We start from the raw sequence: 57671 nt of genomic DNA on the forward strand, positions 1-57671 counted from the left end.
GCGTTCTGCGTTCTGCGTTCTGCGTTCTGCGTTCTGCGTTCTGCGTTCTGCGTTCTGCGTTCTGCGTTCTGCGTTCTACGTTCTACGTTCTACACAATATTATCCGCTTTCCGCCAACATCTAACCATACAATCAACCGATCTCTTTGGTGTCTTCTTCCACGGCGTCAAGCAAACGCGAATACACATCAGGTACCGCACTTAAAACCCGCGACCAGTTAGCCATAAACGGCCGCTCGGTGGGGTCATTTAGAAATTGTTCACCGGCACGCATAATGCACTTGGTAAATTGTTCTACGGTTTCTTCTTCTTTGTTGCGATCCAGCGTCATGCCATTGATAACCGCATCATTGTGGTAGCGATCGACCAGATCCAATGCCAGACGATAGTAGCTAGCCTTTAGAGTACGGAATACTTCGGGAGAGAAAACCGTCCCTTGAATAGCCAACTTGCGGAAGAATGACTTGGAGATATCTGTACTCATTTTCGACAAACCACCGTCGGGGTTGTCCGCCGAAAGATCTTGATGTTTGTGGTCGTAGGCATCGGCGATATCCACCTGACACACACGTTCGTCGGAGTAGCGACGATTAACCTCGGATAACACACCAATCTCTAAACCCCAGTCACTGGGGATACGAATTGAGCTGACAACATCCATGCTCATGGAGAATTCGCCGGCCAGTGCGTAGCGGAAGCTATCAATAAAATCGAGATAATCGTTGTGACCGCATACCTGCTGTAAAGAGCGGACAAGTGGCGACACCAACAAACGACTAACACGGCCATTTAACTTGCCACCGGCGGCGCGGTAATAGTAGCCCTTGCAAAACATATAGTTAAAGGTTGGGTGAGCGATAGGATAAAAAAGCTTGGCGACGATATCGCGTTTATAGGTGACAATATCACAATCGTGCAAGGCCACGGCGCGGGCCCTACCCTTCGCGAGCGCATAACCTAGGCAATACCAAACGTTGCGCCCCTTACCGAGTTGCTGCGGCGCCAGACCCACTTCGTCCAGCACTTTGTCTACGGCTTTTAATCGCGGGCCATCGTTCCAAAGAATAGAGTGTTTTTGCGGCAATCGGGCAAAGAATTTTTTGGCCTTTTTGTATTGTTCTTCATCGGCGCGATCTAAACCAATAATAATTTCATCGAGAAATGGCACTTTTGCCAGTTCATCGACGATGTTTTCCATGGCCGGGCCTTCCAGCTCAGAATACAAACAAGGCAAAACCAAACACATAGGTTTTTGCTTGCTCCACTCCAGCAATTCGGCCTCTAACTCCTCAACAGGACGGTTGCCTAAATTATGAAGGGTGCCGATGCGGCCATTTTGAAAAAAATCACTCATTGGTGCTTCCTCGTTAGTATTATTGCTGCAACGCTTGCTCTACTGCGTAACGCCAACCTTTAGCGCCCGGGTAAGGTGCGTGCAATTCCCCGATTAACCCTTTATCACTCATATATGAGCCATCAGGGTGCGGCATAACCACCGCTGTATCTACAGCTTTTAACATTTTTAAATCGTTTTGGCTGTCTCCCAGTGCAATGCTGTGCACACTTGCCCCATAATAGGACTGATAAAGACTCAGCAAATAACGTACCGAGTCTCCTTTGTCGCAATTGGCCATAACGTGGTAAAACCGGCCCCCTTTGAGCAGCTGCAAATTGTGGACGCCCAACTTCCGGGCAAACTCTTCCGACCCCGCCCCATCTTGGGGCCAAAGCAAGGGTTCGGTTGCGTCTCTTTGCATGGCTTTGGTGGCTGCCTCGTGGCTGAGCCCGGTGCAAGCGATGACATCCTCTACCGTCATATCGGCAAACCCTACGAAGGGGCAATCGCCCTTATTGGCTTTTACGATCGTGAGAATTTCGTCGCGAGCGGCACCGCGAAATGCCAGCCAATACTCCCCGGCATCCGTCAATGTCGAGGTATCCACGTTAAACTGTTGCACCCACGGTTTGGGCAAGACGATAACGCTGCCATTTTCACACACATAAGGATCTTGAATATCCAATTCCTGGCACAGGTGTGCCATTTCGGCCCGGGTTTTACTGGACACTAAAATAAGCGGGATATGGCGCGCCCGAAGATTGGCAATGGCTGGCAACGCATCTTGGTAAGAGTAATCGTGGTGATTTAGCAGGGTTCCATCGAGATCGGTAAATACCGCAAATTTAGTCAAAGCTAACCTCGTCTTTCTAATTTTTGTCTAGTGCCATACACGCACTAGGGAGTATGGCACTGTATCGTGGCAATTTGATGATTTTTATCCAAACTCAGTAATACATTACTGCGCGCGGGCATTTCGGCAAACATCCAACGTGTTAAACGCTCGTAATGCGCAATAAAGCGAGCCACCTCGCTATTACTCATTACCTTTGAGTTGGCAAGCTGCTCAGGCGTTAACGAGTCGCGCAACTTCGACTCCTGCAACTGGCGCCATTCCAGTACCTGATCGAACGACGGCGCCTTGAGCATCACCAGTAGATCCAACTGTGCAAACAACGCTTGATAGTCCCCTAGACAGTCATTGACATAGCGCCGCCACAAACCGTTCGCGTCTTCCGACTCCTCCAGTGTATTGACCGGTTGATCGAGCGCCGAGTCCGGCTGGGCAGTCGCCCCTACACACCAACCCTCGAAAATAATAACATCCGGCTTACCCGTAAACCGCTCCCAATTTTCCTGGGGCTCGCAGTCATCCAGCGCCTTATTAAAGCGTGGAATATGGGTTACCGTGGTTGCCTGCGCAGACTTTAATGCGTCAAATACACCGAGCGCCAGTGCCAGGTCGTGGGTACCAGGCACGCCTCGGGTCGCCAGTAAAGGATGGAATCGATTAGCCAAGTCGCGCCTAGCCTCTCGCCCTAAATACAAATCGTCAATTGATAAAGTACAGACACGCAGCTTGCTTACATCGGTAAGCAACGTACCGACAACCTTCGCCGCCGTCGATTTCCCAGTGCCCTGGGCACCATTAACCCCTAGAATATAGGGCTGCGTTTGGGCCGCCGACTGCGCCGCACAATATTGAGCTAACGGCTGATAGACCTCTAGCAGATGCTGTGCAATATAGGCAGGCATTTTTAATTCTTGCGCCAAGTCCTGCGCCAGAGATTCCGGGACCCTCGCCTCTACTTTGAGTTCAGCAAAAGTCGCGGGCCACTGTACGGGTGGTAGTGTTGTATTTGACATAAGTTCAGCCTCCTGAAACAAATAGCTAGCAGGAAATGCGCCACAATCACATTTACGCAATTTTATACCACCGCTAGCCAAGAACAGAGACTGCATAAACTAAGGCCATTAAAGTCGCGTCATTCATCAGTCCGAGTAGTGACTTATGCTATGTTATTAAACTTGCCAACCAATAAGTTGCCGCCAAGGCATATATAACGCACTGAACCGACGGGTTCTATTATGAATACAGCGCCAACAATGATTGCCTTAGCCGGCCCCAATGGCTCAGGAAAAACCAGCTATTACTATAATGAGCTGCATCATATTATGGGCAGCAGACCCTTTCTTAATGCCGATATTATTCAGCACTTAGAACTCGAAGATAAATCCATGCAAGCTGCCTACCATGCCGCTGAAATTGCTGCCGAACGACGTCAGATGTGCATCAAAAACCAAACTAGTTTTATTTGGGAGTCTACCTTTTCTCACCCGAGTAAGCCCGCCGTTATCGCTGCGGCCAAGGCCGCCGGCTTCCATACTAAACTCATTCATATCGGTGTTAACAGCCCTCAAATAAGCCTGGCCCGCATTTGCCAACGGGTCGAGGAAGGCGGCCATAACGTACCAACACACAAAGTGATAGAACGCTTTGCGCGCTGCCCAGCCTTTATTCGAGAGGCCGTTGAGATGGCCAATGAAGCGTTGATTTTTGATAACAGTGTAGACTTTGAACAACCAACTTTGTGTATAAAAATAAAAAACGGATATTATGAAAACGTACAACCTATTCCACCTGATTGGGTTAGACAAAGCTACCCCACTTACCAATGCGAGATAATTTAAACACTACGACTTCACTTCCGCTTTATTATTTTCATTTATGGCGCTGAAATATACCGTTTGTATTTTTGCGCATATTTTAATTGATTCTTCTGCAAACTCTGTTTAGAGTGCTCAAGCAACAGGATGTTGTCCAGCCCCAGATGTAACTGTCGCCATTAATTGTGGCGCCAATTGGACGTAGCAGTACATCTCATAACTTTATTATTTCAATTCTACAACTCAACAATAATGACCAGTTTCTACTGGCTGCAACCTATTGGCTTCAAGGAAGGGGGATACCATGCGGGCATTACGCTTCATTACCTTTTATTCAGCAATCACTGCGTTGTTATTATTATCAGGGTGTAGTGATGCCCCCTGCGGGTCCGGCGCTGGAAATGTACTCGACGAAGCCCAGTGCGCCGGCGTTAAAGAAGATCAGCTATCGGGTTCAACGAACGATTACTACGCCGATATGGATTACGGAATTTCCAAAAACCCTAAGGCTTTACAGGCACGACTCGCCCCTTTCTTTCCCGGTATATCAGAAGAAGATGCCGTTAAACGCTTTGCCCGGGGGCGCAATAACTGGATTGTTTGGACGGCCGGTAATGACCGTTTTTGGGACGAGCTTAGCCAATTCACTTTTGGCAATTCCGACTTACTTAAAACCATTTCTAACCACCCTGAATTAGGCTATAGCCGCGATAACCGCTGGGAATATCTTGGTGTGGTGAACGAACCGTGCTTCACGAAGGCCAATAGCCCCAGAGCCGATCGTTACGGCCTTTGGCTCGATGTGAGAGACGAGAACTGTCAACCCGATCCGTTTGAAAATGCGGATGAGTATCCTGGTATTAAAATCGGCGCCCGCGGTGAAAATATCGAAGTGGGCTCTTATTACGGCTACGGCACTGGGATTGTGGGTTTACGACTTTTCCCTAATCCCGAGTTTGACGAACAAGCCGAAGCCAACTGGGACCCAGTACGCTACTACACAGACCCGGATTATTACGACAATAAGGACTTAATTCGCCCATATCGAGTCGGTATGTCGTGCGGGTTTTGCCATGTTGGCCCCAACCCAACCAATCCACCACAGGATTTTAATAATCCAGAGTGGGCCAACCTGAACTCTAACCCAGGAGCTCAATATTTTTGGGTGGATAGAATTTTATTGTGGCGCCAAGATGAAAGTAATTATTTAAAACAACTGTTTCACGCCTCAAAGCCAGGCGCGCTCGATACCTCTTTGGTGTCAACCGATTACATTAATAATCCGCGCACTATGAATGCTATTTACAACTTAGCATCACGCCTGGAGCTCTCTACCAAGTGGGGTAAGGAAAATATTGAAGGTCCAGAGCAAGATAACAAACAACTTAATGACTTCCTTCCTGACGACCATGCATTAAGTCAGTTTTATGATGCCCCTGATACCGTTTACACACCCCGTGTGCTCAAAGATGGGGCCGATTCGGTCGGCGCACTAGGCGCACTGAACCGAGTGTATGTCAACATAGGTCTTTTCAGTGAAGAATGGTTAGAGCACTTCCGTCCGGTGGTCGGTGGCAAGAAAATCACCCCCTTCCCCATAGCCAGCGCCCAAAAGAACTCTGCTTACTGGCGTGCCAATGAAAACCAAACCGCTGATGTGGCATTATTTTTTCTGGGCAGTGCCGAGCCGGATTACTTAAAAAATGCTCCCGGCGGCAGCAGTCACCTTACAGACGATGAAGCTCAGCTCACCTTGGGCAAAGAGGTTTTTGCCAGTACCTGTGCGCGCTGCCATTCCTCTAAACTACCCGATTATGTATTCCAGGACTTCTTCCCCGACAAAGGTTGCGTCAATAATAACTACTTAAAATGTTGGAACGATTACTGGCAACACACCAAGACCGATCAATTCAAATCAGCGATGGAAGATATCGTTCAAGCGGATGATTTTCTCGACAATAACTTTTTATCCAACGAGCTGCGGGTCCCCCTACCCCTACTCGAAACCAATGCCTGCAGCCCGCTGGCACGCAATGGCCTGGCCGGTGATATATGGGACAACTTCACCTCCAGCTCTTACAAATCACTGCCGCCGGTGGGAACCATTAACGTGCAAAACCCTTATACCGGTGAGCTGCGTGATTTCACCATGCCTGGCGGTGGCCGGGGTTATACCCGCCCTGCCTCTTTAATCAGCCTTTGGTCGAGCGCTCCATTTTTGCTAAACAATGCCCTCGGGCCGTTTGAGTACCAAGGCACCGTTGATGCTCGTATGAAATCGTTTAACGAGTCTATCGAACGCCTACTATGGCCGGAACAACGCGCCTATTCGGGGCAAGATGATCAGTACGATTACGATTATCCGTTTGAAGTCATCACCCGCTCCGGTAAAAAACACCCAGGTTATATTCAAGTAACTCAGCAAACCACGCATTTAAATATTACTGAGGGCTACTTGCCCAAGGTGGTCGCTGAATTTGAAGGTATCTTGGCAAAATTACTGCCTAAATTCTTCTCGTCCGAGGGGATTACTCTGGGCCCAATCCCAGCCGGCACGCCTGTTAATTTGTTGTACAACACAGACCTGGGCAATATCGATAAGCAACGGATTAAACTGTTAGTCAAAATAATTAAAGACTTAAAGAAATTACCGGCCGATGCAACCGACGAGCAGGCCAAGGCGATCTTTGCCAACTTAGTCGACCCACTGCTTAAAAACAGTAGTTGCCCCGACTATGTAACCAACAAAGGTCATTATTTTGGCACGGATTATCTACCCGACACGGAAGAAGAGGCGCCGCTAAGTGACGAGGAAAAATTTGCTCTTATTGAATTTCTAAAAACCTTATAAACAAAGGAATTTGACATGAGTAATTACGATTATATTGTCGTCGGCTCTGGGGCCGGCGGCGGCACTGTAGCAGCTCGACTGGCCGAATACGGCGCGCGCGTTTTAGTACTGGAATCCGGGCAAGATCCAGTCAAACACCGGGGATCTAATCAGGTAAGTGATGAAAATCGCTTACCTGAGGATTACGAAGTGCCCGTCTTTCATGCCTTTTCTACCGAAAATAACGAAATGCGTTGGGACTATTTTGTGCGCCACTACAGTGACCAAACCCAGCAAGAAAAAGACCCTAAGTATTCTGCCGAGTATTTAAACCAACCGGTCAATGGTGTGCTTTACCCGCGCGCGGGCTGCCTTGGCGGCTGCACCGCGCACAATGCCATGATAACCGTTTACCCTCACAACCAAGATTGGGACGGCATTGCCGAGCTAACAGGCGACGACAGCTGGAACTCGAGCAATATGCGCTCTTACTTCCAAAAAATGGAAGATTGTCGTTATCGTCCAGTCTGGCGTTGGATTCATAAACTGTTTCGACTCAACCCTTCGCGACATGGTTTTAGCGGCTGGTTTCGCACTGAAAAAGCGATTCCGCTGGAATCGGTTCTGAAAGATCACGCCCTGATCGATACGATCGAAGAATCCGGAACCATCGGCTTTAAAATGCTTGCCAAGCCTTTACAACGCCTCGGTTGGGTTAAAGAAGGCGCCGGCGACCCGAACGATTGGCGACTAGTAGAGAAAAATGCCACCGGACTCAGATATCCGCCACTTGCGACCGATAAGCATAAACGCCACGGCACTCGTGAGCGTCTACTAGAGGTTGCCGCTCGTTTGCCCAACCACCTAACCATTGAAACCAATGCCTTAGTGACCCGAGTCATACTGGATGAAAACCTCAATGCCACTGGAGTGGAATATCGCAAAGGCGAAAAGTTATATCGCGCCTATCAATACCCAAGTGGCGAACAGGGAACCCTACACCAAGTCTACGCCAACAAAGAAGTTATTTTGGCCGGTGGCGCTTTTAACACGCCACAATTGCTGATGCTCTCGGGTATAGGCCCGCGCGAAGAACTAGAAAAACACGATATACCCTGCTCTGTCGACTTACCAGGGGTAGGTAAAAATTTACAAGACCGCTATGAAGTCGGTGTCGTCAACCGTATGAACTTCGAGCACTGGAAGGTATTAGAGCACGCCAACTACGACACTAAAGACCCGCAATACCAACAGTGGTTAAAAGGCAAAGGCGTCTACACCACTAACGGCGCCGTGCTCGCTGCCATTAAACGCTCTTTCCCTGAGCGCCCCCTGCCCGATTTATTCTGTTTTGCTCTGCTTGCGGAGTTTCGTGGCTATTTTCCTGGCTACTCTCAGTTAATCAAAAAGCTCAATTATCTAACATGGGCCATCCTTAAAGCCCACACAAACAATACTGCCGGTTACGTTAGCCTCGCATCCAATGATCCACTGGATCGCCCCTACATTAACTTCCGCTATTTCGAAGAAGGTAATGATACCAAGGGGGAAGATTTAGCATCGGTGGTAGAGGGCATTAAATTTGTGCGTGAAATGACTCAGCCATTGATTGAAAAAGGCATTATTGCCGAGGAGGAACTGCCAGGCAAAGAGGTTCAAACAGATCAAGAATTAGCGGAATTTGTTCGCAACCGTGCTTGGGGCCACCACGCCTCTTGCACTTGTAAAATGGGTCGCGATGATGACCCTCTCGCGGTGCTCGACAGTGATTTTAAAGTGCGCGGAGTGAGTAATTTACGCGTCGTGGATGCTTCTATTTTCCCACGTATACCCGGTTTTTTTATTGTCACCTCAATTTATGTGGCCGCCGAAAAAGCCGCTGATGTCATCTTCAAGAGCCAAAAACCCTAATGATAAAGCTACCGTTAATCAAAATCTTTGCTGGCCTTATTTTATTATTGCTACTGCAGGGAGCCGCCGCCTCTGATCACGCTGACCCTGTTTTTAATCAACAACCGACTAGAAGCTTATCCGGTCTATTTGCGTTTATTGATAACAACGATCTAATAATCATTTTAACTACCCATCCGGGGCTTAATCATCCACTGCCCATTCATCATCTTCACGAACAAACTTATAGAGTACACCTCGATTTAACCTCTAAGGTGTCGTTCGACAATCCGCAACAACGGATGCGATACGGCGGCAGCATCAACCGTCCAAAGCATATTAAAGAGAGTGCCACCTTGGCGTTCTCCCTTAACGAGAACGCTGAACTCGTTGAATTTAAACCGCAAGGAGCTTTGCAAGAGACAGACAACATTCGGGTTTTCACCGGTGTACGAGACGATCCATTTATTTTCCCCAAGTTTTTTGGCACCAATGTCGTTGCAATGGTCACGGCAATACCTCTTGATGCCTTCCCCAAGCAGCAAAAGGATTTTGTATTGTGGGGCGATATTATTCGAAAGGGTAAAAAAATAGATCATGTAGGACGATCAAATCGAACCATGCAACCCAGGCTCGACTTTCTCAATACACTAGAACCTTATGAACACCTTGAGGCTATCAACAAAAAACATAATGACCCTGGGCTTGTCGATAAGGTTCTGATGTCTAAGTTAGCACCTTTGTTTGCCATACGAGACTACGACAAATTTCCCGACGTAATGATTTTTAGTCGGCACCATAAGGCAGGTTTCCCCAACGGTCGTTTACTCACCGACGATGTTGCCGATTTGACCTGTCAGCTAGGCGATTGCCTACTGTGGGAGCTGTCGTATGGCGATGTCAGAACTTGGAATTGGCCCAGAAAAAACACCAACGACAAGCCATTTCTGCCTCACTTCCCCTATTTAGCTAAGCCTTGGTAAATATTATGCGCAACACACTTATCCGCCTAGGACTTTTGCTAGGGAGCGTGGCGATCCTGGCCTTTATTACCACCTCCTGTACTCGTGATACGGCATGGCGCACCCAACCGCCTGCCGACTGCCAACAAGGTTGTGGCTCATCTTACATAGAAGAACGAGAAAACTACGAGCTTAGTTTTATTGAATTTTCTGAGCGAGGCAATCAATTTGATCGACGTAGGACGCGCGATATTATCAATCGTATCGAGCGTTATTCCGCTCAAGAGTCAGGTGTCGCGGTAGTGGTTTTTGTACACGGCTGGCTACACAATGCCAGCGACAGTGACCGCAATGTCAAAAGCTTTCGTCAGGTTCTGGATAAAATTGGGGCGTCCGGTATTCTAGGGCAACGACAACTAATGGGTGTATACGTAGGCTGGCGAGGAAAATCACTGCATGGCGCAGGCTCTGAATATCTAACCTATTGGTCCCGAAAATCTGTTGCCGAAGAAATTGGCACCAACGGAGTTTCTTCTGTCTTATTAAAACTGTCCGAGATTGACGCACGTAAACCCAGTAACATTTTACTGGTAGCCGGCCACAGCTTTGGCGGCGCCATGACGCTGTCTGCCATCGACAATATATTATTAACCAAGATGATTCACGGCCTGGCCGATGATAAACCGGCGCCTACTATTGGTGAAGGAGTCGTGCTGTTAAACCCAGCTATAGAGGCGAATCAGATATTTGCGCTTAAAGAGCACAGCATGCAATTTGCCAAAATTAAAGAGCCTCAGCCGGAGCTATTGCACGTTATAAGCTCGGAAGGTGATAAAGCGACCCACGTCTATTTTCCTATCGGCCAGGCTATTGCCGCTTTAGCATGGGACGAGGTGGACTTTGAGCGCCTGTACAATGATCAAACCTATCGATTTTCAGAACACAACCTAGACACCACCACAATCGGCAATTACCAGCGTTTTTGGACCGGTGCACTGACATTAAACAAAAACAATCAGATGGATGCCTACGACCAACCCATGGGAGAATGGAATTTTCACGATTTTTGTGACAGCTCGACTACAACCCACGATCCAACCACTGCCCGCCTACCTTGCAGCCATCAAGATCCCATTGTTTTTCTTAAAACTGACACCAGTTTTATCAAAGATCATGGCGATGTGTTTAATGACAAAGTATCCGCTTATATGACTTCTATTGTAGCGGCCAATATGTACCATGAATCGAAGATGTTAAGTGAGCAGTGTACACATCAAGGCACCTTTTCATTCTCGCTGTGTTTTGATTTCTTTTTGGGCCGGTTTAACGATCTGAATGCCGAGTGAGGCATGCCAAATATTATTTTTTTGCACGCTAGATAAACTCACTCAAGGGCCGCAGGGAAATTGCAACAAACGGGTTATTTAAACTGACCTATGTTTGGAACACATTCAATATTACTGTGTGATGATTCTAAATTTTTCCACTTCAGAATTTATGCCCGCCGCATCAAGCGTGCCAAATCCATAACTAGGCGAGCTTGGACTAAGCTCGCCTGACCAATATACTGCTGTACTGCCCCTGCCAGTTGACGTTGAGTGGCATCATCTACCACTCAAAAATGTCGGCTATTATTTTTGTCTACGGGTGAGCACCACAGCCCTCACCCGCAATATGTATTATGGATAACCGGTCTCAGCTTCATCCACTAAAACTTCTAATACTCGCCAGCTATTGCTATAGCGCGACGTATTGGAAAAAACAATTCGCCCCTGTCCTTTATACAAGGCAGCTTGGCGACGAATATCACCACCTTTATAGTTAAACGGAATCCATTGTTTACCGGTTTGATAGGTATGCTCTGAGGTTGGATAACCCACCAAGTCATAGGCCTCCTGAATGCTCATGCCCTCGCGAACAATAGTGATGGGGTGCACTTCTCGGTTTGACTCAGTTGCAGTGCTTGCGCCCGCAACTGGTGACGCTTGATCCGGCTCATAATCGGCCAGCACAACACTACCCGGCTCGTAAGCTGGCCCTTCGGGCAAGTCGTCATCTTGCATTTTTCGTGCATATTTGGCTATTTTTCGATGTGAAGCATTCTCTGCAACCTCGGCCAATATGACCTGATAGCGGTTGGTGTCGGCCAAAGCAAGCGCTTTAATCACCCAGGCCAATGCATCGATTTGAGTGTTATCAATAGCGACCTGATAATCGCGCATTAATACCTCTGCCGCCACATCCAACACTTGCGTATTGGCTTGCTCAGAGCGATAGATGCTCTTCGCTACATCGCGTATGGTGGTAGGGCCACCGATACTTAAACGCTCCACATAGCGCTGATCAATAGGGGAAAGAGGCTCTGCTGAGAAACAGGGGTGAGAGAAAAACAGAACAGTAACAAGTGCCAAATAAAATATCTTCATCCTTGGGTCCTTTTTTAATTATTAATATAGCTGCTCAAGCCGGTAAGAACACCGCCTTGAGCTCACGATTCTAACACTAAACATTTGCAGTATTAGCGGTAAAAATCAGTGAATAACCATATTATCGCGATGAATCAACTCTTCATCGCCTTGATAACCCAACACTGATACAATTTTTGAACTAGAGAGGCCAATAATTTGCGCAGCCTCAGTAGCATGGTAGTTAACCAATCCGCGGCCTATTTCCCGCCCCTGTAAATCTTTGCACACCACCATCTCTCCGCGCTTAAAGTCACCCTGCACTTCTCGCACGCCTACCGGTAGCAAGCTTTTACCTTGTTTTTGCAATACGCCCACTGCGCCGTCATCTAGAATCAACGTGCCGCGAGATTGCAGGTGCCCCGCCAGCCATCGTTTGCGCGCCGCCTGTGGTTGTTGATCAGCCCAGAGTAAAGTGCCCAGCGCTTCTCCGGCATGTAAACGAGTCAGCACTGCATTCTGGCGTCCGCCAACAATAATCGTATCAGCCCCAGAACGCGCCGCCACTTTAGCCGCACGCACTTTGGTGATCATACCGCCGCGACCTAAACTGCCGCCGTCGCCGGCCATCGCGCTGAGTCTATCGTCGGCCGCCGCCATTTCGCTGATTAATTGCGCATCGGGATTGCTGCGCGGATCTGCCGTGTACATACCGTCTTGATCGGTCATGATGACCAGTACATCGGCGTCAATAAGGTTCGCCACCAACGCACCCAAGGTGTCGTTATCACCAAAGCGGATTTCGTCGGTCACGACTGTGTCGTTCTCGTTCACGATGGGAATAACGTTGAGATCTAGCAGGGCTCGTAGGGTCGAGCGCGCATTTAAATAGCGCTCGCGTGACGATAAATCGTCGTGGTCCAACAGTACTTGCGCGGTGTGCAAGCCGTATTGAGAGAATTCTGTTTGGTAGTTTTGCACCAAACCCATCTGCCCCACTGCCGCCGCTGCCTGTAAAAGATGAACCTCGGTTGGCCGTTCGTTCCACCCGAGCCGAGTCATGCCCGCCGCCACCGCGCCAGAGGAGACCAATACCAACTCAATACCGCTTTTCTTTAGCGCCGCTATTTGCGCCACCCACTCGGCAATGGCGGCATAGTCTAAACCTTTACCGTCATTGGTCAGCAAGGCGCTGCCTATTTTAACCACCCAGCGCTGGGCGCGATTTAATTCCTGGCGCTTAGACATGCATTCCACTCTTACCGATTTTAAGGGGCGTAAACCACTTCGATATCATCATCGTCGTCATCGAAATCGTCATCATCATCGTTCGATTTTTGAGCTTTTCGAGCTGCGCGGTGTTGCAGACGTAAGGTTTCAATTCTTTCCCGCACCTCTTCTTGCATGGCATCCTGAAAGGCGTATTCAGCTTCTAGCAGCTCTGGGTCGTCCTTTTCTGCTTGCCACAGTGTCTCGAGATGCTGCATCAACGCGCCTGTCAGAGAGTCAACATTGTCACCACTGACCGCTGCAATCGCAAAAACAGGGCCTTCCCAGTCAAGAGCCTGGGTGATCGCCCGGCACATCTCTTCGCGTTCGTCTGGGGGTAGTAAGTCGATTTTATTTAGTACCAACCAACGCTTGCGCTGGGCTAGATGCGGACTGAAATTTTCCAACTCGCGAGCAATCGCTTTGACGTTTTCCACCGGGTCACTACTATCCACCGGCGCAACATCCACTAAATGCAACAATACCCGGCAGCGAGTTAAATGCTTTAAAAAGCGAATACCCAAACCGGCACCATCTGCCGCGCCTTCAATCACACCGGGGATATCGGCGACTACAAAGCTGCGATGCTCCTGTACTTTTACCACCCCTAAATTTGGTACCAAAGTGGTAAACGGGTAGTCTGCTACTTTCGGTTTGGCCGAACTCACCGAGCGAATAAAAGTGCTTTTACCCGCATTTGGCAAGCCCAACAGTCCCACATCGGCCAGCACTTTCATTTCCAATTTCAAATTGCGAAACTCACCTGGACTACCGGGGCTGGTTTGTCTTGGAGCACGGTTGGTGCTGGATTTATAGCGCGCATTACCCAGGCCGTGGAAGCCACCCTGTGCCACTTTAAGCAGATCACCTTCACAGGTTAAATCACCCAAAGTTTCACCGGAGTCTTGATCGATTACCGTGGTACCTACCGGCACAGGAATGATTAAGTCTTCACCGCTTTTACCGCGGCAATCTTTACCGCGCCCGCCATCACCACTTTGGGCTTTAAAGCGGCGGGTATAACGGTAATCCACCAAGGTATTGAGGTTAACATCGGCCTGTAGATACACGCTGCCGCCATCACCGCCATCGCCGCCGTCTGGGCCGCCCTTGGCAATAAATTTTTCCCGGCGAAAGCTTAAGCAGCCATTGCCGCCCTTTCCTGCTTCCACGTATATCGGTGCCTCGTCGACAAATTTCACGGCTTTCTCCGCTGAGTGAACTGATTAGACCGGATGAGTACGTCTCACAACCCGGCCCTTGTTGTGAGTTTACCAACAAAAAAGCCCCATCGGTATCGACGGGGCTCTTTCTATTCGGCTTGCGCCGAGTGGCTGCCAGGCAGCCGACCTAGGATGACTTAGGCAGTTTCGATGGAAACGAAACGGCGGTTTTTGTCACCTTTGACTTCAAATTTTACAGTACCGTCTGATTTGGCAAACAGGGTGTGGTCTTTGCCAATACCCACGTTTACACCGGCGTGGAACTTGGTGCCACGCTGACGAACAATAATTGAACCGGCCGATACAGCTTCACCGCCAAAGCGCTTAACACCAAGGCGTTTACTTTCCGAATCGCGGCCGTTACGTGTACTACCGCCTGCTTTTTTATGAGCCATGAGTAAACTCCTGCTTAACCTTTGATACCGGTGATTTTAACTTCAGTGAACCACTGACGGTGGCCCTGACGCTTCATAGAGTGCTTACGACGACGGAACTTGATGATTTTCACCTTGTCCGCACGGCCGTGGGTAACCACCTCAGCGGTCACTTTAGCACCAGCTACTACTGGCGCGCCGATTTTTACATCATCGCCATTAGCAACCAGATAAACTTTGTCGAATTCGATTTTTTCGCCGGTGGCGACTTCGATTTTTTCGAGCTTCAGGGTTTCGCCTTCCACTACACGGTGCTGCTTACCACCGCTTTCAAAAATAGCGTACATAACTGCTCCAATACTCTTGGACGGCACGAAGTAACATGGGGTTCCCATGCGTTTTATAGACTTGAGCCGTATTCGGGGCCGCGATTCTATGCCAAACCCCCTGCCAAATCAACCACTTTTGCGGTTTTAACGGTGGCCTTATGGGCCGAGATATAGGTATGTGCCCTAGTGATTGGTGATTAAGACGCCAATTGACTATAAATAAAGCCGCCTAAAATTGTGGATTGACCGATGAACACGCAGGCTTTTTCAAATAAGCCGGCGAATGATTGTTCACATTGCCAGCATCGAGCGAGAAATAGCCGGCCCTGCCCTTGGTATCAAGCGGCCTACCCCCTATAATGCGCGGTCTTTATCAATCAATGACAAACCGCAGGGAAATACAGCCCAAAATGCAAGAGCAATATCACCCCGCCGAGGTGGAATCCGAGGCCCAGAGCTACTGGGATGAAAACCAGAGCTTTACCGTCACCGAAGACACCAGTCGCGAGAAGTTTTACTGTCTCGCCATGTTTCCCTACCCCAGCGGTAAACTGCATATGGGGCATGTGCGCAACTACACCATTTCCGATGTAATTGCCCGCTTTCAACGCATGCAAGGCAAAAATGTGCTGCATCCCATGGGCTGGGATGCGTTCGGCTTGCCGGCCGAAAACGCCGCCATTAAAAACAATTCGGCTCCGGCCAAGTGGACCTACTCCAACATCGAATACATGAAAGGGCAGCTTAAACAGCTGGGCTTTGGTTTCGACTGGAGCCGCGAGCTGGCCACTTGTCGCAGCGACTACTATCGTTGGGAGCAATGGTTCTTCACCCGTCTGTACGAAAAAGGGCTGGTGTATAAAAAAATGGCTACGGTTAATTGGGACCCTGAAGACCAGACCGTACTGGCCAACGAACAAGTGATCGACGGTCGCGGCTGGCGCTCTGGTGCCGTTGTCGAGCGCAAAGAAATACCTCAGTGGTTTATCCGTATTACCGGCTATGCCGAAGAATTGCTCAAAGATTTGAACAAACTGCCCAACTGGCCAGAACAAGTAAAAACCATGCAGCGCAACTGGATCGGCAAAAGCCGCGGCGTGGAGATGCGTTTTGATTTGGCCGAGAAGCTCGGTGGCCACACCGGCTTTGAAGTCTACACCACCCGGCCCGACACCCTGATGGGCGTTAGCTATGTCAGCCTTGCCGCCGAGCACCCTATTACGCAACAGCTAGCCGAAAACGACGAATCCATCGCGCAGTTTGTCGCCGAGTGCAAAGAACAGTCGGTCGCCGAGGCTGATATGGCCAGTATGGAAAAAATCGGGCTGGATACCGGTCTAAAAGCGCTGCACCCCATTACCGGCGATGAAATTCCGGTATGGATCGCCAACTATGTATTGATGGATTATGGCTCGGGCGCGGTGATGGCGGTTCCCGCTCACGATCAACGCGATTACGAATTCGCCCACAAGTACAACTTACCCATTCAGCAAGTTATCGCCCCTAAAGATGGCTCGGCCATTGATCTGGATAAAGAAGCCTATGTCGAAAAAGGCGTACTGGTAAACTCGGGCGAGTACGACGGACTGGACTTTAAAGCCGCTTTTGACGCGATTGCGCAAACCTTAAAAGCCGCTAAAAAAGGCAAGGTGCAAACCAACTATCGTCTGCGCGATTGGGGCGTATCGCGCCAGCGCTATTGGGGCACCCCTATCCCTATGATGAATATGCCAGGCGGTGGGGAAATACCTGTTCCTGCCGACAAGCTGCCCGTATTACTGCCCGAAGATGTGGTGCTAGACGGCGTGCAATCGCCCATTAAGTCTGACCCCGAGTGGCGCAAAACCGAGCATGACGGCCGTGCAGTGGAACGCGAAACCGATACCTTCGACACCTTTATGGAGTCCTCCTGGTATTACGCGCGCTACACCTGCCCTAACTTCGCCGACGGTATGCTCGACTCCGACGCTGCCAACTACTGGCTGCCGGTGGATCAGTATGTCGGTGGTATTGAGCACGCCATCTTGCATCTGTTATATGCCCGCTTCTTTCACAAGCTGATGCGCGATGAGGGGCTGGTAGACAGCGACGAGCCTTTTGACCGTCTATTGTGCCAAGGCATGGTGCTGAAAGACGGCACCAAGATGAGTAAATCCAAAGGCAATACGGTTGATCCGGCCGAGCTGATTGAGCAGTACGGCGCCGATACGGTGCGCCTGTTCTCGATGTTCGCCGCCCCTCCCGAGCAAAGCATGGAGTGGAGCGACTCTGGTGTAGAAGGTGCCAACCGCTTTTTGCGCCGCCTCTGGAAGAGCCTACACGGGCACCTGCAAGCGGGCACCCCGGGCAAGCTCGACGGCAATACGCTGAATGATAGCCAGCGCGACTTGCGCCGCAAAACCCACGAGACCATTGCCAAGGTCACCGATGACTACGGCCGCCGTCAAACCTTTAATACCGCAGTGGCCGCGGTCATGGAATTAATGAACGAGGTCAACAAGCTGGCGGACCGGGCCACCCCAGAAGGCTTAGCGGTCGAGCGCGAGGCTCTGGAAACGGCCGTGCTGATGCTCGCCCCCATTGTGCCGCATATTGCGCATAAACTTTGGCAAGCGCTGGGCCACAACAATATTCCGCTGGATGCTCCTTGGCCGAGCGCTGACGAAGCCGCCCTTAAACGCACCAGCATTGAAATTGTGGTGCAGGTTAACGGCAAGGTCCGCGACAAAATCCAAGCGCCAATTGATGCCGCCCGCGATGATATGGAAGCACTGGCTCTGGCACAGGACAATGTGCAGCGCTTTTTGGCCGACCTCACCGTGCGCAAGGTAATCGTGGTACCCAATAAGCTTGTCAACATTGTTGCCAATTAACCACACCCGTGCTTTGCACAAGGGAGGCCGCTTATGAATACTTGGCTGATGGCCGCTCTACTCCTGCTGGCTGGTTGCGGCTGGCAGGTACGAGGTGATTTGCTGCCTCCCTTCACGCTTGAGTCGGTGCGCTTAATCTCCAGTGAGCAGCACACACCGGTGCAGCAAGCTTTGAGCGACGCCTTTACCCAAAGCGGGATTGAGATGGTGACCCAGGCGGGCCAAAAGGCCGAATACCGCCTCGCCCTCGAGCCCGAAGAGCTGCGCAAACGCACAGTTGGCGTAGGTACCGATAGCCTAGCTGCGGCTTACGAGCTGCAGTTGAGCCAAGACTTCCAATGGTTTGATGCCGCCGGGCGCGAAGCCACCGGCCCGCTGACAACGGTGGTCACCCGATCGCTGGACGCCTCCGATGCCACCGGCATCGAGCGCGAAGAAGCGCTGCTGCTGGAAGAAATGCGCCGCGATTTGGCCCAACAAATACTGCGTCAGAGTTACTTTCAGCTGCAACCCGATCAGGCCAAACCGGAGTAACCCGTGGCCAAAATACGTATCGACCAACTGGGCCGCAGTCTGACCGATAAGTTGGCGCCTCTGTATTGGGTCAGTGGCGATGAACCCCTATTGGTTCAGGAAGCCTGTGACAGCATTCGCCTAGCCGCGCGCCAGCAAGGCTTTACCGAGCGCGACCTCCATCACGTTGACCAAAGCTTTGACTGGGGGCAACTGCTGAGCGCGGCCAACAGCCTCTCTTTATTCGCCAATCAAAAGCTTATTGAGCTGCGCCTACCCACGGGCAAGCCTGGGGACAAAGGCTCTCGCGCCCTGGTTGAATACTGCACCAACCTGCCGGACGACACCCTTCTGCTGGTCGTGACCGGCAAACTCGATGCCACGGCCACCCGCAGTAAATGGTACAAAGCCATTGACGGGGCCGGCATTCATCTGCCGATTTGGCCCATTGATCCGCCGCAACTGCCGCGCTGGATTGGTCAGCGTTTAAAGCAAGCAGGGTTAAACGCCGACAACAGTGCCATTGAGATGCTGGCATCGCGCATTGAGGGCAACTTGCTGGCGGCCGCTCAAGAAATAGAAAAATTAAAACTTTTAACCACCGACGGTTATGTCAGCGCCGAGTTAATGGCCTCCGTGGTCGCCGACAGCGCGCGCTACGACATTTTTGGTTTAGCCGATAAAGCCCTACTGGGCGATGCCCGCGCTGCGGTTAAAAGCCTGCACGGCCTCAAAACCGAAGGCACAGAGGCGCCCGCCATACTCTGGGCCCTCACCCGCGATTTGCGCCAAATGCTGCAAGCTTCCATTCAAATTGAGCAAGGTAAACATCCGGATTGGGCCATGAAGCAAGCGGGTATTTGGGCCAAACGGCAAGCGTTGGTCGGCGGCGCCCTAAAAAGACTCAAGCGCGCCAAATTGGAATTACTACTGCGCCAGGCCGGAGGCATCGACCGCGCCATTAAAGGCATGCGCGACGCCAGCGCCTGGGATGACCTGCTGGATTTAGTGATCAACATTGCCGGCGCTCAGAGCTTATCCCCCATCAATATTCGCTTGAATTTAAAGCTCTAATCATTGCTCAGAGCAAGCAATAGCCAACCCGAAAGACCAAGCCTAGCCTGATAAATCGACCCAGTTTGGTGCGGCAAGTCATCTTTACCTTTCTTATAAGAAAAAATCTCTGAACCAACACGAGAAATAACATTCTAATACTTGTAAATCCGTAAAACCTAACGCAAAGTTAGGGAAAAGAAGAGCTCAACGGAGCAAGCTATGAAGGATAGTAGTACCTCGGGCAACCTAGTTGCCATCATCGCGATCGTAGTAGTCATTGCACTGCTAGGAGGGTTTATTTATTGGTATAAGACGCAATCAACTCCGGCCGAGCCCATCGAGGTTCCTGTTGCCAGCGTTCATACCAACTCTGTATCCTCAAGCTCAGCCTCCATACCGGCGGCCAAGCCAATTGCCGCCCCTATAGAGCCTAGTCCACCGCCACCCGAGCCCATTCAAGAAACCGTTGAGAACACAGAGCCTGCAGCCGAAGAAAGTGAACCCGCCGTTAGCTTACCCCCTCTTAACGACAGCGACGCTTTTGTCAGTGAGCAGCTATCCACCCAAAGCGAACAATCTCTGATGGGGTTAATCGTACCCGACGAGGTGGTGCGTAAAAGCGTTAGAGCAATTATCGGGGTTGCCAACAATCGCCTGGTGAACCAATACCGGCCTGTGCTTTCACCGATGCCAACATTGGGGGTTTCTCAAATTAGCGGCGGCGAAGATGCTGAATACGAATTAACCGAGGCGAATTTCCGTCGTTATGACAAACATATCGCCTTAATGCAATCTTTTGAGCCCGCCACCCTAGCAAGCGTCTTCGATAAACTGGAGCCCCTGCTCAGTGAGGCTTATGCCGAACAAGGATTAGACGGCAGCTTTCGTGAGGTTGTCATCAGTGCGATCGACAACCTCTTGGCCACCCCCGATATCGATAAAACAATAATTTTGACGCGGCCAGCCGTTATGTTCAAATACGCCGATCCTGAGCTCGAAGCACTGCCAGAGCCACAAAAACTGATGCTGCGTATGGGTCCCGATAACCGGGGCAAAGTCAAAAGCTACTTAAGCGCGTTCAAGAAAGCGTTATCCGAAAATTAAAAATGTCACTTCAATAATATTGTTGGCGTTTTTCTTATAGGTGGGGGAAAACCGAAATCGGGGATGCCAAAATTATTATGCCAATAGACGTATTTCACACCTAAGCACAGGGGGGATTAAGCTGCAAAGCTTCCCCCAAGCCCCACCTTAACGGCGAAGCCCAATGTAAACAGCGGCGCTGATCATCGGTGGTAAAAGTCCAGTCGAAAATCCATTGCTTTAAAACCCATACCTCGCCAGCTTAAACCGATGGCGCCTTACCGGTACTTTCCCGTTCCAAAATACAGCAATCCATCGAAGCTTCGGCCCCTTTGGGTTTACCATCAATCGACCGCTGCAAAAGCTCTACTGCTCTTTCGGACATATCACTGATCGGCTGACGCACGGTGGTTAACGAGGGGTAAATTTGGTGGGCAACCGGCGTATCATCGAAACCGGCAATGGAAAGTTCGGCCGGCATAGAAATGCCGCGATGATGGGCAGCAATAATAGCACCCGCAGCCATATCGTCGTTACCGGCAAAAATGGCGGTGGGAGCATCGGCCAAGGCCAGAAGTCTCTCGGCGCACTCGCTGCCCGAATCAAACGAGTTGTAACCCTGCTCGACCAAAGCCGGATCGAGGGCTATAGCGCGATCATCCAGTGCTTGCTTGTACCCCAAAAAACGCTGCACAACGGCTTTGTGATCGGGGTGACCGGCAATAAAACCTATACGCGTATGACCGAGATCCAACAAACGGCAGGTCATTTCATAGGCCGCCTGCTGGTCATTGGTCTGAACATAGGGGCAAATTTTCTTGTCTTCGGTGGGTGACAAACGCACCACGGGCACTTTTGCCTCCACCAACTGGTGCACCAGCTCAACCATATCCGACAAAGGCGGGGTCAAAATCAACCCATCAACTCGATTTTGCCTAACCAATGACAGAACCTCTTCAATTATTGAGGCGCTCTCGTGACTGCAGGGGTGAATTAACAAGTCATACCCAAGCCGACGACAACTTGCCAAAGCGCCCGACTGCACGTCAATAACATAGCTCGCACTGGGATTATCGTAGAGTAAACCTAAAACGTAGGAACGATTGGCGGCTAACGAGCGAGCAGATTGGCTGGGTCGATAATCGAGCTCGGCAATGGCTGATTCGACTTTTTCGCGGGTAGTGGCGCGCACATTGGGCTCTTTGTTGACCACACGCGACACGGTCTTCATAGACACGCCCGCCAGTGCAGCTACATCGTCAATGGTTGCTCTTGCCACTTACTACCCCCGTTAAAGCCTCATTTTACCCCAATGTGGGTAAACTTGTGTGAATTGAGATGACAGCGCTGTCAGTTTGTTTTATAGTAACAGAATAATATGGCTGCAACGAGTAGATTTAACCTGCCTTGCCCAGCGCAGGGGCTATTCAAAGGTCAATAAAACAGCAGGAAGTACCTGACAATAATCACACTGCACTCCTTCGGGGGTCACACTTACCCCCTTAAACAGTGCAATAAAATACGTTTTTCCTACGAGGTTTACTATGGCAACTGCTCCGACCAGCGCTGGCGTCAGTCAGGTAGCTGAACATAACAACCAAAACTACACCACTCCACTGGTCATCATTACATTGCTATTTTTTATGTGGGGCTTACTAACAGCCATGAATGATGTGCTGATCCCCCATTTAAAGAATGTGTACACCTTAAGCTACACCCAGGCGATGATGGTGCAGTTCTGTTTCTTTTTTGCGTATGCTGTGGTTTCACTACCCGCTGGTATGCTGATTAGAAAAATCGGCTATCAAAATGGCGCGGTGACAGGCTTAGTCATAGCAGGCTTTGGTTGTTTCTTGTTCTATCCAGCCTCCATGAGCACATACTCAGTATTCCTGCTCGCCTTTTTTATTCTCGCCGCAGGTATTACAGTGCTGCAGGTAGCCGCCAACCCGTATGTAACCGTACTTGGCCCCGCACGTACTGCCTCCAGCCGATTAAATTTAACCCAAGCGTTTAACTCACTGGGCACCACTATCGCCCCGACTTTGGGTGGCCTGTTAATTCTGGCCGCCGCCGGTGAGGCGATCGACTCCGCTGCCCTGTCAGAACTGGATGCCGCCGCCGCTAAAGCCAAAGAGGCCGCCGCGGTGCAAATGCCCTACCTAGTGCTGGCGGGTTCTTTGATTGCACTTGCCATCTTTTTTAAGCTGGCCAAGTTGCCCAAAATCACTCATGACTCGGACCCGGTAGAAGCCACATCGAGCGAGCAAACTAAAGTTTCCATTTTCGCCAAACCACATTTGTTATTGGGCGCACTGGGAATCTTTATGTATGTTGGGGGCGAGGTTGCCATTGGCAGCTTTCTGGTGAACTTTTTCGGCGAAGACAATATCGCCGGCCTGAAAGAGCATCAAGCCGCAGCCTATGTTAGCTTTTATTGGGGTGGCGCCATGATCGGCCGGTTTATTGGCTTTGTGGTGATGCGTCATGTTCAGCCTGGCAAGGTGTTGGCTGTTAACTGCTTGGCAGCGATTGCATTGGTTCTGTCGGCGGTTTTCTTTGAAGGCAAAATTGCGATGTGGTCGATCATTGCGGTGGGCTTATGCAACTCGATTATGTTCCCAACCATTTTTAGTATGGCGCTGCACAAGCTGGGCGGCCTAACCAGTCAAGGCTCGGGTCTATTGTGTGTTGCGATTGTGGGCGGTGCTTTTATCCCGCTGCTACAAGGTGTATTAGCGGACAGTATCGGTATTCAAATGTCCTTTTTACTGCCTGCAGCGTGTTACGGCTATATTCTGTTTTACGGTGTGAAGTACGCCAACCTGTTCAATAACGAGGATTAATCCTCGTTATTGCGTGCGAGCCTGGCCAGTTGGCGGGCTCGTACTACCCACCCCTCGCGATGCGAACTCGCATCGGTCTCAGACAGCGATGCAAACACCCAACTTACCTGCCAAGGTAAAGTTTCACCCGGCATCAGTGTGGTCAAATATCCCTGTTGCTCCATTTCAATATAGCTGCCATCGCCTTTAGCATAGAGTTCAATTTCACCTTCACTGGGCGCTATAAGTTCGGCGGGCACCTTTTCGAATACTTTAACGAACAACCAATCTTCGGCTTGGTAAGCCAGCCAGCCCTCCTCCCCATCGGTCATGGATTTGTGGTGCTCGGCGGTAAAATTTTGCGCGGCAGTGTCAAACCAAGCAATGCCGTTATCAAGGGTAAAATTCAAAGGCGAGAATTCACCACTGTGAAAATCCGTTTCTCCTTTGGGGAAAAACACCTGCCCTTGCGCTGGCAGTCGGGTAACCTCCCAAGGGGCTAAGGTCACTTCAGCGTCGGATTTATTATGAATCTGGTATTGAATAATTAACCGGTCGCTATCGTCGGCCAGCGTGTAGAACTTACTAAAAGCCACCCCCAGTTGTGAATCGTGTGGGCCATGCAGGTAAACCCCTTTGGAGGTTAATTCCACCCGGTAAGGCGCAGAGTTTAAGGCCTCAGGCGGAGGCCAGCCCCAATCACTTTGCGGGCTGGTCCACAGCACATTCCCCCAAGGATTATTCTGCGCAGGGGTAAGTAGTCGTTCACGTCCGGCGTACACCAAAGACTCAATACGCCCAGCCACACCAGGGTTGATAGTGACACGCAGTGAGCCGCGCTCAAGGTAGATTCGGCCATCGGCCATCGAGACGAAATCCGGCGGTGTAACAGCCACCAATTCCGCATTTTTATCACTGCACTGTGTCATTGAGAGCGCCGCGGCCAATAAAACGATTTTAACGTGTGCTTGCACCTTGTCTGAATCAATACAAAAGCGTAAACAACTTACGCTGGTACTGCACCGCTAGCGGATCACCCTTACCCAATGCAGCAATGATATCGGTAATGGCTTTGCGTGGCGCACCGTCTTTAAAATTGCGATCGCGCTTGAAAACATCCAGCAATAACTCCAGTGCATTTTTATGCTGGCCTTCTTCGTTCATCTGTACAGCCAGAGCATAGGCTGCCTCCAGGTTAGAAGGGTTAGCCTCGTACTCAGCCTGTAGCTTTTCCAGTTCGGGCGAGTTAGCCGCTTGTTTTTTCAACTCTAGCACGGCCATTGCCTGCTGATAGCTGGCATCTTGATCGGCCATTTTTACTTGCGCCAATAACGCTTCAGCCTCCTCGACACGATTCATCTCGGCATAGCAAAGCCCCAACAAAACCGCGATAAAAGGCAACTGATTGGACTCTTCCAGCGCTTGGCGCAACAACGGTAGTGCCTCGGCGTAGTTCGCCTCATCGAGAAATGCTTGCGCTTGGGCAACATCGGCCTCCCAAGCTTTGGGCAGGTATTTTTCAAGTAACTCACGAATCTGCGGCTCTTGCTGTTCTCCGGCGAATCCATCCACCGGCTGGCCATCTTTGATCATCATAACGGTGGGCAAGCCCTGGATACCGAACTGCTGCACCAACATTTGCTGCTCGTCTACATTAATTTTGGCCAGCAACATATTGTCGGTGTACTCAGCGGCAAACTTCTCCAGTACGGGCATCAGAGTTTGGCAGGCCGGACTGCGAGCCGACCAAAACTGAACGACGACAAGACGTTTAAACGATTCGTCGATTACCGTCTGCTGCGCGTTTTCTGCAGTCACATCAAAAATATTCATTTCACTCGTTCTCTTAGAGAGTTCTCATCCAATATCGGTTAACGGGGTGATATTGACACTGTGCTCGGCACTGCTGATAAAAGCACTGCCCTCACTGATACATACACTTAAAGTCATATTTTTTTGCGCTAACGCGGCAAGTTCTGCCACCTCACCAGCGCTTAAATGGTAAACAGACAAATCGGTAAATGCACCGAGCGCCTCTTGCACACTGTGCCACCACTGATCCCGCCCGCGCCCGGCGCTGTAGATAACCTGCCGGGTGGAACGCGAACGCCCCTTTTTTAATTTATCGACGCTCGGCTGGCCCACTTCAATCCATTTTTCAATCACACCTGAGGGGGCCACATGCCATAAATCAGGTTCGTCTACGGTGGACAGGCCTTTGCCGAAGATTAGATCCTCATTGGCATGGAAGCACCAGGCGAGCAAGCGCACCATCATGCGTTCCTCGGTTTCCGATGGGTGGCAGGCCAGAGTCAATTTGGTATCCAGGTAAACCTGCCGGTCCATATCCGACAGGTTGAGATCGACTTTGTAGACCGTTGCCGTCAGTGCCACCGGTTACTCCGGACGCATGTGCGGGAAGAGCAATACATCGCGAATGGTAGAGGCATCCGCAAATAACATTACTAAGCGATCGATACCGATACCCTCACCGGCGGTGGGAGGCAAGCCATACTCCAGAGCGCGCACATAGTCGGCATCGTAGTGCATAGCTTCGTCATCACCGGCGTCTTTTTCCGCGACCTGAGCCTTAAAGCGCTCGGCTTGATCTTCGGCGTCGTTGAGCTCGGAAAAACCATTGGCCACTTCCCGGCCACCGACAAAAAACTCAAAGCGTTCGGTAACAAATGGGTTGTCGTCTTTGCGACGCGCCAACGGCGACACTTCGGTCGGGTACTCGGTAATAAAAGTCGGCTGGTCCAACTTTTCTTCCACCGTCGCTTCAAAGATTTCGATTTGCACCTTGCCCAAACCGTAACTGTCTTTCAGTGGGACGTGTAACTTTTCTGCCACCTTGCGGGCGGAGTCTAAATCTGAAATGTCAGCCGCAGTAAGATCGGGGTTATAGTGCAAAATAGAATCAAATACGCTGATGCGCTGAAACGGTTTGGCAAAGTCGTATTCACTGCCCTGATACTGAATCGTGGTCGTGCCCATCACGCTTTCACACATACCGCGCAACATGTTTTCAGTATGGTTCATCAGGTCGTTGTAATCGGCGTAGGCCTGGTAGAACTCCAACATGGTGAACTCGGGATTGTGGCGGGTCGACATCCCCTCATTGCGGAAATTGCGGTTAATTTCATACACCCGCTCAAAACCACCGACCACCAATCGCTTAAGATAAAGCTCGGGCGCGATACGCAAATACATATCGACATCCAGTGCATTGTGATGAGTGACAAACGGACGCGCGGTAGCGCCCCCAGGAATCACCTGCAACATGGGGGTTTCCACCTCCATAAAGCCTTGGCCATCCAGATAGTTGCGAATAAAACTGATGCACTTAGAGCGCAGCTTGAATGTATCGCGTACCTCGGGATTTACAATTAAATCCACGTAGCGCTGGCGATAACGCAGCTCTTGGTCGGCCAAGCCGTGGTATTTTTCCGGCAGCGGACGCAAAGATTTGGTCAAGAGCTTCCACTCGGTTAAGTTGACATACAAGTCACCTTTGCCCGATTTGTGCAAGGGCCCGGACCCGCCGACAATATCGCCAATATCCCACTGACCGTCGCTTTCTTTAATAGACTTTTGCACATCTTTCGCGGCGTAAAACTGAATGCTGCCCTCGCTGTCCTGAATCAGCATAAAGGGGCCGCGTTTGGCCATAATACGACCGGCCACGGCGACTTGATGGTCCAAAGCTTCCAGTTCTTCTTTGGCTTTCTCGCCAAATTTTGCCTGCAAATCGACGCTGACATCGGTGCGGCGAAAATCATTGGGGAACGCATTGCCGCGCTCGCGAATCTGGGCGAGTTTGGCGCGGCGCTCGGCGATCAGTTTGTTTTCTTCCTGTACAGTTTGCTTTTCGTCAGTCATGGGCATCACTTGTTGGGTTAGAGTCCAGCCTTGAGGCTCGCTTCAATAAATAAATCTAAGCCGCCGTCGAGTACGGTTTGGCAGTTACTGGTCTGTACGCTGGTGCGCAAATCTTTAATGCGCTGGTCGTCCAGCACATAGGAGCGAATCTGGCTGCCCCATCCGATATCAGATTTGGTATCTTCCAGTGCTTGCTTATCGGCGTTGCGCTTTTGAATCTCCAGCTCGTACAACTTAGCGCGCAGCATTTTCCAGGCTTTGTCCCGGTTGGCGTGTTGTGAACGCTCGCTCTGACACTGCACCACGGTACTGGTTGGCTCGTGTGTTAAACGCACGGCCGAATCGGTTTTGTTCACGTGCTGACCACCGGCCCCAGAGGCGCGGTATGTGTCGGTGCGCACATCGGACGGATCGATATCAATTTCAATATTGTCGTCAATTTCAGGCGAGACAAACACCGAGCAAAACGACGTGTGGCGACGATTGCCCGAATCGAAAGGCGACTTGCGCACTAATCGATGAACCCCGGTTTCGGTGCGCAACCAGCCAAAGGCGTATTCACCTTCAAAGCGAATGGTGGCACTCTTGATACCTGCCACCTCACCCGAGGAAGCTTCCTCAAGAGTGGTTTTAAAGCCTTTGGCCTCACCCCAGCGCAAGTACATGCGCAACACCATTTCGGCCCAGTCCTGCGCCTCGGTACCACCCGAGCCAGACTGAATATCCAAGTAGGCGCTGTTCTCGTCCATCTCGCCGGAAAACATCCGGCGGAATTCCAACTTTTGCAGCTGTTGGTCGAGCGCCTCGATCTCTTCAATGACATCCGCCAGGCTGTCTTCGTCGTTTTCCTCATTCGCCATGTCCAGCAACTCGGACAGGTCACTGACCCCGGTATCCAAATCGTCAATGGTTTTCACTACGGCTTCGAGGGAGGCGCGCTCTTTACCCAGCGCTTGGGCGCGCTCGGGTTCGTTCCAGACATCGGGCTCGCCCAGCTCTAATTCGACCTCGGTCAGACGCTCATGCTTGGCATCATAGTCAAAGATACCCCCTAAGCACGTCGGTGCGCGCTTTAAGGTCTTTAAGGGCAGTCAACTGCGGGTTAATTTCCATGGATTCTCGCTGTCAAAATTGTATACAAAAGCGGCGCATTCTAACGCAGAAACGCTGTGCAAACTACCGCCTGCACAGCGTCTCGGGGTTTTCGGTCACAATGCAAGCGTCTTATCCGGCCAGGTTTAGCACCACCCCCACCACAATAACTTGCGGCAAAACCACTAAGGGCAAAAACAGCGCCGTTTTCCAAGACTGCATGGTGTCTTTAATCACCATAATCTCGGTATAGTCCGTCGCCACTCCCGCCATAAGAAACAAAAAGCTATTGCCCGGTGCCCGGGCCCGATTCATCAAATCGGCGGCAATCGGGGTAGAGCCCTCGGAGCAAACCTCAATGATCGTCGCAGCTACCGCCGTCAGCAACAGTCCTAGAAAGGTGGGGCCAAACCAGTCGGCAAACACATCAGTAGGCACCAGAGCGCGAATCAGTGAAGCCAAGAGCACACCGAACAACAACCAGCGCAACACCATACGCGAGCCCTGTAAGCCCTGTCGCGCCAACTCTGCCACACCGGCTGGCGTAAGCCGAATACCGCTCAAAAGCTGTTTTAACTGCGGTAACACAGGGGCTGACTCTATCTCAGCGACCAGTGCCGGATTGTGTTGCAGCCGTTTGCGGGCCACCAAGGCGTCGAAGATAAGCCCGGTTATCACGCCCAACACCATCGATAAAGCGATGAAGGCTAAAGTCCAGGGCAAGCCGATCAAGGCAATCATAACCAGCGTCAGCGACAGTGAGTTCCAGGGGCTTGCCACTAAAAATGCCATCACCTGCCCCAGGCTCGCGCCTTTTTGATAGAGCTTCATACCGACCATCAAGATGCCGTGGCTGCATAAGTCCATCAATACGCCGGCCGCCGTGGCTCGCATAATGCCACTTAGGCTGCCGCCGCGCCCGAGCAGGGACACCACCAAGGTTTGCGGTACAAAATGTAATAACCCGACAAATACAATCCCCAGAGCCACCCCCCACCACATGGTGTTGAGCAGTTCAAACACTCCGTGCGCCACATGCGTAAGCCACTCAGGCAATGGAATACCCAACCCGTAAAGACCATAAAGGAACGCGCAAGCAATCAGTGAGCCCCAAAGCAGTAAATCGGGTCTCGACTTAGTGTCTTGCGAGTTTGAGCCACCACAACAGCCATGTTCAGACGCTGGAGCGGTTTGAGTCTTGTCGCTGTGGCAGTGTTCAGTCATTGGAATTCTCCGTGCCCTGCTCGCCCTCTACTAAGGTAAAGCGCATAGGGTTTTGCCGTGCGGTAAGGTTTTGCAAAATAGCGCACTGCGGCGATTCATCGCCTATACAGCGCTCGGCCAGCTCAAGCAATGTAGTGCGTATTGAGGTTAATTGCTGCACCTGTTGGTCAATTTGAGCCACCTTGCCCAACACCTGATTTTTCACATCGATACTGCGGCACTCTTGGTTATTGAACATCGTCAGTAAGCTGCGACACTCTTCCAGTGAGAAACCCACCTGCCGAGCACTGGCCACCAGCTGCAACTCTTTAAGACACTGCGGACTGTAGTGTCGATAGCCATTATCCAACCGTTCGCTTTGCACGAGCCCGAGCGACTCGTAATAGCGTATAGACTTTGCACTTAAACCCGTGGTTTGGGCCGCCTGTCCAATCTTCACCCTGCTCTCTCCTGCCGCGCTTAGCGAACGTCTGTTGCTTGCTATTGACTACAATAAACCTTCCCACAAGGTTAAGGTCAAGCTAAATTCAGGCTGTTTTTTCGAGTACACCGTCCTTCAGACACTATATTTTGAATTAAAATCACCCAATTTAGATACAAAAGACCTCAAACCAACACAACAAAAACTTAATTATATTGTTAGATTTCAGTGGCTTATAACAACTAGTTGACAAATGAAATTAATTATTCAAAATAACCTAAGAATCGGACTTTCAAAGAGTGGCAAATGCGATGGAATATTTAGACGTTTCGCACCCAGAGTGGGGCAAAATGTGGGATGAATTGGCCTCATACCGCTTAAACGATGGTGACCACTTGTGTATTCATGAGGGATTTTGCTGGGAGTATATGGGGTCGAGCATGGACCACCATCATTTAAAGCATAACCGGCACCCCGCGACCGATAAAACCGAATACATTTATATCGAGCGAGCGCGGGCTGCGGTAGGCTGGGCCTAACGCAAGCCTACTGAACGCGGCCGTTAAATTCCCATATTTTTAAGCGATGTAATCACCTGGCCTAATACGGCTGACACCTGCGGATGCTCACCTTCAAACTCATCAAGCATTTCCTCCAGAGTATCCAATGGTCTAGGGTCTAGCTGCTCGTCGCTTCCCGTCGCATGAGTATGCCTTGCCAACTCAGCCATTAATCGCTGCTGAGCCGGGCTCTCATCCTCGGTTCCGAAAAGCTCATGTAAGCGACCGATTAGCTGGTCCAGATTATCGTTTGACATACAAAATTCCTCTCAATATTAAAGCCATCGGGTGCATAGGCTACTTGCTGCGTGATATAACACTTTTTCACTATAGCCAGAGTTAACGCTGAACGTCTACTTAGGATCCCTACTTTGACCGATGTAACGCCTCAAAAGCAATCACGCGCTGCATATATGTCGCAGCTTAAGTCTGGCCTGCAAACGCGTTTTGGACGGTTTTTAATCGTTGGCGGCACCGCCACAGCGCTGCAATACATCTTGCTCATTGTCTTGGCAGAGGTTACGCCCCTGCCCCACCTTTATTGCTCAGCGCTAAGCTATGCATTGTCTGCCATTTTTAACTATCTGGCCAATTACTACTTCACCTTTGAAGCAACCGGTGATCACAGCTCAACCAGCGCCCGCTTTGCCATCACGACCGCGATTGGACTTGGCATCAACACCCTTGTGTTTTACTTGGCAAATTTAATTCTGCCCCACTATATACTCTCGCAAATTATGGCTACTGGCGTTACTCTAGTCAGCAACTACTTATTACATAAATATTGGACATACCGATAACACTATGGATACCCCATCTCTGGCGATTGTCGTTCCCTGCTACAACGAAGAGGAAATGCTGCCCACCAGCCTGCCGGCATTGCTGGCCGTACTCAATCAATTGCAAGCTCTCAATAAAATCAGCCCTGAGTCTAAGCTGTATCTAATTGACGACGGCAGTCAGGACAACACCTGGGAGCAAATAGAGCAAGCCTGTGAGGAATACCGCGGGCAGGTGGTCGGTCTAAAATTATCACGCAACCGCGGCCATCAATACGCACTCTTGGCGGGTTTGGAAAATTGCTGTGAAGATATTACCGTCAGTATTGATGCCGACCTGCAAGACGACCCCAGTAATATTGAAAAAATGGTGGACGAGTATCACCAAGGCAGCGATGTGGTTTACGGTGTGCGCGCTGCGCGCGATACCGATACATTCTTCAAACGCGCCACAGCAGAAGGCTATTACTCATTAATGCGCCGCATGGGTGTGGACTTAGTGTTTAACCATGCCGACTTCCGCTTAATGTCGCGCCGCGCACTCGATGCCATGCTGGAGTACCGAGAAAGCCAGTTATTTTTGCGCGGCATCGTACGCGAGGTGGGGTTTCCCTCCAGTACCGTGGAGTACAACCGGCAAGTTCGTATTGCCGGAGAGAGCAAATACCCGCTGCGCAAAATGTTATCTCTGGCGTGGAGCGGCATTTCCAGCTTTTCCACCGCACCTCTGCGAGCCATCACTGTACTTGGCGTAGTCGCTAGCGGCCTATCGATGTTGATGATTGTGTGGGTACTCTCTGTACGCCTGTTTGGTGACAGCGCAATACCCGGCTGGGCATCGATTCTAACCCCATTGCTGTTTATTGGCAGCGTACAGCTGTTGAGCCTCGGCGTCATTGGGGAATATCTCGCTAAGCTCTATAACGAAATCAAACAGCGACCGCGCTACCACATCAGCGAAAAGCGCGGTGAATAAACCATATACTCACTACTACCCCAGCAGCATAAACAGTCAATGCACTTGCCCGTTATAATGCCTCGCGCAATACAGTGGCAGGTGGTGTAGTGACGCTTTGGCGGCAACTCAGCGCGCCCAAACTACTGACAAAGAACGCACTGAGCACAGGCGTCAGTAACCAGTATATATAATGCGGTTGTACAGGAATTTCAAACACAAATACCTGCAGCCCCAGCAGCAATGCCTCGGCGGCCAATACGGCTATCAGCCCCGCACAAAAGCCCAACAGAGCAAATTCAATCCAAATACTGCCCACCAGTAATCGTCGCGGCGCACCTAGCGCACGCAATAATCCCGCCTCTTGTTTGCGCGCTTCAATGCTGCCCGTAACCGCTGCAATTAATACCAAACAACCGCCCAAGAGCACCATCACCAGTACCATGCCCACCCCATCGCTGACCTGAGCCACAATGTCACGAATTTGATTAATAATTCGATCCAACTCAAGTACAACAATCGTTGGGTAGCGAGTGAGCAATGTATTGATAAAACGCTTTTTCTCCGGCGGCAGGTAAACGCTGGTCATATACATGGGCGAGTAATCAGACAGGGCGCCAGGTTCAAAAATAAAATAAAAGTTGGGCCGCAGTGACTCCCACTCCAGCGTGCGAAAACTGGCGACTTGCGCCTCGGCGATTAAACCGCCAATGGAAAACGTCAATCTGCTGCCAAGCTCGATACCGAGCCGCTGCGCCACTTCTTGTTCTACCGACACACCGGGCAGCTCACCATCCGCCCCCGACCATTCATTCCACCACTTGCCGGCTACAATTTCGTTGTCGTCGGCCAGTTGGTCGGTCCAGGTTAAAGACGCTTCGCGATCTAGGGTGTCGTCCGGCTTGGGCTCGCCATCAATGTGAGTCAGGCGGCCGCGCACCATTGGGTACAGGGGTTCAACGCGAAGATTGTCATCCATCAACAACTGTTTAAAGTCTGCCACTTCGCTCGGCGCAATATTGATTAAAAAATGATTGGGGGCATCGGCCGGCACTTTCACCTGCCACTCCTCAATCAAGGAGGTGCGCACAATGGTCAAGGTCAGTAGCAACATAATGGCAGTGGCAAACACCACAACTTGTAACACGCTGGCACCGCGACGGCGCTGAATACTGGCCAGTGCCAAGCGCCAGCGACTGCCCGCCTGCGCTCCGGCTTTTTTGCCCATTGTTAACAAAGCCAGCGCCATTGCCGCGGTTAATACTCCCACTACCGCCAGAGCGGCTAAAACCGTAAAACCTAACAGTAAATCGCGACCAAAAACGCCCACCAGAATAACCAAAACCAAACTGGCCATGCCTATTTGCCAACCCATCGCGCTTTTATCCAGAACCAACTCTTGGCGCAAAACTTTTATCGGCGGTACACCCGGCAAAAACCACAAACTGGGTAAGGCAAATCCCACCAAGGCTAATGGGCCGCTCAACAGCGACAAAATATAAGGCGTTGCGCCGGCCGCCGCCATAGGGATTTGGTACAGCGAGAGCACCGCTTGGGCAATGAGTGCCTGTAAGCTGACCCCCAGCGCCAAACCAATCATTGAGGCAATGCCGGCCAACATCAATAACTGCAAACAATACAAACGCCGAATACGCTGCGAGCTTGCCCCCAAGCTTTTTAACAGCGCCACTTGGTTGACATGACGCTCGGCAAATTGTCGGGCCGCCAAAGCAATTGCCACGCCCGCCAAGAGTACACCCATAATCGCAGCCAGTACTAAAAACTGACGACCAGTTTGCAGCGTGCCTTGCAATCGGCGCTGGGCATTTTCAATGTCCATCACCTCGTCATGATCCGACAGGCGCGGCTCTAACAGGGTCATCAGCGATGCGACATCGGCGTTGTCTCCAGCCAGCAACCACTGGTACTCAACTCGGCTGCCCGGCTGAATAACTCGGGTTTGCGCCAAGTCTTGCCAATTTAAAATAATGCGCGCGCCCATCATGCTAAAAGGGCCACTGGCGTCGGGCTCACTGATAATCACTTTGCTCGCTTGCAGTGTTTGCTCACCCACTTGCAAGGCGTCACCCAGCTCAATATTGAGTAAGGGCAAGAGTCTGGAGTCTACCCACACCTCGCCCGCCGCCGGCACACCTTGAGCGCGTTCTATTAAGCTGGTATCGGTGGCAAAGGGGGTGTTGCTCACATCGATATAACCGCGCAGAGGGTAGTTTTCGGCCACCACTTTCACCGCGGCTAAATGCATTTCATCCCCGGCGTATACCATTGATGCAAAGTGAGCGACTCGGGTGTGTGCAACCCCTTCGGCCTCGGCGGTTGCTTCCCAAGCCGGCTGATGTGGCTGGTTGCTTTTTATCAGGCGATCGGCACCGAGCAGGGAGTTACTCTGCTCCAGCAATGTGCCTTCTAAGCGGTCGGTAAACAGGGCAATGGCACTGACAACGGTAACAGCCAAGACTAAGGCTACCGCCAATAATTTTATTTCTCCACTGCGCCAATTGCGCCAAAGTAATTGCCAAGCTAACACATTCGTCCCCTATTGAACGGCGGCCGAGCCGCAGATCATTAATTCGCCGGCAGCCAGTTGTACTTGGCGAGCGCAGCGATTGGCTAATCGATCTTCGTGGGTAATTAACACCAAGGTCGTCCCCATTTCGGCGTTAAGCTCAAACAGTAAATCGTTAATGGTGTGGCCGGTGGTGCTATCGAGATTACCGGTAGGCTCATCGGCAAATAAAATGTCGGGCTTGCAAGCAAAGGCACGCGCTATGGCCACTCGCTGCTGCTCGCCACCGGACAATTGCGGTGGATAATGACTGAGCCGCTCCCCCAAGCCCACTCGATTCAGGTATTGTGCGGCTTGCTCGCGTACGTTGCGATCGCCGCGCAGCTCTAGCGGCAGCATGACATTTTCCAGCGCAGTCAACCCCGGCAAGAGCTGGAAGGATTGAAACACAAACCCTACATGATCGGCGCGCACCTTAGCCCGCCCCTCTTCATCCAGCGTGTTCAAATCAATACCCGCTAGCGCCACACTGCCGGTGGAGGGAACATCCAAACCGGCCAGTAGTCCAAGCAGCGTGGATTTGCCCGAACCCGAGGCCCCGGTAATGGCTAGGCTTTCACCCTTAGCGACAGTCAGATTAATATCGGTAAGGATGGTAAGATCACCGCTGGTGGTGGTGACGGTTTTGCCCAGTGCTTTGGCCTGGATCATAGTCGCCATAGGGTCTCCCTAAAAGTGCCGCGGTGCGGCTTAAAACCATTGAATAACTGGATTCTACTATGACCGGTGGGTTAAAACGTTTAATTTTGGTAAATAGCTACCTGATATGCCTGTTTTTGGCGAGCTTTGCTCAGGCTGACAACAAAACCTTGTTGGTGGTGGGCGACAGTTTAAGTGCAGGTTATGGTATCGACATCAAACAAGGCTGGGTGCACCAACTGCAACTCAAGCTCGACCGAGAGCAATTGGCGTATACCGTCGTAAACGCCAGCGTCAGTGGCGAGACGACCACCGGCGGCAAGGCTCGACTGCCAAAGTTATTAGAGACTCACCAGCCTGATATCGTGTTGTTAGAACTAGGAGCTAACGATGGCTTGCGTGGCCAGCCGATTAAAATTCCACACAATAACCTCGCAAATATGATTACCGCCATGCAAAACGCCGATGCTCAGGTGTTGCTGATTGGCATTCAAATACCACCTAATTACGGGGCGCGGTACACAGAAGCCTTTGCCGGGATCTTTGCGCACTTAGCGCAAACTTACGATACCGCCTTAGTGCCTTTTTTATTAGAAGGTGTCGCCCTTAACCCACAACTGATGCTAAAAGATGGCATACACCCAACCGCCGAGGCCCAGCCCATACTGCTCGATACGGTTTGGCCTTACCTCAAACCACTGCTTTAACAGGCCTCAAGATAATCGACCATTAACTGCACCGATTCGCGCCCACGGTACTCATTGACGTTGAGCTTATAAGCCAAGCGCACCTTTTGCGCGCTGGGGTTGGGCCAGAGATCGGTATCTATATTAAAGGCGATGGCGTCAATCAGTTGCTGACGCGCCTCATCGACGGCCAGTAAGAGTTTAAGATGCTTCTCTCCCACAATGCGTTGCTCGACGAGATAAAAATCGCCATCGAATAACGGCTCGGGAAATTGCTGTCCCCAAGGCCCGGCATTGCGCAACTGGTGGGCGAGGTCTAAGGCAAATTCAGAAGGTGCCAAGGCCCCGTCGCTCAACAGCACCGCTTGTAAATCGTCCTCATTTAATCGACGCTTGATTTCGGCATCAAAGGCCTGACTAAACGCTTGATAGTGCTCGGCCTTAATGCTCATTCCGGCCGCCATAGCGTGGCCACCAAACTTTTGTAACAGCTCAGGCTGACGCGCGGCCACTGCATCGAGAGCATCGCGAATGTGCAAACCGGGAATCGAGCGCGCCGAACCTTTTATCTCACCTTCATCGGTATCGGCAAAAACAATCACCGGTCGATGAAAACGGTCTTTAATACGCGAGGCAAGAATACCGATGACGCCTTGGTGCCAGCTGGCATCGTACAGGCAGAGTCCCCAGGGTAGCTCATCGCTCTCGTTTAACTGAAGTTTATCCAGCATGGCAAAGGCTTCGCGCTGCATACCCGTCTCAATCGCCTTGCGATCGCGGTTAAAACCATCCAGCTCTGCCGCCAGCTCTCGCGCCTCGGTAAGGTTGTCGGTCAATAGGCACTGAATACCGATACTCATATCATCCAGTCGGCCCGCCGCGTTTAACCGCGGCCCAATAGCGAAACCTAAATCGCTCGCCACCAATCGCTCTTTGTTACGACCGGCCACCTCTAGTAGAGCCAGTATGCCTGGACGTGCGGCACCCGCCCGAATTCGACGCAACCCCTGCTCCACCAAAATACGATTGTTAGCATCGAGAGGCACCACATCGGCTACCGTCCCCAAGGCTACCAGGTCGAGATAGTTGGCCATATTGGGCGGATCAATAGCCAACTCGTTAAACCAGCCAGTCTGAACCAACTCGTGTTTAAGAGCGTTTAGCACATAAAAAATCACCCCGACACCCGCTAAGTTTTTACTGGGGAAGTCACAGCCCGGCTGATTGGGATTAACAATCGCCTCGGCCGGGGGCAGGTGTTCACCTGGCAGGTGGTGATCGGTAACCACCACCGCTATACCCAGCTGTTGCGCGGCGGCAACACCGGCCAAGCTGGAGATACCGTTGTCGACGGTGATAATAACGTCCGGTTCATACGCCGCCGCCACCTCGACAATCTCCGGTGTTAAGCCATAGCCGTATTCGAAACGATTGGGCACCAAGAAATCGACATGGCGTGCCCCCATGGCGTTTAAAGCCAGCACGGCCAGAGCCGAACTGGTGGCGCCATCGGCATCAAAGTCGCCCACAATCAACAATCGGGCATCGGCCACAACCGCATCGGCCAAAAGCGCGGCGGCCTCTTTTAAGCCTTTCATGGTGGGTTTGAGTAACTGCTGTAGCGTTAACTCCAGCTCTTGCGGCTGGCGCACACCACGCGCCGCATAAAGGCGCTCTAACAGAGGAGGCAAGCCGGTGCCAGACAATAGCTGGGAAGGTAGTTCGCGACGTTTAATGAGTTTTTGCATAGAGACTCGTCGGATGACTGAAGCCAGAGGGCTGATGCGAAGGCGCCCGATTAGCGCCTCGCATCAAATATGAAAACGTCTGAGGTCAGGCCTCAGACGTTTTCATCAACATGCCAAGTGGCCGGTCATAAATTTATGCACGGTTTCGGCGTCATTGGGCAGAACTTCGTAGCGCTCTTCGCGCTGGAACAAATCGGCCATATGGTGTGGCAGTTTGGGATCTTCTTCCTGCCCGGCTTTTTGCACGGCCTCGGGGAATTTAGCCGGGTGCGCAGTTGCCAGACACACCATGGGGATATCTTTGCTCTTGCGTGTCACACGAGCGGCATCGACACCGATTGCTGTGTGTGGGTCTAACAGGTATTCGGTGTTTTCAAATACCTCGCGAATCACCTCCAACATACGCTCGTCGTTCACCTTGTGGCTGGCAAACAATTCGCGGGCACGAGTGAGCGCCCCATCGTTTAAGTGCATGGCGCCAGATTTAAAATCTTCCATCAATTGATTAATGGCCGCGCCGTCACGATCGTACAAATCAAACAACATTCGCTCAAAGTTACTTGAAACCATAATATCCATACTAGGCGACAACGTGTGATGCAGCTCTTGCTTACTATGATCATTGTTGCTGATAGCACGATGCAAAATGTCGTTACTATTGGTGGCAATAATTAACTGATCGATTGGCAGCCCCATTTGCTTGGCCAAATAGCCGGCAAAAATATCGCCAAAGTTACCGGTAGGAACCGAAAAAGAAACCGGACGATGCGGGCCACCCAACGCCAGTGAGGCGTAAAAGTAATAGACGATCTGCGCCATAATGCGCGCCCAATTAATGGAGTTTACCGCCACTAACTGACGCCCTTCCGGCAAGAAAGACTGGTCGGCAAAACTGGCTTTAACCATGTTCTGGCAGTCGTCAAAGTTGCCGTCCAAGGCAATATTGTGCACATTGTCTTCCAATACGGTGGTCATCTGACGGCGCTGCACATTCGATACACGATTGTGTGGGTGCAAAATGAAAATATCGATATTCTCGCAGCGTCGACAACCTTCAATAGCCGCCGAGCCGGTATCACCCGAGGTTGCCCCCATCACCACGACTTTTTGATCACGTTTTTTCAGAATATAATCGAGTAAATGGCCGAGAAACTGCAAAGCAAAATCTTTAAACGCCAGGGTTGGCCCCTGAAACAACTCTAAAATCCACTCGTTGTGACCTGTTTGCACCAGTGGCGCAATCGCGTCGTGGCGAAAACTGGCATAAGCCTTATCAATCAGTCCTTTTAGATCGTCATCCGGCACTTCACCGGCCACAAAAGGCTGCATGATTTTAAAGGCGAGCTCTTGGTAAGAGAGTTCAGCCCAGCTGGCGATTTCTTCTTTACTGAAACTCGGCAGTGTTTCGGGCACATACAGGCCACCGTCCGATGCGAGGCCAGTCAGTACCACCTCTTCAAATGAAAGTGCCGGCGCTTGGCCGCGAGTGCTAATGTATTTCACGTTATTAACCTGAGTTGTTCTGTCGTTAAAGGCTTGCGCCTATCGTCATGCAATGTTTATTTTAGCGGTTCTAAGCGAATCCGGGTGATCGGGCCGGTAATCGAGCTTAACGCCTCTATCTTACTGATTGCGGTAGCCAAGTCTTTTTCCACCGCGCGATTGGTGAGCAAGATAAGTGGCACAATTTCTTCTTCGTTAACCGCCTCTTTTTGGATCAGAGCTTCAATACTGATGCCTGAATCGCTCAAAATGGTGGCCACTTGTGATAACACGCCGGGTTTATCCAGTGCTGACATGCGCAAGTAATAAGCGGTATCAACCTCTTCAATAGGCATAATTTCGTCGTCCACCAAACTGCCTTGATGGAAGCCCAAATATGGAACCCGGTGTTCAGGGGCTGCGGTTAAGGTGCGAGCCACATCGACAATATCGGCAATAACCGATGAAGCCGTAGGCTCAGCGCCGGCACCGGCACCGTAATACATGGTTGGCCCGACGGCGTCACCTTTCACCATAATCGCGTTCATCACACCATCGACATTGGCCAACTGTTGACGCTCGGGTATCAACGTCGGGTGTACCCGCAGCTCAATACCGTCATTGACCCGCCGGGCGATTCCTAAATGCTTGATGCGATAACCCAGTTCATCGGCATAGGCTACATCCACCGGTTCCACCTTACTGATACCTTCGGTGAATACCTTTTCAAACTGAAGCGGAATACCAAAACACATAGAGGCTAAAATCACCAGTTTGTGTGCGGCATCAATACCCTCAACGTCGAACGTCGGATCGGCTTCGGCGTAACCCAGTTCTTGGGCTTCCGCCAAAACATCGGCGAAATCACGACCTTTGTCGCGCATTTCGGTCAAAATGAAGTTACCCGTACCGTTAATGATACCCGCCAACCACTCGATACGGTTGGCTGACAGCCCTTCGCGAATGGATTTAATGATGGGAATGCCACCGGCCACAGCCGCTTCAAACGCCACGGTAACGCCCTTACCTTCTGCGGCGGCGAAAATCTCGTTGCCGTGCTCGGCAATCAAAGCTTTGTTCGCGGTAACCACGTGCTTACCATTTTCAATGGCCTTCATGACCAGATCGCGCGCCACTGTAGTGCCACCGATTAGCTCAACCACCACATCGACATTCGGGTTGACCACAACCTCAAAAATATCGCGGGTAACATTTAAAGCCGACATATCCACATGGGCATTGTCGCGCCGTGCACCCACTTGCTCCACGATAATCTCACTACCGGCACGGGCATTGATGACGCGCTGATTGCGCGCTAATACGTTGATAGTGCCACTGCCTACGGTACCTAGACCGCAGATGCCTAATCTGACCGGTTTCAATGTCTTATCCTCTTTTGGGTGCTGCAAAATAAAAGACAGCAACCATACTCAGAGCAATGGTTGCTGTCAATTAGTGAACGCTTGCTGTGATGGCTAGAGCCAGCTAAGAGCGACTACTCGCCCTGAGCAAAGATTCCTACCATATCTTCGGGGGGACGATAACCCAAGTGCAGCTCGCCATTCGGCAACATAATCGCTGGGGTCGCGTTAACACCAAGCTGACCACCTGTCACAAAATGACGGGCAATAGGAGCGGACTCACAAGTTTTTTGGTCCACCGGCTGCATTGCTTTCAGTTTATCCAAGGCTGCCTGCTGGTCGTCCGCACACCAAGCACTCTCAAGCTTTGCGGCAGAAGGGCTGCCAATACCAGCACGCGGGTAGGCCAAATAGCGAACCTCAATCCCAAGATCGCTGTAACCGGGCTTGAGCTCGCCTTTTTCCCGGTACTGGTGCATATGGTTATGCAAACGACGACAGTATCCGCAGTCAACATCGGTGAACACATACATGACGTGCTTGGTTTCACCTTCTGGCTTAAAGTTAATAGTTTCATCATCGCTCAGACCGGCCAAAAAGTCTTTGCGAGCATCAATCAAGTAAGGATCTTGTACTTGAGTAAAACCGGTTGGGGCAATTTCCAGCAGATCACCGACAACAGCATGCTTGCCGTCGGGCGTGACCATTAACGTAGGTCCGCCGACGATTTGAACCGAATACAATCCATCGATCACAGAGGGGCGAACTGGGCCTAGCTGTGAAGCACCACCCACAGCAGGAGCCAGGGCTTGAGTGATGGTTTCTTCGGGGCTCAACGCTTCCGCCGAATCAGCCGAATCTTGCGCCGCAACGCTCAGAGGAGCCAGAACACAGGCCAGCAAACCAGCCTTCACATAATTTATCCACATAATAACTATCTCTAAAACACGTTAATCGGAGTGTACCACAATCACCCTTTGCCATTTGGCTACACACGCCAGCTTATCAGCGCTATCCCCTAGGGTGATGCATCTTATGCAAACTTTGCATTCGCGCCTGAGCCACGTGGGTGTAAATTTGCGTGGTCGATAGGTCACTATGGCCCAGTAATAACTGCACCACACGTAAATCGGCGCCATGGTTAATCAGGTGCGTGGCAAACGCGTGACGCAAGGTGTGCGGCGACAAAGGCTTTTCAATACCAGCCACCCGAGCCCAATGCTTAATGCGGTACCAAAACGTTTGGCGCGTCATGGCCACACCGCGTGTACTGGGAAAGACCGCCTCACTGGGACGCGCCGCCAACAACTCAGAACGCTTTGAGGTGATATACCGTTCAAGCCAATAGGCCGCCTCTTCACCCAATGGCACCAATCTTTCTTTACTGCCTTTACCCAACACACGCACCACGCCTTGGCGTAAATTGAGCATAGGTAGGGTGAGCTGGGTTAGCTCAGTGACGCGCAAACCGCAGGCATAGAGCAACTCCAACATGGCTTTATCGCGCAAACCTACGGCATCGTCCACATCGGGGGCCGACAATAGAGCTTCGACATCGCTTTCGGTCAAAAGTTTAGGCAATGAGCGAGGTAATTTAGGATTCTCAATGCCGGCTAATGGATTTTCACTGATGGCGTTTTCCCGCAGCTGAAAGCGGTAAAACCCTCGCAAACACGATAATAAGCGCGCCGTTGAGCGGCTGGAGTAATTGGCACTGTGGCGCCAGGCGAGATAAGCCATCACTTGTTGCCCGGTAACAGCGTTTAGGTCATCCTCGCCCTGCTCATCCAACCAGCGGGCAAAATGAGTAAGATCACGCTGATAACTTTGACGAGTGTTATCCGCCAGGCCCTTTTCCAGCCACAGGCTGTCGAGATATAGACGAATACTGGAGTCGACACTATGCGAAAGGGCTTTGATAACCGTGTCCTTATCGGGAGTAGATTGGCTATTATGCTGTCCAAACCAAAAAACTCAAGGCACAAAAAAGCCGACCCTTGGGTCGGCTTTTTTGTGCTTGGCAAAATCGACAAATAATAACGTCGATTATGCGCCCAGCTTTTCTTTAATACGAGCCGCTTTACCGGTCAGGTCACGCAAGTAGTACAGCTTGGCCTGACGCACATCACCGCGACGCTTAACAGCAATGCTGTCAACCTGACGGCTGTGAGTTTGGAAAGTACGCTCAACGCCAACACCGTAAGAAATTTTGCGCACGGTGAAAGCAGAGTGCAAACCGCGATTACGCTTAGCGATTACAACACCTTCGTAGGCCTGTAGACGCTCGCGGTTACCTTCGGTTACTTTTACCTGAACCACAACGGTATCACCCGGTGCGAATGCTGGTACGTCTTGCTTGAGCTGTTCGTTTTCGAGCTCTTGAATAATCTTGTTGGTCATCTCTATTCTCCTGAGATTCTGTAGCTTCACAGCTAGAGTGAGTCGTTTTCAAGGTCCCGACGAAAGTCCGTCAACAGCGTTTGCTGCTCCTCGGTTAAGTCTTTGTGTTGCAATAAATCTGGCCGTCTTAGCCAAGTTCGCCCCAGCGCTTGTTGTAAGCGCCAGCGCCGAATTCTTTGGTGATCCCCTGAGAGTAAAACCTCAGGCACCTTGTCACCCTCAAGTATTTCCGGGCGCGTATAGTGCGGATGGTCCAGCAAACCGTCACTAAAGGAGTCTTCCTCGGCCGATTGTTTATCGCCCAGCGCGCCGGGTAACAACCGAATCAGAGCATCCATCAATACCATAGCCGGCAACTCGCCGCCAGACAGTACATAGTCACCAATGGACCATTCTTCATCCACTATTGACTCGATCAGGCGCTCGTCGATACCTTCGTAGCGCCCGGCAATTAAAATCAAATTGCCTTCGGTGGCCATTACTTGAGCGGCCTGTTGGCTAAACTTTTGCCCCTGCGGGGACAAGTAAACCACTTTAGCGGCACCGGTCCAGGCTTTAGCGGCATCAACCGCATCGGCCAAAGGCTGCACTTTCATTAGCATGCCAGGGCCGCCGCCGTAGGGGCGATCATCCACTGTACGATGCTTATCAACGGTGAAGTCCCGCGGGTTCCAACACTCGATGGCGACCCGGCCCTCCTTCACCGCGCGCGCGGTTATGCCACTTTCCGTCAAGGCCGCAAACATTGGCGGGAAAAGCGTAATGACAGCCAACTTAATAGGCGCCTGCTCCGCTTTATCGGTCACGTTGACCCCCTGCTAGAATGCCGGATCCCAATCAACCGCTAGGGTTCGGGCTTCTAAATCCACCTCAAGCACATACTGCCCAGGTATATAGGGCACTAAGCGTTCGCGATCATCCACACTGCTTTGATCGGCTTGAACCACCAGCACATCGTTAGCACCGGTCTCCAGTATTCGGCTGACGCACCCCAAACGGGTTTGTGTGCCGCCAAAACGGGAGATAACGGCCAAGCCTTGCAGCTGATGCCAATAGAACTCGCCTTCGGCCAGATCCGGCAACTGCTGTCGCTCAACCGCTATAGTTGTACCAGCATAAGTGGCAGCCGTATCGCGATCATCAACACCTTTGATATGGGCCACAAAGCCCTTACCGTGGGGACGAACCGCGTCTATATCGACTGTTTTCACCCCGTGGGCTGTTTTCAGCCACCAAGGGTGGTATTCAAACAAGTTCTCTGCGGGCTCGGTGCCAGAGTGGATTTTCACCCAGCCCTGAATACCAAATACCGCAGTGATACGCCCGACATCCACCAGATTAGAAGACTCTGTCGTCATCGGGCTAACAGCAATTAAGCGGCAGCTTTGGTTTTGATCAGCTTAGCAACACGCTCGCTAACCTGGGCGCCTTGGCCTACCCAGTAGTCGATACGGTCTTGATCGATACGCAGGCTTTCTTCCTGGCCGCGGGCGATTGGGTTGAAGAAACCAACACGCTCGATGAAACGGCCGTTACGTGCACTGCGGCTGTCGCTTACGGTCAGGTGGTAAAAAGGACGCTTTTTGGAGCCACCACGAGACAGACGAATAGTTACCATTGATGCTTTCCTGTAGTTGTATCAGATGGGTTTTCCCCATCATTGTTAAAACTGGTTCACGCAAGCGAGCTTAAGCCGATTGCGAAAGGCGCCGTATTCTAAGGTAAAGAAGTGGCTTTGTATAGCACTATTGCCGCCCAGCTGGGCAAAAAATCATCACCCACTGCAATGACTGCCCTAGCGGCTGGTCAAAACTGAGCCGGCGGGCACACTTTAGCGCTACTGGCCTGCCATCACACCATGTCGTCAAAGCGATTAGGCAAGTCGAGGTTCACGGCCTTGGCAAACCCCGGCAGGCGAATTTCGCCATCGACAAATTCAATTTTCGACTCGTCAATCAGGCCTTCACCAAACTGGTAAATAGTGCCGAAATCACCGCGCAGCGCGGCCTGGTCATATTGTTCAGCCTGAGTGCGGGTCTGTTCGCGCAAAGCTTGGTAGCGAGCAAAACGGTCGGCACCATAACGTTTTTCCAGCATTTGATCCACCACTTTCGGCGATAACACGCTGGCGGTGGCGTTGTTACCGCCAAACCCTTTGGAATTCAAAAAGGCAACATCAATCCCCTCTTGCGGGGTGAAATCGGCAACCTGAATATTCAGACGATCAGCAAAAACGTCATCGGCAACCCGATCGATGGTTTTAACCCCAGGTACTATCCCATATTTGAACGTCCCCAAGCTGGCAATCAATTGATCACCGCTGGCCGGTGACAGCGAGTGCCCCACAAAGGCTTTAATAGCGGCGACAGGCCAGTCGGTTATGCCAAAATACTCAGCCACCTGATCGAATATTTGCGACTCGGTCACCCTGTTTTGCGGAGTACTGGAGCCGTGTGCGTGCACCATAGAGCGCTGGCGCACCACTTCATCACCGACAATAGCGCGGGCCGAAGCCACCGCCTTGGCAAAGGTAATATGGTTGCCGGGCCCCGGAGCTGAAATCGATTTTTTGTAGCCGTCGGCATTGATAAACACATCATTGACTGCGCCGTGAATGTCAGCGCCTAACTCTAGCGCCAATTCGTCATCCATCAGCACAATATACTGCGATGACTCGGCGATGGTAAAACCGCAATTTTCCCCAAAGGGGCGACTGCTGCGCGCCGGGTCGGTGTCATCGCTGCCGTCTATTTTCTTCAGTTTCTCTTCGGTAGCCAGAGCACCCATGGTGGCGTAGCCATCAATAATTTCCGATGTAATGGGCGCCTCAGCATTACCCACCACAGCCACACGACAACGGCCCGAGCTAATATCCTCCACTGCCGCACGCAGGTTGTACAAGAACGAGGCGCAGGCTCCGGCAATGGCGCCAGTGTGCCCGACACTACCCAGGATATAAGCATTAACAAAATCCGCCGGCATGCTGTTCAGCCCCAACGGACACTGCTTCGTGGTCACCCTGCCACCGAGCAAACGCGATTTCAGCAGACCACCGAAGCCATTTTCATCCATTTGGCTCATTACGTTGCTGGCATAAACTCCCACCTCATCGGGCAAGACCGAAGCGGCCACCTGCGCCCACTCAATACCCATCGAGCGCACCGCATCGGATGCACCTATCACGGCCAGTTGCAAAGCGCGGGGATGAAAGCGGGCGTTGTATAAATCTTCTGGATTGAAACCCTGCGGCAGTTGGCCGGCTGATTTCACCGGCATGTCGCGGTAACTGTCGAGCTTAACCTCGAGCGACTGAGAAATATCCACCCGCACCTGCCGTTCTTCCAGCTCGGTAACTGTCCAGTTTTCGGGTACCGGCTCTGGCAAATCGCGAGCCTTTAATATGAAACTCTGGGTGCCTTCCTCGATATTAAGCTTGGCGGATTTTTGCCAATGCACCGAATCGACATCAAAAAAGCGACCATCGATACGGCGAATCAGGCTACCAGCGCGAATAGTATCGCCAAACTGCGCCTCAATTTGTGCCAGCGTCAGCGCTTGCCCCTGGTCATCACACCACTGCCCTTCTTGGCACCGAACCAACCCCATCATCACGCCAAGGCCTGCCAGAGTTTCCTGCCGTTCATACTCGGGCAAGCTTTCTAAAACCATACGCCGAAAACCTTGGTGCCCGGAGCTACGACCCGCAGCATTAAAACCGCCAAAACCTACAATAACGGGCAATCGGGACATGTTTTTCTCCTAACAAGCGACAATAGAGGGTCTAACATTAATAGGCTGGCAGTGTATTGCTATACAGCCCAAGCGAACAGGGTCATAATGGCCATATGAAATGGCATATTAGCCAAACACACTCCTTTGAGTAGCTTTTTGCAACATGCAGACAGAACAGACCCACATCACCTTCGTGTTGACCGAGAATATGCTGGCCACAGGGACGGTATTACCGATGGAGATGCTGCGCACCGCTCAGCTGGCATACAACTCAGACAAGGCCGCAGGCGACCGGCAAATCGAGCTCAGCACCACCGCGCAAGCCAACGCCTTATTGAGCGCTCCTGCGGGCTTACAATGGGTGCCCGATACCACGTTGGACTCTGCCGGCGTGCCGGATATCATTTATTTACCCGCATTATGGCGCAACCCCCGGCCCACCTTACAACGTTCAGGCGAACTGATTGACTGGTTGCGCGCCTGTCATGAAAACGGCTCAGCGCTGTGCGCCGTGGGCACGGGCTGCTGCTTTATGGCCGAAGCCGGCTTGCTAGACGGTCAAGCAGCCACAACCCATTGGCATTACTTTGATCAATTCCAACGCGACTACCCAGAGGTGAAATTAAAAAGGCAGCACTTTATCACCCAGTCCGGTCGACGCTATTGCGCCGCCAGCGTTAACTCTCTGGCCGATCTGACAGTGCACTTTATTAGCCGGTTGTTTAACCGCTCCATTGCCGGCCATGTAGAGCGTCACTTCTCCCATGAAATACGACGCTCTTATGAAAGCTCGGCCTATTATGAAAATGATGACCACCCACATCCGGACGAGCAAATGGTGCAAGTTCAAATGTGGTTGCGAGACAACTATGCGCGATTTAGTTCAATGAACGAACTGGCCAAACGCTTTGATATGAGCACCCGAACATTAAATCGGCGCTTTAAAAGCGCGACCGGCTTAACCCCGCATACTTACCTGACCAATGCCCGAATGGCTGTCGCTCGAGATTTATTAAAAACCAGCAATTTAAGCATTAGTGAAATCGCCGAGCGCTGTGGCTATCAAGATACTGCCTATTTTGCCGATTTATTCAAACAACACCTAGACACCAACCCTAGAGACTACCGCGCCACGGTCAGGGCCAAGCTGTTTAGTTCGCAATAAAATTACTTCAGGAAAATTTAAGGCTTTTGCAATAAAACGACATCAGCGGCCGGGAAAGTGAGTGTTGCGCCCCACTGCTCGGCCAACCATCGAAAGGTTGACTCGCTAAAAAAACAAACGTGAGTAAGATCATTTTTATAGTGCCAAGTAGCGAAGGCGGCTTGGCTTTGCACCCGCTTAGTCATAATCGCCAACACCCCTTGAGGGTTAACTCGCGACCATAGCCGATCTAACTCCCAGTGCGGGTTATGCAGATGTTCTACCACCTCGGTGGCGGTAATAAAATCATAGTATCGGTCAAACACCGCTTTATGTGGAGCGTAAAAAATATCGTAGATATCCATCTCAAAGCCCGCCGATTGCAACATATCTTGCAGCGCCGGCCCCGGACCGCAACCAAAATCGAGCCCTTTTGCAGGAGGCGTTATAATCTCCAAAAGCGGCTGCGCCAAGCGATTTAAAAAGCGCCGGTAACCCTGATCGAAAATGTCATTTTCGTGCAGATCGTATTCGGCTTTTTCTTTTGATGCTGACAGTAAAAACTCTTGCCCAACAAACACCAAATCACACTGCCCACACTGCCAATAATGACGTTTGGTGTCGCGATAAAAACCCACTAGCCGCACACACCGACAAAGCGGGCAACAATTACCGGACATAAAAAAAGTGCCGGCAAAACCGGCACAAGTCAGGGGTTAAGATAGTGAGCAGCGGCATTTAGGCGGCGGCTGAATCATTGGGCTTTTGTTCCTGTCCAACACGAGATTGCTGGCCGGCGGTGGATATTTCAATTGTGCGAGGCTTAATAGCCTCCGGCACTTCGCGAACCAAATCGATATGCAGCAAACCATTTTCAATGTTAGCGCCTTGCACTCGCACATGATCGGCCAGCTGAAAGCGACGCTCAAAGTTGCGCGCTGCGATACCGCGATGTAAGAATGTACGCGAGTCGTCGTCTTCGGTTTTTTGTCCGGCAACGGTTAAATTATTTTGATTTACCTCGATGTTTAATTCACCGAGATCAAAACCCGCCACCGCCATGGAAATTCGGTAGTGATCTTCGCCCGTCAATTCAATATTGTAAGGCGGATAACTGGGCTGACCTTGTTCGCTGCGGGCCATATTATCAAGCAGGCTGGCCATACGGTCGAAGCCAATAGAAGAGCGGTATAGTGGAGTAAGATCAAAATTACGCATAGTAATATCCTCAAATTCAGAGCAATATAAAGTTAGATGCCCATCACAAAGATCGGGCGGTATGTGTACTCCTCATTCGAGCGAGTACATAACCTATCTAGGGTCATCTAAATTTATTTCAAGCGTAATAAAATAATTTTTTTACAAACTGGCACTAATGGCCTGCGTTAAATCAGAATAGCGAAAGGTAAAATGCTGGTCCAATGCCTGAGCGGGCACAACCCTATTGCTCGCCAGCAGCAACTCTCTCCCAGCCTGACCGAATAACAATTGCACCGCAATCGCAGGCATTGTCACAAAGCTTGGGCGATGTAGCACTTGCGCCAGAGTGCTGGCAAAACAACGGTTACTAACCGGCTTGGGCGCGACCGCATTAATCGGCCCGCTCATCGCTGGAGAAATCAGAAGCGAAAGTATCATAGCGACCAGATCATCCAGATGTATCCAGCTCATCCACTGCTTGCCAGATCCCATGGGACCGCCCAAACCCAATTTGAAAGGCAGCAGCATCTTTTGCAGTGCGCCGCCATTGGGGCCCAGTACGATGCCAGTTCGCAACAAACACAGACGTGCACCCCCGGATTTAAACCCGAATGCCGATTCTTCCCACAAACGATACAACTGTGCAGCGAAACCTGCACCGGGAGCGGCCTGCTCAGTCACCTCAGTATCACCGGTATCTCCGTAGTAGCCAACGGCGCTGCCACTGACCACCACACTCGGAAAACGCGCGTGGTTGCGCAAATGCTCTAGCAACAGCTCTGTGGTTTCAATGCGACTGGCGAGTAGTTCGGCTTTGCGTCTGGCAGTCCAACGACTCGCCATTATCGGGGCACCGGCAAGATTGATCACCGCGTCATATCCAGCACTGTCCAAGCTGAGCAAATCCCCCACCACCAAAACGCCGGCAGGTAGTTTTTCTCGGGCCTGCCTAGGGTTGCGCGTGTACACCGTAACCCGCGCTCCTGCGGCCAGCAACTCAGGTACCAGTGCCCGGCCAATAAAACCTGTACTGCCACTTAACAGTACATTTTCCCCCTGCAAAAAATCGACAGTTTCGGTCGACATAAGCTTTGCCTCACACTAAAGTTTACATAATCGATATTTATAGATTACGTTCAATGCAAACTTTAGTTCATCGCTGGGCTGTGTTTGCTTATAACAATTAATCGCGGAGACAAAATATGGCTGGTTACCGCAAAGTCTTAGTGGCTCTTGAACTCGGTAAAGACAACCACGGTGCCCTACTGATTGCTAAAGCCCTGGAGCTGACCACAGCGCCAAACATTCATATTGCTCATATCGAAAGTCATCCCGTAACCGGGCTGGGCGACATGACCGGGCACAATCATGTAGCCAATGAGACCCATATACGCCAGCAAATTTTCCCCGATCTCAACGCTCTGGCCTCGAACAACACGATTCCTTCGACCAATCTACACATTGCCTTTGGCGATCCAACCGATGAGCTATACCGCTGTCTGGAAAACCTTGGTTGCGATCTTTTGGTTATTGGCCATCACAGTCGCTCTGGGCTCGTGGCCTCTCTCTTTCACACCACCGCCAGTGATATCGTTAGTCGCGCTCCCACCGATACTCTGGTTATCCGGCTTTAAAAACAAAAAACCGGCCAGTGGCCGGTTTTTTTTACTGCTAAAGCGTCTCGCCTTTAGGCAGCAGACAGCTTGTTACGCTTGCGTTCAACCAAGTGGTTCAGGTTGTCCAGCGATTGCAGGTGAGCGTAAATCAGCTCCAGACCATCACGCTTAAACAGATCCAACGCCTGTTCATCAGTCAATTCTTTTAACTTTTCACGCTTGATGGTGTAGAAGCCTTTGATGCTCATGTTCTGATCTTCGTTGGTACGGAACTCGATATTAGCCTGCATAGGCTCCAATAAATCGAGTTCTTTCAACTGCTTACAGAAGACTTTAGTCATTTCCGCGCGGTATTGATAATCCTGCAAGAATTTCAGGATATTTTGCAAAAACTCGGTTTGCTCACCCTTGTCGTCAAACAAGCGGTTGCCTTTCGAGCCATCTGCGACCAATGCTTTGCTTTTCGCATCCAAACAAAGTGTCAGCTTTTCACCGTTTTCAACGCCAGCAAACACAAAGGGGTAGCGGCGAATAAAGGCCGGAATGTAACGCGCTTCAAGCGCATTATTAGCATTAAGCATTAAGTTCTCACCACGCTCAACACCGACCACAGCCAGAGGCGTGTGCTCGCCCTGCTCGTTAGGCGAAGAGAAGATAACCGGGTACTCGGCCGCGGCCAGTGGAATCTCAGTCGCCAACAAAGGAATTGAGGTCAACTCGCTGGTAAAAGAGTGATCGGTCAAATTAACCGAGTAGTTGCGGTGCTTATCGCTAGTAACCGGTTGAATATCATCATAAATCATTAACTGCTTAGCCACGTACATACCTCTTTGTTATTGTCGGACAACGGGTAGACCCCGCGTGCCCATACCTGATTCAAAAAATAGATGCACATAGTAGCATCTTCTTAGAAGTGTGCCACCCCAGAAAGGAACGCATTCATCACAGATATACAGAGGCTCGGGCAGAAAGTGCGAGCAAGGTAGACAAGCTATTGGAAATTAAAAAGAAAATGGTCGGAACGGCGGGATTCGAACCCACGACCACCACACCCCCAGTGTGGTGCGCTACCAGGCTGCGCTACGTTCCGATAGAGGCAAGTTCCCAAGCCAGCTGGGGTCGGCCAGGGAGGTGGGCATAATACCCGAAACAGCGCAGATTGCAACTGCCTGAGGCCTTATTTTTCAGCCACTTAGACGGGTATTGATTAGCGGCGGGAATCGGGCTTAAGCACCTCAAGCAGATGCTCCAACTCGGAGATCATTTGGCTGACCAACTGACTGAATTGCGTGACATCTTGCTGTGCGGTTTCGCCGCTCATTTGTTGACGAGCACCGCCAATGGTAAAGCCCTGATCGTAGAGCAGCGAGCGAATCTGGCGGATGGTAAGCACATCAACACGCTGGTAGTAGCGGCGGTTACCCCGTCTCTTTACCGGCTTTAGCTGGGGGAATTCCTGCTCCCAATAGCGCAATACGTGCGGCTTGACCGCACATAGCTCGCTTACCTCACCAATGGTGAAGTAACGCTTGCCGGGTATTACCGGCAGTTCGTCGTTATGACTTGGTTCCAGCATAGGTTTCTACTCGAGCCTTGAGCTTTTGTCCGGGCCTGAAGGTAACAACACGCCGGGCACTAATGGGAATCTCTTCGCCTGTTTTCGGGTTGCGCCCCGGGCGCTGACTTTTATCACGCAAATCAAAATTACCAAAGCCGGACAACTTAACCTGCTCGTTGCATTCCAGAGAATGGCGAATTTCTTCAAAGAAGATTTCCACCAGCTCTTTCGCCTCGCGCTTGTTAAGGCCCAGCTCTTCGTATAATTTTTCTGCCAAATCCGCTTTTGTCAGCGCGTTGTTGGACATAGGTTTCCTGCCTATCTCAGGGCTGCACCGTACTTTTCGGTTACGTGGTTGACCACCGTATCGACATACCCGTTAATTTCTTCGTCGTTAAGAGTGCGGGAAGGATGCTGAAAGGTCAAGCCCAATGCCACACTTTTTCTATGTGGATCAATACCTTTGCCCATATAGAGGTCAAATACCTTTAAGTCAATCAAGTGCTCACCCGCGGTTTGGCCGATAGCGCTGAGAAGATCATCCACCGCCAGCGTGCGATCCACCACCAGTGCTAAATCGCGTCTAACGGCTGGAAATTTAGACAGCGGGGTAAACGCCGGCACTTTAGCCTCGAGCAGTGACTGCAAAGCCAGCTCGAAGACGAAAACACCATCGGGCAGGTCCAGTTCGTCTTGCAGCGCTGGGTGAATGGCACCCACCACCCCTATTTTTTCATTTCGACAAAAGACACCAGCGGTTTGTCCAGGGTGCAACGCCGGGTGAACGTCGGCCTTAAAGCTGAAATCAGCACCGTTACCACCCACAGCCAACAGAGACTCCACATCCCCTTTAGCATCAAAGAAGTCGACTTTGGCATCACTATCGGTCCAGTTTTCGCCGGCCACAGGGCCAAACACCAAACCTGCCAAGGTGGGGGTTTGAGCCACACCGTTGGCACCCGGCACAAATTTTTGTCCGGTTTCAAACAGGCGTACCCGCCCCTGCTGACGATTGATGTTATGACGCAGCGCACTGACTAAGCCCGGTAATAGGCTGGTGCGCATCACACCCATATCGGCACTGATTGGGTTTTGCAGGGCAACAGGGTCGATATCAGGTTCAAATTGCGCACCCATTTTTGGATCAATAAAGCTATAAGTAACCACTTCCTGATAGCGACGAGCAATTAAATGGTGGCGTAATCTGGACAGGGTTTGACGAGACTCGGTGTGAGACTTAATCGCCATGCTCTGATCGGGCACTTTGGTCGGCAAACGGTTATAGCCGTAAATACGCGCCAACTCTTCCAGTAAGTCCGCCTCAATCGAGACATCAAAGCGCCAACTGGGCACACTCACCTGCCAGCCTTCTACTGTGGTCGCGTCAATAACAAAACCCAGACGACTGAGTATATCTGCCACGGCGGCATCATCCATTTCAATGCTCAGACCGCTGACAATACGCGCTTTACGCAACTCAACCTTGTTGGCCGCTGGCAGCGAATCACTCACTTGTTCGGTAATGGGGCCGGGCTGACCGCCCACAACGCCGAGCAACAGTTCAGTTGCACGCTCCATCGCCTGGCGCGCCAAGTCATAATCGACGCCGCGCTCAAAACGGTGGGAAGAATCGGTATGTAACCCATAATTGCGAGCCCGACCGGCTATTGCAATGGGGTTAAAGTAGGCGCTTTCTAAAAAGATATCCTGGGTCGATTTACCCACAGCGCTCTCCAGGCCGCCCATAATGCCCGCCATCGCCAGAGGCTTGGCGTTATCGGCAATAAGCAGTGTGCCTTGTTTAAGCTCGATTTCTTGCTCATCCAGCAAAGTCAGTTTTTCATCGGCACTGGCTTCGCGCACAGTTATGCCGCCATCGATCTTAGCCAGATCAAACGCGTGCATGGGTTGGCCCAACTCAAGCAAGACGTAATTAGTGACATCCACCACTGCATCGATCGGGCGCAGACCGGCGCGGCGCAGCTTTTCTTGCATCCATAAGGGGCTGGTAGCGCTGACATCGATACCGCGAATTACTCGACCCAAATAGCGTGAACAAGCACCGCTGGCCGCAATAGTAATAGGCAAGGTATCGTCAAGCTGGGCGGTTACCGGCTGCGTTACCACCTCTGAGACGGGGTGACGGTTAATCACACCTAGCTCGCGGGCGAGCCCGCGCACGCTTAAACAGTCGCCGCGGTTAGGAGTAATGTCTACCTCAATCAGGGTGTCGTCTAAATTCAGGTATTCGCGCAAATCCGCCCCTACCGGTGCATCGACTGCCAATTCCCACAAACCTTCGTCGTCGTCACCTGCCTCAAGCTCGGTTTGGCCGCACAACATACCAAAGGACTCAACGCCGCGCAGTTTGGCTTTTTTGATTTTAAAGTCGCCGGGTAACTTAGCCCCAACGGTGGCGAATGGCGCTTTCAAGCCGGCCCGTGCATTGGGCGCACCACAGACCACTTGCACCAGCTCACCCTCGGGGTGGCCGGCCACCTGACAAACACGCAGTTTGTCGGCGTCTGGGTGCTGTTCTATACTGACAATTTCACCCACCACAACACCTGTAAACGCTCCGGCTACCGGCTCGGTTGCGTCCACTTCTATGCCCGCCATGGTCAGTTGATCCACCACGGTTTGCGTATCGATATCTGGGTTGACCCACTCGCGCAACCAGGATTCGCTAACTTTCATATTGCTATCTCTTTGTGCCTTTGCGGCTTCATTCTGGGTTTGTTTTGCAACCGTTAAAACTGTTGCAAAAACTTCAAATCATTTTCAAAGAACAGGCGCAGATCATTCACGCCATAGCGCAGCATGGCCATGCGTTCCACGCCGATACCAAAGGCAAAGCCGGTGTATTCGTCGGGGTCGATATTCGCGGCCCGAAACACATTGGGGTGCACCATACCGCAGCCCATAATTTCAATCCAACCGGTGTTTTTACACACTCGACAACCTTTACCGTGACATTGGGTACAACCAATATCCACCTCGGCCGAGGGCTCTGTAAAAGGAAAGTACGACGGGCGGAAGCGCACAGGGGCGTCCACTTCAAAAAACGCTTTAAGAAACTGATCCACCGTGCCTTTCAAGTCGGCAAAACTGATGTCTTTATCCACCACCAAGCCTTCTACCTGATGAAACATCGGGGTATGGGTCAGATCCGAGTCACAGCGGTAGACGCGGCCCGGGCAAATAATGCGCAGAGGCGGCTCGGACGATTCCATCACTCGCACCTGTACGGGCGAGGTGTGAGTGCGCAGGACATAGCTGCCGCCACTGGTGGCGAAGTGCTTATCTTCCACATAGAAGGTGTCGTGCATGGCACGCGCCGGGTGGTGAGCGGGAATATTGAGCGCTTCGAAGTTGTGCTGATCGTCTTCGATTTCGGGGCCTTCGGCCACCTCGTAACCCACCTGGGCGAAGATTTCGGCTATGCGATCCAGGGTGCGGGTCACCGGGTGTAAACCACCGGTGTCGCGGGCGCGGCCGGGCAAGGTGACATCGATGGTCTCCTCGGCCAATTTGGCCTCAATGGCGGCGCGCTCCAGGCGAGATTTCACCGCTTCTATGCGGGTTTGCACCTGCTGTTTGGCTTGATTAATTTTGGCGCCGGCTGCGGGGCGCTCTTCGGCGGACAGCTTGCCCAGCATTTTGGCCTGAGCACTAATTTGGCCCTTTTTGCCCAAGTACTCCACCCGGACTTTATCCAAAGCCGCTAGATCTTCGGCTTTATCAACTAATGCAAGCGCCTCATCGGTGAGCGCGGCGAGATTTTCCATCGCTGTATCCAATTATGTATTCGTTAGCAATAAAAAAGGGGAGGCCAGTACCAGCCCTCCCCTTTATCGCGTCAGTGCACGGGCGCAATACCCGTCTGCGTCATTGCGGCGATTAAGCAGCCAGAGCTGATTTTGCCTCGGCAACAACGGCAGCAAAGGCCGCTTTGTCGTGTACGGCAAGATCTGCCAGTACGCGACGGTCCAATGCGATTTCGGCTTTCTTCAAACCAGCAATCAGCTGGCTGTAAGTCATGCCTTCTGCACGTGACTGAGCGTTAATACGGGTAATCCACAAAGCGCGGAAGTTGCGCTTGTTGACACGACGGTCACGGTACGCGTATTGGCCAGCTTTGATAACAGCTTGCTTAGCAACACGAAATACGCGCGAACGAGCGCCGTAATAACCTTTTGCAGCTTTTAAAACTTTCTTGTGACGACGACGCGCCTCTACACCACGTTTTACACGGGCCATACTAAACTCCTCTTAAAATCTCAAATGAACCAATTACTTGGCGCGTAACATACGATCAACATGAACGGTATCAGCGGCGTTAAGCACGCTGGTGCCGCGCAGCTGACGCTTGCGCTTAGTGGTCATTTTGGTGAGGATGTGGCTCTTGTTAGCGTGTTTGTGCTTATAACCAGCAGCCGTCTTTTTAAAGCGCTTGGCGGCGCCAGAGTGTACTTTAGCTTTTGTTGCCATGAGATAAAACTCCGCATTTACAATGATTAATATTCAGTAACCTAGGCAGCTAAAAGCCCGACTACTTTCTCTTTCTCGGGGCCATGACCATAATCAGTTGGCGACCTTCCATTTTAGGCCGTTGTTCCACTGTTGCCAGTTCCTCAAGGTCTTTCTCGATGCGTAGCATCACGTCCATCCCGAGTTCCTGGTGAGCCATTTCACGACCGCGGTACCGAAGCGATACCTTAGCCTTGTCCCCGTTTTCTAGGAAACGTATCAGGTTGCGTAGCTTGACCTGATAATCCCCATCTTCCGTCCCTGGACGAAACTTCATTTCTTTAATTTGCTGCTGCTTTTGTTTCTTCTTGGCAGCAGCTTTGGTTTTCTTAATTTCAAACAGGTGCTTACCGTAGTCCATCACTTTACAAACTATCGGCGTACTATCAGGCGCTATTTCAACCAGATCCAAATCGGCATCTTGTGCCACTTTTAGAGCAT

Annotated in this window: 56 protein-coding genes and 1 tRNA gene (1 of these 57 running past the window's edge); 16 read left to right on the forward strand and 41 right to left on the reverse strand. The window is 51.3% G+C overall.

The window, feature by feature from the left end; translation table 11 throughout:
- Positions 1-132: 132 nt before the first annotated feature.
- The 3 genes from Q4563_RS10325 to Q4563_RS10335 are packed head-to-tail and all read right to left on the reverse strand — an operon-like array spanning position 133 to position 3201.
- Positions 133-1353 (reverse strand): glycosyl transferase, encoded by a 1221-nt coding sequence (locus Q4563_RS10325; RefSeq protein WP_303604459.1) that lies wholly within the window; start codon positions 1351-1353, stop codon positions 133-135.
- 19 nt (positions 1354-1372) lie between these two features.
- Complete coding sequence (locus Q4563_RS10330; RefSeq protein WP_303604460.1) at positions 1373-2188, reverse strand: HAD-IIB family hydrolase; 816 nt, start codon at positions 2186-2188, stop codon at positions 1373-1375.
- A gap of 44 nt (positions 2189-2232) precedes the next feature.
- On the reverse strand, positions 2233-3201 hold the full coding sequence (locus Q4563_RS10335) for a phosphoribulokinase (RefSeq protein ID WP_303604461.1): 969 nt from the start codon (positions 3199-3201) through the stop codon (positions 2233-2235).
- A 222-nt stretch (positions 3202-3423) separates the two neighbouring features.
- On the opposite strand from Q4563_RS10335, the gene Q4563_RS10340 reads away from it, so the two are divergent.
- The 5 genes from Q4563_RS10340 (at position 3424) to Q4563_RS10360 (ending at position 11030) form a co-directional block, all read left to right on the forward strand.
- A complete protein-coding gene (locus tag Q4563_RS10340) occupies positions 3424-4026 on the forward strand; it encodes a zeta toxin family protein (RefSeq protein ID WP_303604462.1) in 603 nt (200 codons plus the stop codon).
- 280 nt (positions 4027-4306) lie between these two features.
- Entirely contained in the window at positions 4307-6853 is a 2547-nt protein-coding gene (locus Q4563_RS10345; protein WP_215976382.1) for a hypothetical protein, read from the forward strand.
- 15 nt (positions 6854-6868) lie between these two features.
- Positions 6869-8743, forward strand: coding sequence for a GMC family oxidoreductase (locus Q4563_RS10350; protein ID WP_303604463.1), 1875 nt, complete (start codon positions 6869-6871; stop codon positions 8741-8743).
- Entirely contained in the window at positions 8743-9705 is a 963-nt protein-coding gene (locus tag Q4563_RS10355; protein ID WP_303604464.1) for a DUF4331 family protein, read from the forward strand. Before Q4563_RS10350 ends, Q4563_RS10355 begins: the two co-directional genes overlap by 1 nt.
- 5 nt (positions 9706-9710) lie before the next feature.
- Positions 9711-11030 carry a hypothetical protein gene (locus Q4563_RS10360; protein WP_303604465.1) on the forward strand — a complete coding sequence of 440 codons (1320 nt, stop codon included), beginning with the start codon at positions 9711-9713 and terminating at the stop codon, positions 11028-11030.
- Between the two features lie 333 nt (positions 11031-11363).
- On the opposite strand, the gene Q4563_RS10365 is transcribed toward Q4563_RS10360, so the two are convergent.
- The 5 genes from Q4563_RS10365 to rplU all read right to left on the reverse strand — a co-directional run bounded on the left by Q4563_RS10365 (position 11364) and on the right by rplU (position 15302).
- The gene (locus Q4563_RS10365) at positions 11364-12110 is read right to left on the reverse strand and encodes a hypothetical protein (protein WP_303604466.1); all 747 of its coding nucleotides are present in this window, start codon (positions 12108-12110) and stop codon (positions 11364-11366) included.
- A gap of 105 nt (positions 12111-12215) precedes the next feature.
- Complete coding sequence (proB, locus tag Q4563_RS10370; protein ID WP_215976377.1) at positions 12216-13337, reverse strand: glutamate 5-kinase; 1122 nt, start codon at positions 13335-13337, stop codon at positions 12216-12218.
- A gap of 20 nt (positions 13338-13357) precedes the next feature.
- Positions 13358-14560 (reverse strand): Obg family GTPase CgtA, encoded by a 1203-nt coding sequence (cgtA, locus tag Q4563_RS10375; RefSeq protein ID WP_303604467.1) that lies wholly within the window; start codon positions 14558-14560, stop codon positions 13358-13360.
- Positions 14561-14718: 158 nt separating this feature from the next.
- Complete coding sequence (gene rpmA, locus Q4563_RS10380; RefSeq protein ID WP_215976375.1) at positions 14719-14976, reverse strand: 50S ribosomal protein L27; 258 nt, start codon at positions 14974-14976, stop codon at positions 14719-14721.
- A 14-nt stretch (positions 14977-14990) separates the two neighbouring features.
- Complete coding sequence (rplU, locus tag Q4563_RS10385; RefSeq protein WP_215976374.1) at positions 14991-15302, reverse strand: 50S ribosomal protein L21; 312 nt, start codon at positions 15300-15302, stop codon at positions 14991-14993.
- Between the two features lie 392 nt (positions 15303-15694).
- Between rplU and leuS the strand changes: the two genes are divergently transcribed.
- From leuS to Q4563_RS10405, 4 genes are all read left to right on the forward strand, one after another.
- A complete protein-coding gene (leuS, locus tag Q4563_RS10390; RefSeq protein ID WP_215976373.1) occupies positions 15695-18157 on the forward strand; it encodes a leucine--tRNA ligase in 2463 nt (820 codons plus the stop codon).
- Between the two features lie 33 nt (positions 18158-18190).
- Entirely contained in the window at positions 18191-18691 is a 501-nt protein-coding gene (locus Q4563_RS10395) for an LPS-assembly lipoprotein LptE (protein ID WP_215976372.1), read from the forward strand.
- A 3-nt stretch (positions 18692-18694) separates the two neighbouring features.
- Positions 18695-19744, forward strand: a complete 1050-nt coding sequence (holA, locus tag Q4563_RS10400) for a DNA polymerase III subunit delta (RefSeq protein ID WP_215976371.1) — start codon at positions 18695-18697, stop codon at positions 19742-19744.
- A gap of 201 nt (positions 19745-19945) precedes the next feature.
- Positions 19946-20830 (forward strand): DUF3014 domain-containing protein, encoded by an 885-nt coding sequence (locus Q4563_RS10405; protein ID WP_303604468.1) that lies wholly within the window; start codon positions 19946-19948, stop codon positions 20828-20830.
- Positions 20831-21071: 241 nt separating this feature from the next.
- Here Q4563_RS10405 and Q4563_RS10410 read toward each other — a convergent pair whose 3' ends face one another.
- Positions 21072-22088: a LacI family DNA-binding transcriptional regulator gene (locus Q4563_RS10410; protein WP_303604469.1), complete on the reverse strand. Its 1017-nt coding sequence runs from the start codon at positions 22086-22088 to the stop codon at positions 21072-21074.
- Positions 22089-22353: 265 nt separating this feature from the next.
- Here Q4563_RS10410 and fucP point away from each other — a divergent pair, with 265 nt between their 5' ends.
- The gene (fucP, locus tag Q4563_RS10415) at positions 22354-23655 is read left to right on the forward strand and encodes an L-fucose:H+ symporter permease (RefSeq protein ID WP_215976368.1); all 1302 of its coding nucleotides are present in this window, start codon (positions 22354-22356) and stop codon (positions 23653-23655) included.
- Here fucP and Q4563_RS10420 read toward each other — a convergent pair.
- The 7 genes from Q4563_RS10420 to Q4563_RS10450 all read right to left on the reverse strand — a co-directional run bounded on the left by Q4563_RS10420 (position 23652) and on the right by Q4563_RS10450 (position 30271).
- A complete protein-coding gene (locus Q4563_RS10420; RefSeq protein ID WP_303604470.1) occupies positions 23652-24563 on the reverse strand; it encodes a DUF4380 domain-containing protein in 912 nt (303 codons plus the stop codon). The two genes, fucP and Q4563_RS10420, sit on opposite strands and share 4 nt — an antisense overlap.
- Before the next feature lie 55 nt (positions 24564-24618).
- The gene (locus Q4563_RS10425) at positions 24619-25467 is read right to left on the reverse strand and encodes a thioredoxin family protein (protein ID WP_303604471.1); all 849 of its coding nucleotides are present in this window, start codon (positions 25465-25467) and stop codon (positions 24619-24621) included.
- 24 nt (positions 25468-25491) lie between these two features.
- Positions 25492-26028, reverse strand: coding sequence for a YaeQ family protein (locus Q4563_RS10430; RefSeq protein WP_215976365.1), 537 nt, complete (start codon positions 26026-26028; stop codon positions 25492-25494).
- Between the two features lie 3 nt (positions 26029-26031).
- A complete protein-coding gene (gene lysS / locus Q4563_RS10435; protein WP_303604472.1) occupies positions 26032-27516 on the reverse strand; it encodes a lysine--tRNA ligase in 1485 nt (494 codons plus the stop codon).
- A gap of 17 nt (positions 27517-27533) precedes the next feature.
- Positions 27534-28629 (reverse strand): peptide chain release factor 2 gene (prfB, locus tag Q4563_RS10440; protein ID WP_303604473.1). Its coding sequence is split into 2 segments (ribosomal slippage): positions 27534-28556 and positions 28558-28629, totalling 1095 coding nucleotides; the frame shifts between segments, so codons are not numbered across the junction.
- Between the two features lie 111 nt (positions 28630-28740).
- Positions 28741-29832, reverse strand: coding sequence for a permease (locus tag Q4563_RS10445; RefSeq protein ID WP_303604474.1), 1092 nt, complete (start codon positions 29830-29832; stop codon positions 28741-28743).
- A complete protein-coding gene (locus Q4563_RS10450; RefSeq protein ID WP_303604475.1) occupies positions 29825-30271 on the reverse strand; it encodes a MerR family transcriptional regulator in 447 nt (148 codons plus the stop codon). Before Q4563_RS10450 ends, Q4563_RS10445 begins: the two co-directional genes overlap by 8 nt.
- 293 nt (positions 30272-30564) lie before the next feature.
- Between Q4563_RS10450 and Q4563_RS10455 the strand changes: the two genes are divergently transcribed.
- Complete coding sequence (locus tag Q4563_RS10455) at positions 30565-30792, forward strand: 4-diphosphocytidyl-2C-methyl-D-erythritol kinase (protein WP_215976360.1); 228 nt, start codon at positions 30565-30567, stop codon at positions 30790-30792.
- Between the two features lie 23 nt (positions 30793-30815).
- Here Q4563_RS10455 and Q4563_RS10460 read toward each other — a convergent pair whose 3' ends face one another.
- The gene (locus tag Q4563_RS10460; RefSeq protein ID WP_215976359.1) at positions 30816-31070 is read right to left on the reverse strand and encodes a DUF4404 family protein; all 255 of its coding nucleotides are present in this window, start codon (positions 31068-31070) and stop codon (positions 30816-30818) included.
- A 114-nt stretch (positions 31071-31184) separates the two neighbouring features.
- On the opposite strand from Q4563_RS10460, the gene Q4563_RS10465 reads away from it, so the two are divergent.
- Positions 31185-31613 (forward strand): GtrA family protein, encoded by a 429-nt coding sequence (locus tag Q4563_RS10465; protein ID WP_215976358.1) that lies wholly within the window; start codon positions 31185-31187, stop codon positions 31611-31613.
- Between the two features lie 4 nt (positions 31614-31617).
- Positions 31618-32568, forward strand: a complete 951-nt coding sequence (locus Q4563_RS10470) for a glycosyltransferase family 2 protein (RefSeq protein ID WP_303604476.1) — start codon at positions 31618-31620, stop codon at positions 32566-32568.
- Positions 32569-32620: 52 nt separating this feature from the next.
- On the opposite strand, the gene Q4563_RS10475 is transcribed toward Q4563_RS10470, so the two are convergent.
- Complete coding sequence (locus Q4563_RS10475; protein WP_303604477.1) at positions 32621-35095, reverse strand: ABC transporter permease; 2475 nt, start codon at positions 35093-35095, stop codon at positions 32621-32623.
- Positions 35096-35104: 9 nt separating this feature from the next.
- Positions 35105-35785, reverse strand: coding sequence for an ABC transporter ATP-binding protein (locus tag Q4563_RS10480; protein ID WP_215976400.1), 681 nt, complete (start codon positions 35783-35785; stop codon positions 35105-35107).
- 68 nt (positions 35786-35853) lie between these two features.
- Between Q4563_RS10480 and Q4563_RS10485 the strand changes: the two genes are divergently transcribed.
- Positions 35854-36480, forward strand: coding sequence for an arylesterase (locus Q4563_RS10485; RefSeq protein WP_303604479.1), 627 nt, complete (start codon positions 35854-35856; stop codon positions 36478-36480).
- On the opposite strand, the gene recJ is transcribed toward Q4563_RS10485, so the two are convergent.
- From recJ to Q4563_RS10535, 10 genes are all read right to left on the reverse strand, one after another.
- Positions 36477-38207 (reverse strand): single-stranded-DNA-specific exonuclease RecJ, encoded by a 1731-nt coding sequence (gene recJ / locus Q4563_RS10490; RefSeq protein WP_303604480.1) that lies wholly within the window; start codon positions 38205-38207, stop codon positions 36477-36479. The genes Q4563_RS10485 and recJ overlap by 4 nt on opposite strands.
- 105 nt (positions 38208-38312) lie before the next feature.
- Positions 38313-39710, reverse strand: coding sequence for a threonine synthase (thrC, locus tag Q4563_RS10495; RefSeq protein ID WP_215976353.1), 1398 nt, complete (start codon positions 39708-39710; stop codon positions 38313-38315).
- A gap of 56 nt (positions 39711-39766) precedes the next feature.
- Positions 39767-41071 carry a homoserine dehydrogenase gene (locus Q4563_RS10500; RefSeq protein WP_215976352.1) on the reverse strand — a complete coding sequence of 435 codons (1305 nt, stop codon included), beginning with the start codon at positions 41069-41071 and terminating at the stop codon, positions 39767-39769.
- Between the two features lie 113 nt (positions 41072-41184).
- On the reverse strand, positions 41185-41964 hold the full coding sequence (locus Q4563_RS10505; protein ID WP_303604481.1) for a DsbC family protein: 780 nt from the start codon (positions 41962-41964) through the stop codon (positions 41185-41187).
- A 97-nt stretch (positions 41965-42061) separates the two neighbouring features.
- The gene (xerD, locus tag Q4563_RS10510) at positions 42062-42970 is read right to left on the reverse strand and encodes a site-specific tyrosine recombinase XerD (protein ID WP_442903752.1); all 909 of its coding nucleotides are present in this window, start codon (positions 42968-42970) and stop codon (positions 42062-42064) included.
- A gap of 126 nt (positions 42971-43096) precedes the next feature.
- The gene (rplS, locus tag Q4563_RS10515; RefSeq protein ID WP_442903753.1) at positions 43097-43456 is read right to left on the reverse strand and encodes a 50S ribosomal protein L19; all 360 of its coding nucleotides are present in this window, start codon (positions 43454-43456) and stop codon (positions 43097-43099) included.
- Positions 43457-43482: 26 nt separating this feature from the next.
- On the reverse strand, positions 43483-44196 hold the full coding sequence (gene trmD, locus Q4563_RS10520; protein ID WP_303604525.1) for a tRNA (guanosine(37)-N1)-methyltransferase TrmD: 714 nt from the start codon (positions 44194-44196) through the stop codon (positions 43483-43485).
- Between the two features lie 72 nt (positions 44197-44268).
- The gene (gene rimM, locus Q4563_RS10525) at positions 44269-44808 is read right to left on the reverse strand and encodes a ribosome maturation factor RimM (protein WP_215976349.1); all 540 of its coding nucleotides are present in this window, start codon (positions 44806-44808) and stop codon (positions 44269-44271) included.
- Between the two features lie 14 nt (positions 44809-44822).
- Positions 44823-45068: a 30S ribosomal protein S16 gene (rpsP, locus tag Q4563_RS10530; RefSeq protein ID WP_215976348.1), complete on the reverse strand. Its 246-nt coding sequence runs from the start codon at positions 45066-45068 to the stop codon at positions 44823-44825.
- Positions 45069-45301: 233 nt separating this feature from the next.
- The gene (locus Q4563_RS10535; protein WP_303604482.1) at positions 45302-47200 is read right to left on the reverse strand and encodes a beta-ketoacyl synthase; all 1899 of its coding nucleotides are present in this window, start codon (positions 47198-47200) and stop codon (positions 45302-45304) included.
- Positions 47201-47345: 145 nt separating this feature from the next.
- Here Q4563_RS10535 and Q4563_RS10540 point away from each other — a divergent pair, with 145 nt between their 5' ends.
- Positions 47346-48347, forward strand: a complete 1002-nt coding sequence (locus tag Q4563_RS10540) for a GlxA family transcriptional regulator (protein WP_215976346.1) — start codon at positions 47346-47348, stop codon at positions 48345-48347.
- Between the two features lie 17 nt (positions 48348-48364).
- On the opposite strand, the gene Q4563_RS10545 is transcribed toward Q4563_RS10540, so the two are convergent.
- From Q4563_RS10545 to Q4563_RS10555, 3 genes are all read right to left on the reverse strand, one after another.
- Positions 48365-48964, reverse strand: coding sequence for a class I SAM-dependent methyltransferase (locus tag Q4563_RS10545; RefSeq protein ID WP_336623033.1), 600 nt, complete (start codon positions 48962-48964; stop codon positions 48365-48367).
- A 100-nt stretch (positions 48965-49064) separates the two neighbouring features.
- Complete coding sequence (locus tag Q4563_RS10550; protein WP_215976344.1) at positions 49065-49544, reverse strand: Hsp20 family protein; 480 nt, start codon at positions 49542-49544, stop codon at positions 49065-49067.
- A 141-nt stretch (positions 49545-49685) separates the two neighbouring features.
- Positions 49686-50612: a TIGR01777 family oxidoreductase gene (locus tag Q4563_RS10555; protein WP_303604484.1), complete on the reverse strand. Its 927-nt coding sequence runs from the start codon at positions 50610-50612 to the stop codon at positions 49686-49688.
- A gap of 116 nt (positions 50613-50728) precedes the next feature.
- Between Q4563_RS10555 and Q4563_RS10560 the strand changes: the two genes are divergently transcribed.
- Positions 50729-51160: a universal stress protein gene (locus tag Q4563_RS10560; protein WP_303604485.1), complete on the forward strand. Its 432-nt coding sequence runs from the start codon at positions 50729-50731 to the stop codon at positions 51158-51160.
- 53 nt (positions 51161-51213) lie between these two features.
- Here the strand turns inward: Q4563_RS10560 and Q4563_RS10565 are convergent, their stop codons facing one another.
- The 9 genes from Q4563_RS10565 to infC form a co-directional block, all read right to left on the reverse strand.
- The gene (locus Q4563_RS10565) at positions 51214-51960 is read right to left on the reverse strand and encodes a SapC family protein (protein WP_215976341.1); all 747 of its coding nucleotides are present in this window, start codon (positions 51958-51960) and stop codon (positions 51214-51216) included.
- A gap of 195 nt (positions 51961-52155) precedes the next feature.
- Positions 52156-52232: transfer RNA gene (locus Q4563_RS10570), tRNA-Pro, on the reverse strand.
- Positions 52233-52349: 117 nt separating this feature from the next.
- Positions 52350-52718 carry a MerR family transcriptional regulator gene (locus Q4563_RS10575; RefSeq protein ID WP_215976340.1) on the reverse strand — a complete coding sequence of 123 codons (369 nt, stop codon included), beginning with the start codon at positions 52716-52718 and terminating at the stop codon, positions 52350-52352.
- The gene (gene ihfA / locus Q4563_RS10580; RefSeq protein ID WP_215976339.1) at positions 52699-53007 is read right to left on the reverse strand and encodes an integration host factor subunit alpha; all 309 of its coding nucleotides are present in this window, start codon (positions 53005-53007) and stop codon (positions 52699-52701) included. The genes Q4563_RS10575 and ihfA overlap by 20 nt, the downstream gene beginning before the upstream one ends.
- Positions 53008-53018: 11 nt before the next feature.
- Positions 53019-55397: a phenylalanine--tRNA ligase subunit beta gene (gene pheT, locus Q4563_RS10585; protein ID WP_303604486.1), complete on the reverse strand. Its 2379-nt coding sequence runs from the start codon at positions 55395-55397 to the stop codon at positions 53019-53021.
- A 53-nt stretch (positions 55398-55450) separates the two neighbouring features.
- Positions 55451-56488: a phenylalanine--tRNA ligase subunit alpha gene (gene pheS / locus Q4563_RS10590; RefSeq protein WP_215976337.1), complete on the reverse strand. Its 1038-nt coding sequence runs from the start codon at positions 56486-56488 to the stop codon at positions 55451-55453.
- Between the two features lie 112 nt (positions 56489-56600).
- On the reverse strand, positions 56601-56960 hold the full coding sequence (gene rplT / locus Q4563_RS10595; protein ID WP_215976336.1) for a 50S ribosomal protein L20: 360 nt from the start codon (positions 56958-56960) through the stop codon (positions 56601-56603).
- Between the two features lie 33 nt (positions 56961-56993).
- Positions 56994-57191 (reverse strand): 50S ribosomal protein L35, encoded by a 198-nt coding sequence (gene rpmI, locus Q4563_RS10600; RefSeq protein ID WP_215976335.1) that lies wholly within the window; start codon positions 57189-57191, stop codon positions 56994-56996.
- Positions 57192-57252: 61 nt separating this feature from the next.
- Positions 57253-57671, reverse strand: the 3' portion of a protein-coding gene (gene infC / locus Q4563_RS10605; RefSeq protein WP_442903754.1) for a translation initiation factor IF-3. It continues 142 nt past the right edge of the window; the window shows 419 of its 561 coding nt (coding positions 143-561); its start codon lies beyond the right edge, outside the window; the stop codon is at positions 57253-57255.

Source organism: Gilvimarinus sp. 1_MG-2023 (assembly GCF_030548285.1).

Excerpts from the sequence above, each read along its gene's own strand:
- Q4563_RS10325 (WP_303604459.1), bottom strand. The coding sequence starts at position 1,353 with ATGAGTGATTTTTTTCAAAATGGCCGCATCGGCACCCTTCATAATTTA.
- Q4563_RS10335 (WP_303604461.1), bottom strand. The coding sequence starts at position 3,201 with ATGTCAAATACAACACTACCACCCGTACAGTGGCCCGCGACTTTTGCT.
- Q4563_RS10340 (WP_303604462.1), top strand. The coding sequence starts at position 3,424 with ATGAATACAGCGCCAACAATGATTGCCTTAGCCGGCCCCAATGGCTCA.
- Q4563_RS10345 (WP_215976382.1), top strand. The coding sequence starts at position 4,307 with ATGCGGGCATTACGCTTCATTACCTTTTATTCAGCAATCACTGCGTTG.
- Q4563_RS10350 (WP_303604463.1), top strand. The coding sequence starts at position 6,869 with ATGAGTAATTACGATTATATTGTCGTCGGCTCTGGGGCCGGCGGCGGC.
- Q4563_RS10355 (WP_303604464.1), top strand. The coding sequence starts at position 8,743 with ATGATAAAGCTACCGTTAATCAAAATCTTTGCTGGCCTTATTTTATTA.
- Q4563_RS10360 (WP_303604465.1), top strand. The coding sequence starts at position 9,711 with ATGCGCAACACACTTATCCGCCTAGGACTTTTGCTAGGGAGCGTGGCG.
- Q4563_RS10365 (WP_303604466.1), bottom strand. The coding sequence starts at position 12,110 with ATGAAGATATTTTATTTGGCACTTGTTACTGTTCTGTTTTTCTCTCAC.
- proB (WP_215976377.1), bottom strand. The coding sequence starts at position 13,337 with ATGTCTAAGCGCCAGGAATTAAATCGCGCCCAGCGCTGGGTGGTTAAA.
- rpmA (WP_215976375.1), bottom strand. The coding sequence starts at position 14,976 with ATGGCTCATAAAAAAGCAGGCGGTAGTACACGTAACGGCCGCGATTCG.
- rplU (WP_215976374.1), bottom strand. The coding sequence starts at position 15,302 with ATGTACGCTATTTTTGAAAGCGGTGGTAAGCAGCACCGTGTAGTGGAA.
- leuS (WP_215976373.1), top strand. The coding sequence starts at position 15,695 with ATGCAAGAGCAATATCACCCCGCCGAGGTGGAATCCGAGGCCCAGAGC.
- Q4563_RS10395 (WP_215976372.1), top strand. The coding sequence starts at position 18,191 with ATGAATACTTGGCTGATGGCCGCTCTACTCCTGCTGGCTGGTTGCGGC.
- Q4563_RS10405 (WP_303604468.1), top strand. The coding sequence starts at position 19,946 with ATGAAGGATAGTAGTACCTCGGGCAACCTAGTTGCCATCATCGCGATC.
- fucP (WP_215976368.1), top strand. The coding sequence starts at position 22,354 with ATGGCAACTGCTCCGACCAGCGCTGGCGTCAGTCAGGTAGCTGAACAT.
- Q4563_RS10420 (WP_303604470.1), bottom strand. The coding sequence starts at position 24,563 with ATGACACAGTGCAGTGATAAAAATGCGGAATTGGTGGCTGTTACACCG.
- Q4563_RS10425 (WP_303604471.1), bottom strand. The coding sequence starts at position 25,467 with ATGAATATTTTTGATGTGACTGCAGAAAACGCGCAGCAGACGGTAATC.
- lysS (WP_303604472.1), bottom strand. The coding sequence starts at position 27,516 with ATGACTGACGAAAAGCAAACTGTACAGGAAGAAAACAAACTGATCGCC.
- Q4563_RS10445 (WP_303604474.1), bottom strand. The coding sequence starts at position 29,832 with ATGACTGAACACTGCCACAGCGACAAGACTCAAACCGCTCCAGCGTCT.
- Q4563_RS10455 (WP_215976360.1), top strand. The coding sequence starts at position 30,565 with ATGGAATATTTAGACGTTTCGCACCCAGAGTGGGGCAAAATGTGGGAT.
- Q4563_RS10460 (WP_215976359.1), bottom strand. The coding sequence starts at position 31,070 with ATGTCAAACGATAATCTGGACCAGCTAATCGGTCGCTTACATGAGCTT.
- Q4563_RS10470 (WP_303604476.1), top strand. The coding sequence starts at position 31,618 with ATGGATACCCCATCTCTGGCGATTGTCGTTCCCTGCTACAACGAAGAG.
- Q4563_RS10480 (WP_215976400.1), bottom strand. The coding sequence starts at position 35,785 with ATGATCCAGGCCAAAGCACTGGGCAAAACCGTCACCACCACCAGCGGT.
- Q4563_RS10485 (WP_303604479.1), top strand. The coding sequence starts at position 35,854 with ATGACCGGTGGGTTAAAACGTTTAATTTTGGTAAATAGCTACCTGATA.
- recJ (WP_303604480.1), bottom strand. The coding sequence starts at position 38,207 with ATGCAAAAACTCATTAAACGTCGCGAACTACCTTCCCAGCTATTGTCT.
- trmD (WP_303604525.1), bottom strand. The coding sequence starts at position 44,196 with ATGTTTGCGGCCTTGACGGAAAGTGGCATAACCGCGCGCGCGGTGAAG.
- rimM (WP_215976349.1), bottom strand. The coding sequence starts at position 44,808 with ATGACGACAGAGTCTTCTAATCTGGTGGATGTCGGGCGTATCACTGCG.
- rpsP (WP_215976348.1), bottom strand. The coding sequence starts at position 45,068 with ATGGTAACTATTCGTCTGTCTCGTGGTGGCTCCAAAAAGCGTCCTTTT.
- Q4563_RS10535 (WP_303604482.1), bottom strand. The coding sequence starts at position 47,200 with ATGTCCCGATTGCCCGTTATTGTAGGTTTTGGCGGTTTTAATGCTGCG.
- Q4563_RS10540 (WP_215976346.1), top strand. The coding sequence starts at position 47,346 with ATGCAGACAGAACAGACCCACATCACCTTCGTGTTGACCGAGAATATG.
- Q4563_RS10550 (WP_215976344.1), bottom strand. The coding sequence starts at position 49,544 with ATGCGTAATTTTGATCTTACTCCACTATACCGCTCTTCTATTGGCTTC.
- Q4563_RS10555 (WP_303604484.1), bottom strand. The coding sequence starts at position 50,612 with ATGTCGACCGAAACTGTCGATTTTTTGCAGGGGGAAAATGTACTGTTA.
- Q4563_RS10560 (WP_303604485.1), top strand. The coding sequence starts at position 50,729 with ATGGCTGGTTACCGCAAAGTCTTAGTGGCTCTTGAACTCGGTAAAGAC.
- Q4563_RS10575 (WP_215976340.1), bottom strand. The coding sequence starts at position 52,718 with ATGCTGGAACCAAGTCATAACGACGAACTGCCGGTAATACCCGGCAAG.
- ihfA (WP_215976339.1), bottom strand. The coding sequence starts at position 53,007 with ATGTCCAACAACGCGCTGACAAAAGCGGATTTGGCAGAAAAATTATAC.
- pheT (WP_303604486.1), bottom strand. The coding sequence starts at position 55,397 with ATGAAAGTTAGCGAATCCTGGTTGCGCGAGTGGGTCAACCCAGATATC.
- pheS (WP_215976337.1), bottom strand. The coding sequence starts at position 56,488 with ATGGAAAATCTCGCCGCGCTCACCGATGAGGCGCTTGCATTAGTTGAT.
- rplT (WP_215976336.1), bottom strand. The coding sequence starts at position 56,960 with ATGGCCCGTGTAAAACGTGGTGTAGAGGCGCGTCGTCGTCACAAGAAA.
- rpmI (WP_215976335.1), bottom strand. The coding sequence starts at position 57,191 with ATGGCAACAAAAGCTAAAGTACACTCTGGCGCCGCCAAGCGCTTTAAA.